The organism is Limosilactobacillus walteri (genome assembly GCF_014830205.1).
GTDB classification, from domain to species: domain Bacteria; phylum Bacillota; class Bacilli; order Lactobacillales; family Lactobacillaceae; genus Limosilactobacillus; species Limosilactobacillus walteri.
In genome coordinates this window covers 1-56725 of sequence record NZ_QORN01000006.1, presented here as the reverse complement: position 1 = coordinate 56725, position 56725 = coordinate 1, and the positions used below count along the sequence as shown (strand labels likewise).

The following is a 56725-nucleotide window of genomic DNA, read 5'->3' as shown; positions in this document are numbered from 1 at the left end:
AATAAATTTGAAAGTATGCAGATCGGTCTGGCATCTCCAGATAAGATCCGTAGTTGGTCATATGGTGAAGTAAAGAAGCCTGAAACGATTAACTATCGGACATTGAAGCCAGAAAAGCAAGGTCTGTTTGACGAACGAATCTTTGGCCCAACCAAGGATTACGAATGTGCTTGTGGAAAGTACAAACGTATCCGTTACAAAGGTCGTGTTTGTGACCGTTGTGGTGTTGAAGTTACAAGTGCAAAAGTTCGTCGTGAACGAATGGGACACATTGAGTTAGCTGCTCCTGTATCTCATATTTGGTACTTTAAGGGAATCCCAAGTCGGATGGGACTTGTATTAGATATGAGTCCACGTTCACTTGAAGAAGTTATTTACTTTGCTTCATACGTTGTTCTTGATCCGGGTGATACACCACTCGAAAAGAAGCAACTTTTAACAGAAGCAGAATATCGTGATAAAAAGGCAGAATACGGCGACCGGTTTAAAGCTGAAATGGGTGCTGCTGCCATTCAAAAACTTTTAGCAGACGTTGACTTGGATAAAGAAGCTGCTGAATTAAAAGAAGAACTAAAAGAAGCTACTGGTCAAAAGCGGACGCGCGCTATTCGCCGTCTTGATATTCTTGAAGCATTCATTAAATCAGGAAATAAGCCTGAATGGATGGTAATGGATGTAATTCCAGTTATGCCACCAGACTTACGGCCAATGGTCCAACTTGAAGGTGGACGGTTTGCAACATCTGATTTGAACGACTTATACCGGCGGGTAATCAACCGTAATAACCGGTTAAAGCGTCTTCTTAAGTTGCAAGCGCCTGGAATTATTGTTCAAAATGAAAAACGGATGTTACAAGAAGCAGTTGATGCTTTGATTGATAATGGACGGCGCGGTCGTCCGGTTGCTGGACCTGGTAATCGTCCATTGAAGTCTCTTTCACACTTGCTTAAAGGTAAGCAAGGACGTTTCCGTCAAAACTTGCTTGGTAAGCGGGTTGATTACTCTGGTCGTTCAGTTATTGATGTTGGTCCATCACTTAAATTGAACCAAATGGGACTACCAGTACCAATGGCTCTTGAGTTATTTAAGCCATTTATTATGCACGAATTGGTTAAGCGGGGCCTTTCTGCCAATGTTAAAGCAGCTAAGCGTAAGATTGACCGCAGTGATGATGATGTCTTTGATGTATTAGAAGATGTTATTAAAGAACACCCAGTTCTCTTAAACCGGGCACCTACTCTGCACCGTTTAGGAATCCAAGCCTTTGAACCAATTTTGGTTTCTGGTAAATCAATGCGTCTTCACCCACTAGTATGTTCAGCTTACAATGCCGACTTTGATGGGGACCAGATGGCTATTCACGTTCCATTATCGGACGAAGCCCAAGCAGAAGCACGGTTATTGATGCTTGCTGCTCACCACATCCTTAGTCCTCGTGATGGTGAACCAATTGTTTCGCCATCACAGGATATGGTTATCGGTAACTACTACATGACTACTGAAGATAAGGGTCGTGAAGGTGAAGGAATGATCTTTAAGGACACTGATGAAGCTGAACTCGCATACCGTAATGACTATGTTTCATTACAAACACGGGTAGGGGTTCAAGTATCGGCATTCCCTGATAAGCCATTTACTGATGAGCAACGTAACAAGATTATGGTAACAACTGTTGGGAAACTTCTTTTCAACCGGATCATGCCAGAAGATTTTGCTTACATTAATGAACCTACTGATGCTAATATTCAAAATGGGGTTGATGATCGGTTCTTCTTAGATCCTGGTGAAGATATTCATGAGTATTTAGAAAATGCTCCATTAGTTCCACCATTTAAGAAGGGCTTCTTGTCAGACCTTATTGCGGAAGTATACAAGCGGTACAAGGTTACAAAGACATCCCAATTCTTAGACCGAATCAAAGATTTAGGATACTATGAATCAACAATTTCTGGGTTAACAACTGCTATGTCTGATATTCATGACTTGCCAGAAAAACCAGAAATTCTTGAAAAAGCACAAAAACAAGTAGCTCTTATTACTAAACAGTTCCGTCGTGGTTTAATTACTGATGATGAACGATACGAACGAGTAATTGGCGCTTGGAACGATGCTAAAGATGAAGTTCAAAACAAGCTAATTGAGCACATGGACATCCATAATCCAATTAACATGATGTCTGACTCTGGTGCTCGTGGTAACATTTCAAACTTTACGCAGTTAGCTGGTATGCGGGGATTGATGGCATCACCAAATGGTAAGATTATGGAATTGCCGGTTAAGTCAAACTTCTATGAAGGACTTTCTGTGTTGGAAATGTTTATTTCATCACACGGTGCTCGTAAGGGTATGACTGATACTGCCTTGAAGACTGCCAACTCAGGTTACCTAACTCGTCGACTTGTTGATGTTGCCCAAGACGTTGTTGTTCGTGAAAAAGACTGTGGAACTGATCGTGGCCTTGAAGTTACTGCTATTACTAACGGTAACGAAATGATTGAACCGCTTTATGATCGGATTATGGGTCGTTACACGATGAAGTCTGTCTTTGATCCTAAGACTGGGGAAAAGATTGTTGACAAGAACGTGCTTATTGATGAAGCAATGGCCCAAAAGATTGTTGATGCTGGTGTTAAGAAGGTAACTATTCGTTCAGCATTTACTTGTAACACTGAACATGGTGTTTGTGAACGTTGTTACGGCCGAAATGCTGCGACTGGTGACCGGGTAGAAGCTGGTGAAGCTGTTGGTACTGTTGCTGCCCAATCAATTGGGGAACCTGGTACACAGTTAACCCTTCGGAACTTCCACACTGGTGGGGTTGCTGGTAATGATGATATTACCCAAGGTCTTCCACGTATCCAGGAAATTGTTGAAGCTCGTAATCCTAAGGGTCGTGCTACAATTACTGAAGTTACTGGTGAAGTGGTATCAGTTGAAGAAAATCCAGCTGAACGGACCAAAGATGTCACTATTAAAGGTGAGACTGACACTCGGACATATACATTACCTATTACTGCACGGATGAAAGTTGCTGAAGGTGACTTTATTCACCGTGGTGCACCACTGAATGAAGGTTCAATTGATCCTAAGGAATTAATTCAAGTTCGTGATGTACTTTCAACAGAAACTTACCTCTTAGCGCAAGTTCAAGGGGTTTACCGTATGCAGGGTATCGACTTGCTGGATAAGCACGTTGAAATTATGATTCGTCAAATGATGCGGAAAGTACGGGTAATGGATCCTGGTGATACAGATCTCTTACCGGGTCAATTGATGGATATTAGTCAATTCCGTGATGCTAATAAGGATACGTTGATTGCTGGAAATATTCCAGCTACCGCACGTCCAGTTATTCTTGGTATTACTAAGGCTGCCCTTGAAACAAATAGTTTCCTATCAGCCGCTTCATTCCAAGAAACAACACGGGTATTAACTGATGCTGCTATTCGTGGTAAGAATGATCCATTAGTTGGATTGAAAGAAAATGTTATTATTGGTAAGATTATTCCTGCAGGTACTGGTATGAGTGCTTACCGGAATATCAAGCCAAAGGAAGTTAGTGTTGCTGCCTACTCAATTAAAGACATTGAGGCAAAATTAAAAGAAGAAGACAAGCAAAACTAAGTTATTATAAAAAAGGCAATGGTTGACCGGTTTGGTACCATTGCTTTTTTTATTTAGATGAGGTGATTACTTGGCAAAAAAATATCAAATAGAGATTCCGGAGTCAGCGTTTGAAAAAACGGATTTTTCTACAAATGAAGAATTATCTCTTAGTGTGAATCACAAACAAATAAATATTCGACCAGTAAAAGTAAGTGAGCAGTTACCTAAGATTAATATTTTTTGGTATATTACACCAGCAATTATTTTATCGGTTGTATTCCTAGTATTTGTTAGTCTACAGAAGATTACTACCATTCCAATAACTGGTAGTGACTATTCCATTGCTAATGGAGCATTACTATTGGGAGTTTGCAGTGGGGTGCTGTCATTTTTAGTGACCTTTATCGTTACCAAAATTTTAGGTAAGGGACCTAGTAAAGATTTTTATTGGCGTAGTTTGCCAACAATTACTATTGCTTGTGGCCTTATTATCGCTTTTTCTTTTTCAGCAATATTTTGGCTTTTTGAACAAATGTTTAAAGGTGCTCGCTTTGATATTTATACTGCAACTTGCTTTATTTTTGTAATATTAGCGGTATTAAATTATATTATGATAAATTTAGCGTTAACTCTGTCATCAGGGGTGATAACTAATTTACTTACGATTATGATTATTAGCGGAATGCTGTTCTCAATGTTGACGAATTCTTCTCGTGATTGGTGGCGGTATAATTTTAGCTTTCTTGGAACAGCTAAAAATTCAACAAGTTTCCAGTTTAATATAACTTTGATTTTTACAGGATTATTAATGATTGCGCTAGTTGATTATTTATTTGTCAGTATTCAACGCCGATATCATGGTTACAAAATTCAGGTTTTACGTTGGTTATTAATTATGCTAGCTATCTGTATTGCGTCTATTGGTGTTTTTCCTAATAATCCCCAATTTCATGTATTGCATGATCGGATTTCAATGTGGCTTGTTTATATTATGCTTATTTTGATCGTAGTGATTAAGTGGGTTTTACCAGAAGTAACTAAACAATTTTTAACAGTTTCCTATACTATTGGAATAGTGATGAGTGTTGAATATATTGTTTTTAAGCTTACCGATTACCTATCGTTAACGGCATTTGAGTTATTTGAGTTCGGATTAGCTTTTTCTTGGTTATTGTTATTACTGCAAAACATTGAAAACCTAGCCCAGTTTGGGCAAAACCTTTTTGTAATAAAGATAAAGCCAATTAACAAAAAAGAATAATCAGCGTTAAAAACTTCTCACGGATATTTAGTTTTATGTGAGAAGTTTTTTAGCATCCTTGTAAAAAAAGGCTAAGTAAGGTACTTAATGATAAAGCAGGGATAAGAGGTAACTTTTTCTCGTGTGTATATAGGAAAAAGAAAAGCATAACTAACGAGCTTGCTTGAATAATCAAAAGAGTTTGCTGCCATCCCCAGATAATACAGACAAAAAATAAAAATTCAATATCACCACTGCCGAGTGCGCCAGTAAAATTTGAAAATAATAGTAAGGAAATAGCGATAGTACTAGCAGCTATAAGGTTATGAAAATAGTTTTGAGGAATTGATAAAAAAGTTATGGGCAGTAGTCCCAATAATGCAATCGAATATATGATATTAGCAAAGAAATCAGTCGACGTTAAAAAGATAAGACTCATAATAAAGAGAAGAATTATTGAATCATGTAAAAGGTCCAAATTTGCTAAGCTTACAAAAGCAGTTCCAGAGATAAGTTCAGCAATTGGTAAGTATATGTTAATTTTATGGTTACAGAAAAAGCAACGGCCCTGAAGGAAAATAAAACTAAGAATCGGGATGAGTTGCCACCAAGGTAAAATGTGCGAACAATTATTACAACAAGATCGGTAAGGCGTAATTAGCGACTTTTGCTCTACTAAGCGCTGACTACAAGATACAATAAATGAAGCTAGACAAGAAGCGAATATAAATAAGATAAGAAATAGCATTATAATACCTCCCAATTATATAAATACGTATTTTTGGGGAAAATGCACTTAATAAATTTAAAAAGAATTTATTAGGGAGTCGTTGACAATCAAATGAGAGCGTGATAGTCTATTTAAGGTGCTTTTTTAGCAACGGAGTGTCTGTCGTTGGGCAGATGCGTCAACGAAGGCACGTAAATTGTATAACATATGCAGGAATTTTTTTATTCATTAAAAAGAACCGCCTGGATGTGTGGACTTAACTTAAGGAAGGGGAAAGAATAATGCCAACCATTAACCAATTGGTACGTAAAGGCCGTAAGAGCCACAAGGGTAAGTCAAAGTCACCAGCCCTTGGTTATGTTTACAACACTTTCAAGAAAGAAGAAATTAAGACTCCATCACCACAAAAGCGTGGGGTTGCTACTCGTGTGGGTACTATGACTCCTAAAAAGCCTAACTCAGCTTTACGGAAGTATGCCCGTGTACGTCTTTCAAACTTAATCGAAGTTACTGCTTATATTCCTGGTATTGGTCACAACCTCCAAGAACACTCGGTTGTTTTAATTCGTGGTGGTCGTGTTAAGGATTTACCTGGGGTTCGTTACCACATCATCCGTGGTACTCTAGATACTGCTGGTGTTGAAGGCCGTATGCAATCACGTTCTAAGTACGGTGCTAAGAAACCTAAGGACAAGAAGTAATTTTAAGGAGGAGTTAAGTAATGCCACGTAAAGGACATGTACAAAAGCGTGAAATTTTACCAGATCCAATGTACAACTCAAAGTTGGTTACTAGCTTAATTGATCACTTGATGATTGATGGTAAGCGTGGAACTGCAACTAAGATTTTATACGCAGCTTTTGATGAAATTAAGAACGAAACTGGTAACGATCCAGTTGAAGTATTCCAACAAGCTATGGAAAATGTAATGCCTGTTTTGGAAGTTAAGGCTCGTCGTGTTGGTGGTTCTAACTACCAAGTTCCGATTGAAGTTCGTCCAGACCGTCGTACTACATTAGGCCTTCGTTGGATTGTTCAATACGCACGTTTGCGTGGAGAACACACAATGGTTGAACGGCTTGCACGGGAAATTATTGATGCTTCAAACAATACTGGAGCTTCAGTTAAGAAGCGTGAAGATACGCACCGTATGGCAGAAGCCAACCGTGCATTCGCACACTACCGCTGGTAATAATCACTGTCAATTGATACTGGTTATTTAACTAGTTTCAGTAAAGGGTGACGTAAATTATGTATAGACGTCACCCTCTTTTTTGAAAATAATGCTAAAATAAGTATGACCATATTTTGGAAGGAGATACTCTTTTAAGATGGCTAATAAACGTGAATACCCACTTGCTAAGACTCGTAACATCGGTATCATGGCACACATCGATGCCGGTAAAACGACTGCAACTGAGCGGATTCTTTACTACACTGGTAAGATTCACAAGATTGGTGAAACCCATGATGGTGCTTCACAAATGGACTGGATGGATGAAGAAAAGGAACGTGGTATTACTATTACGTCCGCAGCTACTACTGCTGTTTGGAAAGATAACCGGATCAACATCATTGATACCCCAGGACACGTGGACTTTACTGTCGAAGTTGAACGTGCGTTGCGGGTTCTTGATGGTGCCGTAACCGTTCTTGATGCACAAGCTGGTGTTGAACCACAAACTGAAACTGTTTGGCGTCAGGCTGACCAATTTAACGTTCCACGGATTGTTTTTGCTAACAAGATGGATAAGATTGGTGCTAACTTTGACTATTCAGTTCAAACTATTAAGGATCGTTTGAATGTTACACCATTACCTATTCAAATGCCAATTGGTGCTGAAGATGATTTCATTGGTTTGATTGACTTAGTAAAGATGGTTGCCTATGTTTATGATGAAGACAAATTAGGTACCAACTGGGACACTGTTGATATTCCTGATGATATGAAGGAAGAAGCTCAAAAGCGTCACGATGAAATGATTGAAACGTTAGCGGACATTGATGATAGTCTTATGGAAAAATACCTTGAAGGTGAAGAAATTTCAGTAGACGAAATCAAGGCTGCTATTCGGAAGGGTACTTTGGAAGAACAAATTTTCCCTGTATTAGCTGGTTCAGCTTACAAGGATAAGGGTATCCAAATGATGCTTGACGCTGTTATTGACTACCTTCCATCACCACTTGATGTTAAGCCATTTGTTGCTCATGATGCTGAAGGTAATGAAATTGAATTGACTGCTGGTGATGATAAGCCATTCGCAGCATTAGCATTTAAGATTGCTACTGACCCATTCGTTGGTCGTTTGACATTCTTACGTGTATACACTGGTTCTCTTCAATCAGGTTCATATGTTCTTAATGCAACTAAGGACAAGCGTGAACGTATTGGTCGTTTGCTTCAAATGCACTCTAACCAACAACAAGAAATTCCAGAAGTATTCTCCGGTGATATTGCCGCCGCTATTGGTTTAAAGAATACTACTACTGGTGATTCATTAACTGATCCTGATCACCCGCTTCAACTTGAATCTATGGACTTCCCTGAACCAGTTATTCAAGTTTCAGTTGAACCTAAGTCAAAGGCTGATCAAGATAAGATGGATAAAGGTCTTCAAAAGTTAGCTGAAGAAGACCCTACCTTTAAGGCTGAAACAAACCCTGAAACTGGTGAAACTTTAATTGCTGGTATGGGTGAACTTCACTTGGACATCATCGTTGAACGTCTTCGTCGGGAATTCCACGCTGAAGTAACTGTTGGTAAGCCACAAGTTTCTTACCGTGAAGCATTTACTAAGACTGCAAGCGCCCAAGGTAAGTTTGTTCGTCAATCTGGTGGTAAAGGTCAATACGGTGATGTATGGATCGAATTTACACCACTTAAAGAAGGGGAAGGATTCGAATTTGAAGATGCCATCGTTGGTGGTGTTGTTCCTCGTGAATTTATCCCTGCTGTTGAACAAGGATTGAAAGAAGCAATGCAAAATGGTGTTCTTGCAGGATATCCACTTGTTGATATGCATGCTAAGCTCTATGATGGTAGTTACCACGAAGTCGATTCCAGTGAAGCTGCCTTCAAGGTTGCTGCATCATTAGCACTTAAGAACGCTGCTAAGAAAGCAGATCCTGTTATCCTTGAACCAATCATGAAGGTTGATATCGTTGTTCCACAAGACAACATGGGTGACGTTATGGGTCAAGTAACTGCTCGTCGTGGTACCATCGATGGTATGGAAGAACGTGGAAATGCTCAACTTATTCACTCATTTGTTCCACTTTCAGAAATGTTTGGTTACGCTACTGCTTTACGTTCTGCTACTCAAGGACGTGGTACCTTCACAATGACTTTCGACCACTACTCAGCTGTTCCTAAGTCTGTTCAAGAAGATATTATTAAGAAAAACGGTGGCAATAACTAATTATTGATACCTAGATCTCAAATCCATCAAAAAGGATTGTAGCTTGATTGCTACAATCCTTTTTCTTATAAAAGAAAGTATTATTGCTTACACTGTTAGGCAATTAAATTTATGACTATTTGATTAACCAAATACTAAAAATATAGAAATTTAAAGAGAAACAGTAAATCTTTAGCTTGCTTTTAGCTATGATCTAAAAGAATGAGCGTTGGCCTTTTGGATTTGCGAAACTCTTAAAATACTAAAAAGCACCACAAAAGTTTACAAAAATATTTCAATCGAAATTATTTTAATAATTCCCTTGAACTAATCCTATTTCTTTAGTATTATGGATAGGTGCTTGAGCTTTGGAGGTATATTTGCCTTACCCCCATAGTGTTTAAGCTGCGAAGCGTTGATGCGGAAGGTTGCGACACACCCGGCCGCTTTGCCACAGGATGTGGCGGTAATTTCCGCGGAGCTAGTCAAATTTCAAATCTGACGAAGGAGGGAACATAATGGCAAAACAAAAGATTCGTATTCGGTTAAAGGCTTATGAACACCGTATTTTAGACCAATCTGCTGATAAGATTGTTGAAACCGCTAAGCGGACAGGTGCTCAAATTTCAGGTCCTATCCCGTTACCAACTGAACGGACTATTTACACTGTTATCCGTTCACCACACAAATTCAAGAAGTCACGGGAGCAATTCGAAATGCGCACCCACAAGCGTTTGATCGATATTGTTGACCCAACACCAAAGACTGTTGATTCATTAATGAAGCTCGATCTTCCTAGTGGTGTTGACATTGAAATTAAGCTTTAATTACTAGATTAAGAATATACATAAAACATAAAATTGGAGGTGTACTCATGACCAAAGGAATCTTAGGTAAAAAGGTTGGAATGACTCAAGTATTCACTGATAATGGTGAATTAGTTCCAGTTACTGTTATTGATGTAACACCAAACGTTGTAATGCAAATTAAGACCGTTGAAAATGATGGTTACAGTGCTGTACAACTTGGTTTCGATGACAAGCGGGAAGTTTTGAGCAACAAGCCTGAACAAGGTCATGCAGCAAAAGCAAACACGACCCCTAAGCGCTTCATCGGTGAAATCCGCGACGCTGAATTAGGGGACATTAAAGTCGGAGACGAAGTTAAGGCTGATGTTTTCGCAGAAGGTGAAACTGTCGACGTTACGGGTACTACCAAGGGTCATGGTTACCAAGGTAACATCCACAAGGATAACCAATCCCGTGGACCTATGGCGCACGGTTCTCGTTACCACCGTCGTCCTGGTTCATTAGGTGCAATTATTAACCGGGTCTTCAAAGGTATGAAGCTCCCAGGACGTATGGGTGGCAAGACTGTTACTATGCAACACTTACAAGTTGTTAAGGTAGATCTTGATAATAATGTATTACTCATTAAGGGTAATGTACCTGGTGCTAACAAGTCTTACGTAACTATTAAGAACTCTGTTAAGGCTAACACTAAGAAGAGTCTTAGCAAGCAACACAACAAATAATAAGAAAGGAGGAAGTTAATAATGACTAGCGTTAATTTGTACAAGCAAGATGGTAGCCAAAACGGTACTATCGAATTAAATGCTACGGTATTTGGTATCGAACCAAACGAAAATGCTGTATTTGATGCAATTTTGCGTCAACGTGCCTCATTACGCCAAGGAACCCATGCTGTAAAGAACCGTTCTGCTGTTAGCGGTGGTGGTAAGAAGCCATGGCGTCAAAAGGGTACGGGACGTGCTCGTCAAGGTTCAATTCGTTCACCACAATTCCGTGGCGGTGGTATTGTTTTCGGACCTACTCCACGTTCATACAAGTACAGCCTTCCTCGCAAGGTTCGTCAACTTGCAATCAAGTCAGCCCTTTCTCAAAAGGTTCTTGATAACAGCTTTGTAGTAGTTGATGCATTAAACTTTGATGCACCAAAGACCAAGGAATTCGCTGATGTTATGAGTAACTTAAACGTTGCAGAAAAGACATTAGTTGTTGTTACTGATGACGACAAAAATGCTGCTTTATCAGCACGTAACTTAGCAAATGCTACTGTTGTTACTCCAGCAGGTGTTAACATCTTAAATGTTGTAGATAACCAAAAGATTGTTATCACTAAGTCAGCTCTTTCTCAAGTAGAGGAGGTGCTCGCATAATGGAAGCACGTGACATTATTTTACGTCCAGTTGTTACTGAAGCTTCAATGGCTGGCATGGACGATAAGCGTTACACTTTTGATGTTGATTTACGAGCAACTAAGACACAAGTTAAAAATGCGGTTGAAGAAATTTTTGACGTTAAGGTTGTTAAAGTAAACATCATGAATGTAAAAGGTAAGTTAAAGCGCCAAGGTCGTTACGTTGGATACACTAAACGTCGTCGTAAGGCCATTGTTACTTTATCTGCTGATTCAAATGAAATTAAGCTGTTTAACGATAACAGCGAAAACTAATCACTAAAAAAAGGAGGAATAAACAGTGGGAATTCGTAAATACAAAGCAACCACTAACGGACGCCGTAATATGAACGGTTATGACTTCGCCGAAATCACGAAGACTACACCTGAAAAATCATTGTTGGCTCCGTTAAAGCATACTGCTGGTCGTAACAGTTACGGTCATATTACTGTTCGTCACCGTGGTGGTGGTACTAAGCGTCAATACCGGATTATTGACTTTAAGCGGATTAAGGATGATGTTCCAGCAACTGTTAAGGCAATCGAATACGATCCAAATCGTACTGCCAACATTGCTTTACTTGTTTATGCTGATGGTACTAAGTCATACATCATTGCACCAAAAGGCTTAAAAGTTGGTATGACTGTTCAATCTGGTCCTGATGCTGATATCAAGGTTGGTAATGCTCTTCCATTAAAGAACATTCCAGTTGGTACTGTTATTCATAACATTGAATTAAAGCCAGGTAAGGGTGGTCAACTTGCTCGTTCAGCTGGTGCCTCAGCTCAATTACTTGGTAAAGAAGAAAAATACGTTTTAGTACGTCTTTCTTCTGGTGAAGTTCGTATGGTTCTTGCTACTTGCCGTGCTACTATCGGTACTGTTGGTAATGACGAACACGCTTTAATTATCAAAGGTAAGGCTGGTCGTACACGTTACGCTGGTCAACGTCCACATGTTCGTGGTTCTGTAATGAACCCTAACGATCACCCACATGGTGGTGGTGAAGGTAAGCAACCTGTTGGTTTACCATCTCCTCTTTCTCCATGGGGTAAGAAGACTGTTGGTAAGAAGACACGTTCACACAAAGCTCGTTCAAACAAGTTTATTGTTCGTGGTCGGAAGCGCGGTCCACATACTCGTTAATATTTATATACGTTCTAATACCCGAGAGGAGGTACACTAAATGGGTCGTAGTTTGAAGAAAGGACCTTTCGCTGATGCTTCATTACTGAAGAAGGTTAAGGAGCAGGAAGGTTCTGAAAAGAAGACTGTCATCAAGACATGGTCACGTCGCTCTACCATTTTCCCAAGCTTTATTGGTTACACATTTGCAGTATACGATGGTCGGAAGCACGTTCCAGTTTACGTACAAGAAGACATGGTTGGTCACAAGTTAGGTGAATTTGTTCCTACTCGTACATTCCATGGTCACGCTGCTGATGACAAGAAGACAGGTAAGTAAGGAGGGTGAAGTAAGACATGGCTGAAAACATTACGTCAGCTAAGGCCACTGCTAAGATGGTACGAGTTTCCGCTCGTAAGGTTCGTCTTGTATTAGATGCCATTCGTGGCAAGAGTGTTGCCGAAGCATTTGCTATTTTGAAGTTCACCCCTCGTGGTGCCGCTTCAGATGTTGAAAAAGTATTAAAATCTGCTGTTGCAAACGCTGAAAACAATTTCGATTTAGACCGTGCTTCATTGGTTGTAAGTGAAGCCTTTGCTAATGAAGGACCAACTCTTAAACGGTTCCGTCCTCGTGCTAAAGGTTCTGCTTCTCCAATTAACAAGCGGACTAGTCATATTACAGTGGTTGTTACAGAACGATAGGAGGAATGAATAGTGGGTCAAAAGATCAATCCTAATGGTTTTCGTGTTGGGGTCATTCGTGATTGGACTGCAAAGTGGTACGCAGATAAGGACTTTGCTGATTACCTTAACGAAGACCTTCGGATCCGTAAGTATATTGAAAAGCGACTTGCTGATGCCTCTGTATCAACCGTTGAAATTGAACGTGCTGCTAACCGCGTAAACGTATCAATTCACACAGCCAAGCCAGGTATGGTTATTGGTAAGGGTGGTTCAGAAGTTGAAGCACTTCGTAAAGAACTTAACAAATTAACTGGTAAACGTGTCCACATCAATATTGTGGAAATTAAGAAGCCAGATTTAGATGCACACCTTGTTGGTGAAAGCATCGCACGTCAATTGGAAGCTCGTATTGCTTTCCGTCGTGCAATGCGTGGAGCTATGCAACGTGCTATGCGGGCTGGTGCTAAGGGTATTAAGACTCAAGTTGCTGGTCGTTTGAATGGTGCTGATATGTCACGGGTAGAATCATACTCTGATGGTACTGTTCCATTGCATACTCTTCGTGCTGATATTGATTATTCTTGGGACGAAGCTAACACTACATACGGTGTCCTTGGTGTAAAGACTTGGATTTACCGTGGGGAAGTTCTTCCTACCAAGAAGAACACAAACAATGATGAACAAGGAGGGAAGTAACACATGTTAGTACCAAAACGTGTAAAGCACCGTAAGGTTCAACGTGGCCACATGCGCGGTGAAGCCAAGGGTGGTAAAACAGTTACTTTTGGTGAATTTGGTTTACAAGCTCTTGATTCACATTGGATTAGCAACCGTCAAATCGAAGCTGCTCGTATCGCTATGACGCGTTACATGAAGCGTGGTGGGAAAGTTTGGATTAAGATCTTCCCACAACTCTCATACACAAGTAAAGGTGTTGGGGTCCGGATGGGTAACGGTAAAGGTGCTCCTGAAGGATGGGTTGCTCCAGTTAAACGAGGCAAGGTAATGTTTGAAGTAGGGGGCGTTTCTGAAGAAGTCGCTCGTGAAGCTTTACGTCTTGCCGGTCACAAGTTGCCAGTTCGCACTAAGATCGTACAACGTGAGGAAGTAGGTGGACAATCTAATGAAAAGTAAAGATTACGTACAAGAACTGAATGGATTAACCACTGATAAGCTACTTGACCGTGAAAAGGAATTGAAGGAACAATTGTTTAACTTACGTTTCCAATTAGCAACCGGCCAGTTGGAAAATACCGCAAGTCTTAAGCAAGTACGCAAGGATATTGCACGGGTTAAGACAGTTCTTCGTCAACAACAATTAAACAAATAAGAATACGAAAAGGAGGATTAGCGCATGAGTGAAGAACGTAATGCACGTAAGGTTTACCAAGGCCGTGTTGTTTCTGACAAAATGGATAAGACCATCACTGTTGTAATTGATACTTACAAGAGTGCACCTATCTATGGTAAGCGTGTTAAGTACTCAAAGAAGTATTATGCACATGACGAAAACAACGAGGCTAAGACCGGCGACACTGTACAAATTATGGAAACTCGGCCATTATCAGCTAAGAAGCGTTTCCGTCTTGTAAAGATTGTCGAAAAAGCTGCTACCCTATAATTAGCAGAAAACTCTATATATATTCGTATTCTAATTCTTATTTGTAGATGGAAGGAGGACATTAACCGTGATTCAACAAGAAAGTCGGTTGAAGGTCGCTGATAACTCCGGTGCACGTGAAATCTTAGTTATCAAGATTTTAGGTGGTTCTCGGGTTAAGACAGGTAATATTGGTGACATCATTGTTGCTACTGTAAAACAGGCAACACCAGGTGGCGTTGTCAAAAAGGGTGACGTTGTAAAAGCTGTAGTTGTACGGACTAAGCAAGGTATTCACCGTAAGGATGGTTCATACATTAAGTTTGATGAAAATGCCGCTGTTTTAATTAACAACGACAAGAGCCCTAAGGGTACCCGTATTTTTGGCCCAATCGCTCGTGAGCTTCGTGGAGACGACTTCATGAAGATCGTTTCATTAGCTCCAGAAGTTCTCTAAGATTTAACCGAAAATAAGGAGGTGCACAATCAACATGTTCATTAAAACAGGTGACAAAGTTCGCGTTATCGCTGGTAAAGATAAGGGCAAGGAAGGTACTGTAAAAAGTGTACTTGCTTCTCAAAACCGCGTTATCGTTGAAGGCGTAAATATGGTTAAGAAACACCAAAAGCCAAGCAACTCAAATCCTAATGGTGGCGTTATTGATACAGAAGCTGCAATTCATGCTTCAAATGTAATGCTGATTGATCCTTCAACAAATGAACCAACTCGTGTCGGTTACAAGTTCGTTGATGGTAAAAAGGTTCGTGTTGCAAAGAAGTCAGGTAAAACACTTGACTAATTTATAATGAAAGGAGGAATAACTTCTAATGGAAAACCGTTTGAAAGCTAAATACGAAAATGAAATTCGTCCTGCATTAATCGAAAAGTTTAACTACTCTTCAATTATGCAAGCACCTAAAATTGATAAGATTGTATTGAACATGGGTGTTGGTGATGCAACTACCAACTCAAAGAATCTTGATGAAGCCGTTGAAGAACTTGGCTTGATTTCTGGTCAAAAGCCTTTAATTACTAAGGCTAAGAAGTCAATTGCTGGTTTCCGTCTTCGTGAAGGTATGTCAATTGGTGCTAAGGTAACTTTACGTGGTGAACGTATGTATGATTTCTTGGACAAATTAGTAAATGTTGCTCTTCCACGGGTTCGTGATTTCCACGGTGTAAGTAACAAAGCCTTTGATGGTCGTGGTAACTACACTCTCGGTATCCGTGAACAATTAATTTTCCCAGAAATCGATTATGATAAAGTTAACCGGGTTCGTGGTTTAGATGTTGTAATTGTTACAACTGCTCAAACTGATGAAGAATCACACGAATTACTTGCAAAACTCGGTATGCCGTTTGCTAAATAAAGGAGGTTCCACAAATTGGCTAAAAAATCAATGATTGCTAAGTGCAACCGTCCAGCTAAGTTCTCAAGTCGTGAATACACGCGTTGTGCACGTTGTGGACGTCCGCACTCAGTTTACCGTAAATTCCACCTATGCCGGATTTGCTTACGAGAACTTGCCCACAAAGGACAAATTCCTGGTTTGAAGAAGGCTAGCTGGTAAACAAAAAAACCGACAAAAGGAGGAAAACATCGATGTCTATGAGTGATCCAATTGCAGATTTCTTAACTCGTATTCGTAATGCTAACATGGCTCAACACGAATCTGTTGAAGCACCTGCATCAAAGATGAAGAAGGACATTGCTGAAATCTTAAAGAACGAAGGTTTCATTCGCGATGTTGAATACGTTGATGATAACAAGCAAGGCATCATCCGTGTATTCTTGAAGTACGGTAATGATGGTCAGCGTGTTATTTCTGGCTTAAAGCGTATTTCTAAACCAGGTTTACGTACATACGTTAAGTCTGATGCTGTTCCTAAGGTTCTTAATGGATTAGGAATTGCTATCATCTCAACATCTGAAGGTGTTGTTACTGATAAAGTTGCTCGCGCCAAGAAAATTGGTGGCGAAGTTATTGCTTACGTTTGGTAATAAATTATTATTAGATAGGAGGTGCAAAGATGAGTCGTATTGGTTACAAAGAAATTGATTTACCAAGTAATGTTGAAATTTCTCAAGATGGTAATGTTGTTACTGTAAAAGGACCAAAAGGAACTTTATCTCGTGAAATCTCACCATTAATCAAGATGACTGTTGATGGCAATGTCATTAAATTTGAACGTGATGCTGATACTAACAAGTTAAAGATGTTACACGGTACTACTCGTGCTAACGTTAATAACATGGTTGAAGGTGTTGTTAATGGTTATAAAAAAGTTCTTAAACTTGTTGGTGTTGGTTACCGTGCTCAATTTAAAGGCAACAAATTGATTTTAACTGTTGGTTACTCTAACCCAGTTGAAATGGACAAGCCTGAGGATGTTGACATTAACGTTCCTGATAACACTACTATTGAATTAAGCTCAATTAACAAGGAACACCTTGGTAATTTTGCTGCTGAAGTTCGTGCCGTACGTTCACCAGAACCATACAAAGGTAAGGGTATTCGTTACGAAAACGAACACATTATCCGTAAGGAAGGTAAGACTGGTAAGTAATCTAAAAGGATTATTTAACATTCTTACATATACAATATATATTATAAAAATAAGAGGTGACTGTTGTGATTTCTAAACCAGATAAGAACAAGATCCGTCAACGTCGTCATTTACGCGTTCGCGGTAAGGTTTCTGGTACTGCGGAGCGCCCACGCTTAAGTGTTTACCGTTCAAACAAAAACATTTACGCTCAATTAATTGATGACGTAAAGGGTGTGACGCTCGCAAGTGCCTCCACAAATGATAGTGAAGTAAGTGGAAAGACTAAGACTGAACAAGCTAGTGGTGTTGGTGCTCTAATTGCTAAACGTGCTAGTGAAAAGAACATTACTGAAGTTGTATTTGATCGTGGTGGATATCTCTACCATGGACGTGTTCAAGCCTTAGCTGAAGCTGCTCGTGAAAACGGACTTAAATTCTAGAAAAAAGGAGGAATTACCTGCAATGGCATCATCAGAATTCATTGATCCAGCAAAGTTGGATTTGGACGATCAAGTTGTAGCCATCAACCGAATTACTAAGGTTGTAAAGGGTGGACGTCGGATGCGTTTCGCTGCCTTAGTTATCGTTGGAGACCGTAAAGGTCATGTTGGCTTTGGTACTGGTAAAGCTCAAGAAGTTCCAGAAGCTATCCGTAAGGCTCAAGCTGCTGCTGAAAAGAACTTGATTACTGTTCCTATTGTTGGAACTACTATTCCACACGAAGTTATTGGTGTATACGGCGGTGGAAAAATCATGTTAAAGCCAGCTGTTGAAGGTTCTGGAGTTGCAGCCGGTGGTGCGGTTCGTAACGTTATGGACCTTGCCGGTGTTGCTGATGTTACTTCAAAACGTCTTGGTTCTAATACACCAGTAAATGTTGTTCGTGCAACATTTGAAGGTTTGAAGCAATTAAAGAACGCTGACGAAGTTGCAAAGTTACGTGGTGTTTCAGTAGACCACTTAGCAGAGTAAGGAGGGCACTAAATTATGGCTCAAGTAAAAGTTACCTTAATTCACAGTGTTGCCCACCGTCAACCTACTCAACGCCGGACTGTTAAGGCTTTGGGATTAGGTAAGATTAATAGCTCAGTTATCCTACCAGATAACGCGGCAACACGCGGTCAAATTTTTAAGATCGCTCACTTGGTTTCTGTTGAAGAAGTTAAGTAATTAAAATTAAATAATAAGGAGGTGCCTACCAATGAAGTTAAATGAATTGAAGCCAGCTGCTGGTTCTCGTTCTAAACGTCTTCGTAAGGGTCGTGGACTTTCATCAGGCCATGGTTTTACATCAGGACGTGGTACTAAGGGACAAAAGGCTCATGGAAAGACCCGTTTAGGATTTGAAGGGGGTCAAATGCCTCTTTACCGGCAAATTCCAAAGCGTGGATTTACTAATATCAACCGTAAGGAATATGCAATTGTTAACTTAGCATCATTAAACAAGTTTGATGATGGGACCGAAGTTACTCCACAATTATTGATGGAAAGTGGCTTAGTCAAGAACATGAAGAGTGGCATTAAAGTTCTTGGTAGCGGTAAGCTTGAAAAGAAATTAACTGTTAAGGCTAATAAGTTTTCTGCTTCTGCGGTTTCAGCAATTGAAGCTGCCGGTGGTAAAACTGAGGTGATGTAGTTTGTTCACAGCCGTCAAAAATGCATTCAAGGTAAAAGATATCCGTAAAAAGATTTTCTTTACATTGTTTGTATTGATTGTCTATCGGATTGGGGCAGCGATTACCGTTCCTGGAGTTAATGCTGCTGCTTTGCAGGAGATCTCCTCAACTGGTTTAGCATCAATCCTCAATACTTTTAGTGGTGGTGGGCTAGAGAACTATTCATTATTTGCAATGGGTGTTTCTCCATATATTACTGCCCAAATTGTTGTTCAGCTATTACAAATGGACATTGTTCCTCGTTTTGTTGAATGGAGTAAACAAGGGGAAGTCGGACGGCGAAAACTTAATCAAGCAACCCGATGGTTAACGATTGTACTTGGTTTTATCCAGTCGATCGGTATTACCGCCGGGTTTAATGCATTAAGTACAATTCGTTTGGTTAATCACCCAGGCGTTCAAACATACTTAACAATCGGACTAATTTTAACTGCAGGTACAATGTTTGCTACCTGGATGGGAGATATGATTACTGAACGTGGTTTAGGTAATGGTGTTTCTATGTTAATTTTTGCCGGTATTGTTGCGCAAATGCCAGGTGGTATTCGTCAATTATGGGATGACCAAATTGCTGGTGAATCTGGAAGTGCTTTATGGACAGGAATTGGATTTGTTGTACTTGTTATTGTTGCAATCTTGATTATTGTGGCATTTGTTACATGGGTACAGCAAGCTGAACGGCGTTTACCAATTCAATATACAAGAAGAACAACCACATCACCTTCAAGCAGTTATCTTCCCTTGAAGATTAACGTATCCGGTGTTATTCCCGTTATTTTTGCCGGTTCGTTTATATCAACTCCTCAAACTATTTTGATGGCTTTCCAACAAAATCATGGTGGAGACAGTTGGTATCAAATTATGACGACCATCTTTAACATGCAATCTGGTCCTGGGATCGCACTGTATGTATTTTTGATTGTTGTATTTACCTTTTTCTATGCCTTTGTTCAGGTTAATCCAGAAAAACTTGCTGAGAATTTACAAAAGCAAGGAAGTTATATTTCTGGTGTACGTCCAGGGAAGGGCACACAAGACTATATTTCTTCATTGTTAATGCGGTTAAGTACAGTTGGTTCTTTATTCTTAGGATTGATTTCTTTAATTCCGTTAATTGCAAGTAATGTATGGAATTTAAGCCAGTCTATTGGTTTAGGTGGTACAAGTTTGCTAATTATCGTGCAAATTGCTTTAGATGTTGTCCGCCAATTAAATGGACTAACAATGAAGCGAGAATATATCGGATTTATTCGCGAACCTAAAGGAGGAAATGACTAATGAGTATGAACCTCGTATTAATGGGGCTTCCGGGTGCTGGTAAAGGTACACAAGCTCAAAAAATCGTTGAAGACTTTTCTATTCCTCATATTTCAACTGGGGATATTTTTCGGGCTGCTATGAAAAATAAAACCCCTATGGGAGTAGAAGCTAAGAAATATATTGATAAAGGTGAACTAGTTCCTGATGAAGTTACTAATGGTATCGTTAAGGAACGGTTAGCTCAAGATGATACTAAAGAAGGCTTTATGCTAGATGGTTTTCCACGTAATCTTAATCAAGCTGCGGCTTTAGATAAGATGTTAGCAGAGAGTAATCGTCATCTTGATGCCGTGATCAACATTCATGTTGAGCCGGATGTATTGGTAGAACGGTTAAGCGGACGTTTTATTTGCCGCAATTGTGGTGCTACTTATCATAAAATTTACAATCCACCTAAGGTTGAAGGTACATGTGACATTTGTGGTCATCATGAATTTTATCAGCGTGATGATGATAAACCAGAAACGGTTAAGAATCGTCTAGATGTTAATATTAAGTTGAACACACCACTGGTAGACTATTACCAAAAACAGGGAGTTTTGCACGAAATTAATGGTGAACAAGATATCGACAAAGTCTATGAAGATATCAAGAAAGTATTGACTAACCTAAACTAGATAATAGTTATATCTTGCGTAGATTGAAAACTTATGCTAAACTATGCAAGGTTTATCTATCTGAGTAGTGGAAAGTTGTCTACTTTCCACCATTTTTACGTAATATCTAGAATAGGTAAGGAGGTATTATTTCGTGGCAAAAGCCGATGTGATTGAAGTTGAAGGTAAAGTAACAGAAACTTTGCCTAATGCAATGTTTAAAGTTGAATTGGAAAATGGTGCAGAAATTTTAGCACACGTTTCTGGTAAGATCCGCATGCACTACATTAAGATTTTACCAGGTGACCGTGTAAAAGTTGAAATGTCTCCATATGACCTTACTAAAGGTCGCATCACTTTCCGATTCAAGTAGTTATTGATCAATTACTCTCATAGGAGGATTTATATAATGAAAGTAAGACCATCTGTTAAAAAGATGTGTGAGCACTGCAAGATCGTTAAACGTAATGGTCGTGTTATGGTTATTTGCTCTGCTAACCCTAAGCATAAGCAACGTCAAGGTAAGTAATTTATTATTTAAAGAAATGGAGGTGTAGCCCATGGCTCGTATTGCAGGTGTCGATTTACCTCGTGACAAGCGAATCGTAATCGGCTTGACATATATTTTCGGAATTGGTGATTCTACTGCTAAGAAGATTCTTGAAAACGCTGGTGTATCAGAAGATATTCGTGTTCGTGATTTAACTCCGGACCAAGAAGAAAAGATTCGTGCACAAGTTGACCAAATCCAAGTGGAAGGTGACTTGCGTCGTGAAGTTTCTATGAACATTAAGCGTCTTCAAGAAATCGGATCTTACCGTGGTATGCGTCATCGTCGTGGTTTACCAGTTCGTGGTCAGCATACAAAGAATAATGCTCGTACACGGAAAGGTAAAGCTGTGGCAATCGCTAACAAGAAGAAGTAATTTACTATAATAAAAAAGGAGGTTAGTACTAGATATGGCAACCAAAAAGGGTACGCGTAAGCGTCGTGCAAAAAAGAATGTTGAAACTGGTGTTGCACACATTCACTCAACATTTAACAACACTTTGATTATGATTACCGATGTTCAAGGTAATGCTGTAGCATGGTCATCAGCTGGTGTTTTAGGCTTTAAGGGAAGTCGGAAGTCTACTCCATTTGCTGCTCAAATGGCATCAGAAGCTGCTGCTAAGCAAGCTATGGAACACGGTATGAAGACTGTTGAAGTTGAAGTTAAGGGTCCAGGTTCAGGTCGTGAAGCTGCTATCCGTGCACTTCAAGCAACTGGTTTGGAAGTTACTGCTATTCGTGATGTAACACCTGTTCCTCACAATGGTTCTCGTCCTCCAAAGCGTCGTCGTGTTTAATTGACATTGCTGGAGACAATTATTTCCATCAATTGCCTTTTCGTCTCAAATACGAACCACGTTTTGAAAGGGGTACAAAGATAGAATGATCGAATTTGAAAAGCCAAATATTCACAAAGTTGAAGAAACAGATAACTACGGTAAGTTTGTCGTAGAACCACTTGAGCGCGGTTATGGAACCACTCTCGGTAACTCGTTAAGACGTGTTTTGATTGCATCATTACCAGGTGCCGCAATTACGAGTATGCAAATTGATGGTGTTTTACATGAATTTAGCACTGTTGAAGGTGTAACTGAGGATGTTACGCAGATTATCTTGAATCTAAAAAAAGTTTCCTTAAAAATTGATTCTGAGGATCAAAAGGACCTTGAATTAGATGTTAAAGGACCTGCTGAAGTAACTGCAAGTGATATCCAGGGTGATAATGAAGTTACAATTTTAAATCCTGATCTGCATATTGCAACTGTTGCTGATGGCGCAGAATTACACATCAAGTTAACTGCTGATAAGGGTCGCGGTTACCTTTCTGCTAACGATAATAAGGCCCGGATGGATGATCTTGCAATTGGTGTTTTACCAATTGATTCCATCTATACCCCAATCGAACGTGTAAACTACACTGTTGAAAATGCACGGGTTGGTCAACGTAACGATTATGACAAGTTAACGTTGGACGTTTGGACTGATGGTTCATTGACACCAACTGAGGCAGTTAGTTTAGGTGCAAAGATTTTAACTGAGCACTTGGCTATGTTTGTTGATTTAACTGAAACAGCACAAAATGCTCAAGTAATGGTTGAAAAGGAAGAAACACATAAAGAAAAGATGCTTGAAATGACAATTGAAGAGCTAGACCTTTCTGTACGTTCCTACAACTGTTTAAAGAGAGCTGGTATTAATACTGTTAAAGAATTAACAGATAGAACAGTGTCTGATATGATGAAAGTTCGGAACTTAGGACAAAAGTCGTTAGAAGAAATTAAACTTAAGTTAAACGATCTTGGTGTTTCATTCCGCCAAGATGACTAATTAACATACCAAACGCAAAGGAGGGAACCACTTTATGAGTTACCGTAAATTAGGACGTACAAGTTCACAACGTAAGGCTTTATTACGTGATTTAACTACAGATTTAATCGTTAATGGTCGTATTACAACTACTGAAGCACGTGCAAAGGAAGTTCGTAAGACTGCTGATAAGATGATTACACTTGCTAAGCATGGTGATTTAGCATCTCGCCGTAAGGCAGCTGCATTCATTCGTAATGTTGTTGCTGATGTTAAGGAAGATGGCGATAATATTCGTGTACAATCTGCTCTTCAAAACCTTTTTGAAGAACTTGCTCCAAAGTATGCAGATCGTAACGGTGGTTACACACGCATCTTGAAGACCATGCCTCGTCGTGGTGATGGTGCACCAATGGTTATTCTTGAATTAGTGGACTAATAATCTGTTCATATAATTTTAAATACGTAATAAAGAATCACTATCATTGATAGTATAGAGCGTTACGATGGTGGGGCTATCCCCTAGTCTAGCTTGAATGCGGGAAACCCTCGCGCACTTCGATGGTAAGTGATTTTTTATTTTTAAATTTTTTATAGATAATTTTACTGACTTTGCTAAAATATACTTATTAACTACATAAAAAAGAGAGGAAATGCCGTGGCTGGGATTAAAGTGCGAAATATTACATTCAAATATCCAGATAGTGAGGCACCTGTTTTAAAAAATATTAGTTTTGATATAAGACCAGCTTCGTGGACCGCAATAATAGGTCATAATGGAAGTGGTAAAAGTACCCTTGCTCGTTTGATTGATGGTTTGCTTATTCCTACCACAGGTTCGATTGAAATCGATGGCGTTCGTGTTGATGAGACAACCTTAGGAATAATTCATCAGCAAATAGGTTTTGTATTTCAAAATCCTGAGAATCAATTTGTTGGCGCAACAGTAGCGGATGATGTAGCATTTGGGTTAGAAAACCGACAAATTGCTCCGAAAGAAATGGAAAAAAGAATCGATAGTGCTTTAGAAATGGTAGGAATGACTAAATATAAAGATGTCGAACCAATCAATCTTTCCGGTGGTCAGAAGCAGCGTGTTGCTCTTGCAGGAATTCTAGCGCTGATGCCTGAAGTAATCATTCTTGATGAAGCAACTAGTATGTTAGATCCATTGGCGCGTAAAGAGATTCTTACTTTATTAAAAAAATTGAAAGATGAACAAAACATTTCGATCATCTCTATTACCCATGATCTTAATGAAATTGAATTGGCAGATAATACTATTGTGATAAATAATGCACAGATAGTAAAAGATGGGCCAACCGCTGATGTTTTGAAAAATAAAAAACTATTAACTGAAATTGGCGTCGGCATTCCAGTTAGTCAGCAATTACAATCATTATTGGCGGCACGTGGGATAAATCTACCAAATAAGTATTTAAATTTAGAGGAGTTAAAATATTGGCTAAGTCAGCAGTTACAGTAACAAACCTCCACTATACATATCCAAATACAACTAAAGAAGCTTTAGCTGGAGTTTCGCTAACGATTCAAGAGCAGGACTTTGTTGCAATTGTTGGTCAAACTGGTAGTGGTAAGTCAACGTTAGTGTCATTAATTGATGGATTACTTCAGCCAGTTAGCGGCCAACTTAAGATTGCGGGCCTAGCTATTGACGCAACTACTAAGGCTGATCAACTGAGTAAGATTCACCACCATGTTGGTTTTGTTTTTCAATTTCCGGAGCAACAGCTATTTGCAGAAACAGTTGCTGAGGACATTTCTTTTGGACCACATAATTTAGGATGGTCGGAAAGAAAAATACAAGAAGCAATCGATGAAGCACTAATGAGGGTTGGATTGCCGTTAGAATTGAAAACGCGATCGCCATTTGCGCTTTCCGGCGGTCAAATGCGAAGAGTGGCGATTGCGGGTGTATTGGCAATGCAGCCGGGCATCTTAATCCTTGATGAACCTACTGCTGGCTTAGATACCCAAGCAACCAATGAATTACTTGCGTTAATAAAAAAACTAAATGACAATGGTACGACAATCATAATGGTAACTCATCAAATGGAACAAGTTGCTCGTTATGCTAATCGTGTAATTGCGATGAACGAAGGAGCAATTGTTGCTGATACAACTCCCCAACAATTGTTTAGTTATCCAGATAAATTGACAAAGCTATCTTTAACTTTACCGGCTTCTGTTGAGATTGCTCAGTTTCTTAATAATAATGGAGCAAAATTAGAAAATACGGAGCCGTTGACCCTTGAAGAATTAGCTAATGAAATAGTTAAAGCGATGGAGAAAAATAATGACTAATAAAATTGTCTTTGGAAGCTATGTCCCTGTAAAATCGATCCTTCACCGTCTCGACCCCCGTATTAAACTGATAATGTGTATTGCTTTTGTTATTTTAATCTTTTTTGTCAACAGTGTGTTAACAGCAGTATGGCTTTTTGTGGCGCTATCTATCGCTATTAAATTAAGCAATGTTGGCTTTAAACAATATTGGCAGGGAATAAAGCCGCTTTTCTTGATAATCTTAATTACAGTTGCTTTTCAGATTTTATTTAGTAGTGGTGGTAAAACATATTGGCATTGGGGAATTATGGCGATTACTTATGATGGGTTAATTAATTCTTTAATTATTTTTTACCGTTTTATTGTTATTATTACAGCATCTACGGTTCTCACTGCCACAACTCCTACATTTCAGATTGCTGATGCTTTAGCATGGCTTATGAAGCCACTACGAGTAATTAGAGTTCCGGTAAACCAAATTACGTTAATGCTTTCAATAGCATTACGTTTTGTACCAACCATTATGGATGAAACAAGTAAAATTATGAAAGCACAGCGGGCACGGGGAATGAATTTTAATGACGGTAGTATTTTAACTCGGATCAAACATCTTGTTCCCATTCTTATTCCGCTCTTTGTTAATTCTTTTAAGCGGGCAGAGGAACTCGCAACAGCAATGGAAGCACGTGGTTATGACCCTAATGCCGCTCGGACCCACTATCGACAATTGCTATGGCATGTGCGTGATGCGTGGGCTGGCATAGATATGATGATAGTAACAGTAGGCTTATTTTGCATACGGATATTTTTTTAGTAAGGAAGTAAATAATGTATCGTTATAAAATAACTTTTGCTTACGACGGAACTAACTTTTCTGGGTTTCAAATTCAGCCTAATAAACGGACTGTTGAGCAAACGCTAAAAAATGCAGTAAACAAAATTGCTAAGCATCCTGAGCCGGCAATCTCAGTAATTGGGTCTGGTCGGACTGATGCAGGGGTACATGCAATTAATCAAGTAGCTCATTTTGATATTCCATATCATTTGAGTAACGACTCCATGCGTAAAGCGCTAAATAGTATTTTGCCGTTAGATATTTTGATCAAAAAGGCAGAATTAGTAGATAATGATTTTCATGCTCGTTATAGTGCCCACCGGAAAACCTACCGTTACCGAGTAGATCAAGGGGAGTTTGTTAATCCCTTTAAGCGAAATTATACAGCCCACTTTAAGTATCCCGTTGACTTGAATAAAATGCGTCAAGCAGCACGCGGCTTAATTGGAACACATGACTTTACGAGTTTTGTTGCTTCAGGAAGCCAGGCTAAAAGTAATGTGCGAACAATTGAAAATATTTCAATCAGTCGTGATGAACTGCGCAATGAAGTCGTCTTTGATTTTACAGGAAATGGCTTTTTATATAATCAAGTTCGGATTATGGTTGCCTTTTTACTTGAGGTTGGTGCTGGTCAACGTCCGATAGATGATGTTGAACGTGTATTAGCTGCCAAAGATCGGACCCAAGCAAGAATGACAGCTCCTGCTAGTGGTTTATACTTAGTTAACGTTGATTATGGAACAAATGATGAAAAGGATTGACGTAGCGGTCAGAAGAAAGTATACTAGTCAATGGTATTTCTTTTCCATCTAATAACTCGGTACACTATTATATGCAAAAGAAAAACAAAATTGGAGGACTTAATCGTGAGAACGACATACATCGCAAAACCTGGTGAAGTTGATCGCAAGTGGTACGTTGTTGATGCTAAGGATGTCCCAATGGGTCGTTTAGCATCTGCAGTAGCATCAATTTTGCGTGGTAAGAACAAGCCAACATTTACTCCACACGTTGATACTGGTGATTACGTTATCGTTATCAACGCTGCGCAAGTTAAGTTAACTGGTAAAAAGGCATCTCAAAAGATGTACTACCGTCACTCAAACTACCCTGGTGGTTTGAAGCAACGGACTGCTGGTGACTTCCGTGCAAAGGAACCAGAAAAGTTATTGGAAACTGCTATTAAAGGTATGCTTCCACACAACTCTCTTGGTCACAAGCAAGGTTTGAAGTTACATGTTTATGCTGGTGAAGACCACAAGCATGCTGCACAAAACCCAGAAGTTTTAGACATTACTAACTTAATCTAAGGAGGGAATGGAATTGGCTCAACAAGTACAATACAGTGGTACTGGTCGGCGTAAAGATGCAACCGCACGTGTTCGCTTAGTACCAGGTTCAGGCAAGATTACGATGAACGGCAAGGCAATTGAAGACTACATTCCATTTGCCAACTTACGTGCTATCGTTAACCAACCATTTGGTGTTACTAAAACAGAAGGTCAATACGATGTTTTAGCTAACGTTAATGGTGGTGGATTCTCTGGTCAAGCAGGTGCAGTTCGTCACGGTATCGCCCGTGCACTTCTCGCCGTTGATCCAGACTTCCGTGACGCTTTAAAGAAGGCTGGTCTCTTAACTCGTGACCCTCGTATGAAGGAACGTCGTAAGCCAGGTCTTAAGAAAGCTCGTAAGGCTGCTCAATTCAGTAAGCGTTAATATTTTCGATTATCGCTTCCAAAAAGTATCAGTATTATGCTGGTGCTTTTTTATTTTTAAACATAGTTAATCTAGGATATAATACTGAGTAGATACTTTAAGGAGGTCTAATCTATGAGTAAAAAAGTAGCATTGATCACAGGTGGAAGCCAAGGAATCGGTAAAGCAATTGCTGAGCGATTAGTTAAGGATGGCTTTGCCGTTTCTCTGGTGGCAACTAATAAGGAAAAATTGCAAAAGGTTGCTGATGAAATTAATAATAATAGTGGAGAAGCCTTGCCGATCGTTGCCGACGTTGCTGATCGTGATGAGGTTTTTGCCGCTGTTGAAAAGACTGTTAATCACTTTGGTGAGTTTAACGTTATTGTTAATAATGCTGGATTAGGTCCTACAACACCAATTGATACGATTACACCTGAGCAATTTGAAAAAGTATATGGTGTAAATGTTGCTGGGGTTCTATGGGGCATTCAAGCAGCTCACAAGGCATTTAAGGACTTAGGTCATGGTGGAAAGATTATCAATGCTACTTCGCAAGCAGGGGTTGTTGGTAATCCTAACCTTGCCCTTTATTCTGGGACAAAATTCGCCATTCGTGGAATTACCCAAGTAGTAGCACAAGACTTGGCAACAGAGGGGATTACGGTAAATGCCTTTGCACCAGGGATTGTAAAAACACCAATGATGTATGATATTGCTCATCAGGTTGGCAAGAATGCTGGCAAGAGTGATGAATGGGGAATGCAAACATTTGCGAAGAACATTGCAATGAAGCGGCTTTCGGAACCTGAAGATGTTGCAAATGTTGTTAGTTTCTTAGCTGGTCCCGATTCAAATTATGTAACTGGTCAAACGATTATTGTTGATGGTGGAATGCAATTCCATTAAAATCTTAAGAAATTATAGTTTTAGAAAGGATCATGGCAGTTGGTTGTCACGATCCTTTTTAACTTCTTCTAAAAATCTTGCGATAAATTAACCCAAATTGAATGGATTTTGCTACAATTAATAACTAGTAGAAATGAGGAGGCAAAGCTTGTGGCAAAACGGAAACGGAGAAGCAGCAAACGTCATTCAGGATTAAACTGGTTTGTGGGAATTTTAGCGGTTATTGTTATCTTTTTAGGAGTTTATGTTGGTCATCATTTTTACCGCATTTGGAACCAGCAGCGAATTGAACAGGAAGCACGGGAAAAAGACCGTCGTGCTAAGCAATTATTTATTCAACAGGTTGCTCCAGAAGCGCAGGCAATGCAAAATACGTACCATGTATATGCTTCAATTACAATTGCGCAGGCGATTTTAGAATCTCAATGGGGAACAAGCAAGTTAGCATCCCAGTACCATAATTTATTTGGTATTAAGGGGACAGGTCCCAATTCGCAAGTCATGACCACTAAAGAGTATGTCAATGGCAAATGGATTGTCACCAAGGGCCGTTTTCGGGTTTACGATAGTTGGAGCGATTCAATTAAAGACCATACTCGCTTGATGTTAAACGGGACGGATACTAATCAGCAAAATTATGATAAGGTTGTCCATGCGACGAGCTACCAAGAAGCGGCACAAGGCTTACAAGATTCAGGCTATGCAACAGATCCAGATTATGCTCAAAAACTGATCTCGGTAATAAAAGCTTACAAGTTATATAATTACGATAAGTAATAAGGAGTACCTAAGGATGAAAGAATTAGAAGAAAAAATCAAAGAGTATGGGACTGTTTTACCAGGAAATGTTTTGAAAGTTGATGCTTTTTTAAATCATCAAGTTGATCCGCAATTGATGTTTCATATTGGTCAGCAGTTTGCTGAGCTATTTGCAGATGAAGGAATAACTAAAATTTGGACAGTGGAGTCATCGGGGATTGCGCCTGCCGTTATGACAGGATTAGCAATGAAACTACCGGTTATTTTCGCGCGGAAACACAAGAGCCTTACATTGAATCAAGATATGTATACGGCGGATGTATATTCTTATACGAAGAAAACAACTAACCGTATTTCAATTTCTAAAAAATATGTAGATCCTGATGATAAAATCTTAATGATTGATGACTTTTTAGCAAATGGTCAAGCTGTTGAAGGACTCCTTGAGATTGCAGACCAAGCTGGTGTTGATGTAGCTGGGGCAGGGATTGTTATCGAAAAGAGTTTTCAACCAGGTGCTGGTGAATTGAAAGAACGGGGGATTCGTGTTGAATCATTGGCACGAATTCAGTCATTGAGCGATAATAAAGTTGAGTTCGTAAAAGACTAATAAGGGGAGTGATCTAATGGGCAGAAATGCTATTTACCCAGGTAGTACTTTAGGAATTATTGGGATTAATCGAAACGGAGCCGCATTAATTGCTACTGCCAAAAAAGCGGGCTTTAATGTTGGTGTTTATGTTGATCGTTCACAACCATCGGTAACAAAGATGGCTGACTTTACAATGGTAGGGGCCTTAAATGATCGGGTGAAGTTAACACAGTTTGGTGAAGCTTGTGACGCAATCATTTATCAAACACCAAATGTTGACTCACGTGTCCTACACTATTTAAGCAAGTATGCTGTAATTCCACAGGGGATTAATGCTTTAGAAATCGTTCAAGACCGCTTAATGGAACGGGCATTTTTAGACCAAGTGAACATTAATATTGCACCATATGTAACTGTCGTAAGCTTGGATGATGTCTATCAATCAATTGATTCAATTGGTTATCCTGCTTTATTAAAGCCAATTCAGCGGGGAATTGGTGAAAATTCAATGTTGATTGAGCGACAATCTGATATTACTCGGGCAGCTGACTTTATTGATACTGGTACATATCTTCTTGAATCATGGATTGATCATACAAATGAATATACAATGACGGCGGCTACTAACGGTAAAGATACGGAAATCTTTCCGTTAGCTCAGTTACAGTACAATAAAGACCGGCAATTAATTTCAGTTGCTACGCCGGCGAGCGTTCATGATGATATGTTAAAAGAAATGCAACGGATCGTAAAAAGCGTGGCTGCCTCGCTTGAGTATAAGGGTGTATTTTCAATTAACTTCTATGTAACATCGACAGGAACTTTATACGTAAAAAATATTGAACCAGGATTGACTTCAATCGCCAATGTTTATGATGCAACTGCCAATGTTAATCAATATGAAGAACAATTAAGAAGTGCTGTTGGCATGCCCCTTCACGTTATTACACCACTTCAGACCGGGTTATTAATGGTTATTCGGAATTATCAATCCCGCGCAATTCAACGTCAATGGCTGCTTAAAGATAATTGGCAATTTAGGTTCTTTAATGATGTGGGGGATGATGATCAAGCAATTTTGGGATTTGTCTGGGTCACGGGCAGTGATAATTTAGCAGCATTGAAGAATCAAGTAGACGATACCGAGGTATGGAAAGATCAAGCATAAGTTTGTTAAGTAATTATTATCTATTTAGAGGGACTGGGGACAGGTGCTGCAGTCTCTTTAATTTTTCCTAACATATGTTCGATTTTATCCCCGAATAATGTTCTAATTTGGTATAATATTAGCCGATGAAAATTTAGAGAGGATGGAATAGCGTGAACAACGGTCAAGCATTATTAGAAGGAATGAACGATAAGCAATCCGAGGCAGTTTTGACTACTGAGGGACCGCTTTTAGTAATGGCGGGAGCTGGTTCAGGAAAGACACGGGTACTAACACACCGCGTGGCATACTTAATCGAAGAAAACGGGGTATTGCCGTGGAATATTTTAGCGATTACTTTTACTAACAAGGCCGCTCGTGAGATGAAAGAACGGGTTGGTAAGCTGTTGGGAGAGAGTGCTAATGAGATTTGGGTATCTACATTCCACGCCTTGTGTGTCCGAATTTTACGGCGCGATATTGAAAAAATTGGTTATAATCGTGCATTTACAATTGCTGATACTAGTGAGCAACGAACATTAATGAAACGAATCTGTGCCGAATTAAATATTGATACTAAAAAGTTTGATCCGCGAAGCATTTTAAGTGCAATCTCTAATGCTAAAAACGCTTTGATGACGCCAGATGACTATAGTAAAGAAGCAAATAGCATGTTTGAGAATATGGTGGCACGCGCATATAAGCTTTATCAGCAAGAATTAGAAACTAACCAAGCGCTAGATTTCGATGATTTAATTATGAAAACGATTGAATTATTAGAAAGTGACCAAGAAACGCTTGAGTTTTATCAAGATAAGTTCCATTACATCCACGTTGATGAATATCAGGATACTAATGATGCTCAGTATCGCCTAGTTAACTTACTAGCACAAAAATATCAGAATTTATGTGTAGTCGGGGATGCTGATCAGAGTATCTATGGATGGCGTGGAGCCAACATGAATAACATCCTAAACTTTGAACATGATTATCCGCAAGCTAAGACAGTAATGCTTGAACAAAATTACCGGTCCACGCAAACCATCTTAAATGCTGCTAATGAGGTTATCGCGAATAACCTATACCGAAAGAAGAAAAATCTTTGGACGGAAAATGGGCAAGGTGATAAGATTTCATATTATCGTGCGCAAAACGAGCATGATGAAGCCCAATTTATCGTTTCCAAGATTAAGGAAGAACAAGAAAAAAACGGCTATCATTTTAATGATTTTGCCGTTCTTTACCGGACTAATGCCCAATCACGGATGATTGAAGAAACCTTCTTAAAGAGCAGTGTCCCTTATACGATGGTCGGGGGTCACAAGTTCTATGATCGGCGTGAAATTCGTGATATCCTTGCATACTTAACATTAATTGTTAATCCGGCTGATTCAATGAGTTTTGAACGGGTTGTTAATACGCCTAAGCGTGGAATTGGTTTGACTAGTGTTGAACACTTACGGAACTTTGCAAACGATAATGGCTGGACGCTCCTTAAAGCTGCTCAAAATGTTGATACAGCTAACGAGATTACCGCACGGACACGCAGCAAGATTGATGAATTTGGTCAATTGATGGCTAACTTGACCAAACAGGCGGAATACCTTAATCTAACTGATTTAACAGAACAAATTCTTGAATTAAGCGGTTATAACAAAATGCTTAACGATGATCGCAGCCTTGAAGCTCAAGCCCGGCGAGAAAACTTAGATGAATTTAAATCAGTTACCCAAGAGTACGATGAACAGCATAAGGATGACGATGATTCGAATGTACAAAAGGTTATCAACTTCTTAGCAGATCTTGCGCTGGTTTCTGACCAGGATGATGTTGATGAACAAGCGCCAGCGGTTACTTTAATGACCCTCCATGCCGCCAAGGGACTTGAATTTCCGGTTGTCTTTCTTGTAGGGATGGAAGAGGGGATTTTTCCGTTATCCCGTGCCCTAATGGAAGATGATGAGCTTGAAGAAGAACGACGCTTAGCCTACGTTGGGATTACGCGGGCAAAAAAGAAGCTTTATCTAACGAATGCTTTTTCTCGGTTACTATATGGTCGTGTGCAACGAAACCAGCCTTCTCGCTTTGTCGAAGAAATCGATTCTGATTTATTACAATTTGAGAATAATCCGTCTGGAGGTGTTCTCAGTGATCGAGACTTACCTTTTGGCAAGGCGGCAGCTACCGCATCAACTTACCGCGATCAACGGGCAAAACGAACTTATCGAAGTGCGGGAAAGCGTGTAAAGCCAATTACTAATACTGGTACTGGAGCGGATAAAGTTGGTTGGAAAACAGGTGACAAGGTTGAACATAAAAAATGGGGCCAAGGCACTGTTGTGAAGGTAAATGGTACAGGAAATGATATGGAGTTAGATATTGCATTTCCAAGTCAAGGCGTAAAGCGACTACTCGCTAGCTTTGCTCCAATTACTAAAGTACAAAAATAATGAAATGAGGCGTAGTAAAGATGAGTGAGAAACAAGCGCCAGTAAAAGAACTATCTCTTTCTCAAGCTAAAAGTGAAATCGGACCGTTACGCGAGAAATTAATAAAATGGGGGAAAGAGTACTATGAACAAGATAATCCATCAGTTGAAGACTATGTATATGATCGCGCCTACCAACGGCTAGTTGAATTGGAAGAGCAGTTTCCACAGTTAAAAACAGCTGATTCGCCAACACAAAAAGTCGGTGGAACAGCAGAAAGTCAGTTAACAAAAGTTCGGCATGAAATTCCGATGTTGTCAATGGGGGATGTTTTTTCAATTGAAGAACTAATGGATTTTAACCAACGACAACAAGAGAATCGTGATGTAAAAGTTGAACCGGAATATAATTTAGAACTCAAGATTGATGGTTTATCGTTATCACTGGTTTATGAAGACGGCCAACTAGTTCAAGGGTCAACTCGTGGAAATGGGACCATTGGCGAAGATGTAACAGCAAATGTCCGAACAATCAAGTCCGTTCCAGAAAAATTGCCTGAACCCTTATCAATTGAGGTTCGTGGCGAGTGTTACATGCCCAAAGAAGCATTTGCTAAGCTTAATGCAAAACGAGAAACGGAAGGATTACCAATCTTTGCCAACCCGCGAAATGCAGCTGCAGGAAGTTTACGGCAATTAGATCCTAAGGTAACAGCCCAACGTGAGCTTGACACATTTATGTACTATGTTCCCGAATATCAAAAGCTGGGTGTGAAGACGCAAGCTGATGCTCTTGAGAAAATGCGGGAACTAGGATTTAATGTCAATCCTAATAATCGGGTAGTTCATAATAGAACTGAGATCGAACAATATATTGCAGAATATACTGCTCAGCGGGACCAGCTTACTTATGGGATTGATGGGATCGTCGAAAAGGTAAATGATTTAGATACAGAAGTTGCGCTGGGTAATACAGTAAAAGTACCACGATGGGAAATAGCGTATAAGTTTCCTCCAGAAGAGCAAGCAACGATTGTCCGTGATATTGAATGGACAGTTGGACGGACCGGCAATGTTACCCCAACTGCGGTAATGGATCCTGTTTTATTAGCTGGGACAACTGTAAGCAGGGCTTCGCTGCACAATCCTGATTACTTACGTGAAAAGGACATCCGAATTGGTGATACTGTTTACTTGCATAAAGCAGGGGATATTATTCCAGAAATTTCTAAGGTTGACTTAAAGAAGCGTCCTAAGGATTCTGTTGAGTATGTCATCCCCACGAATTGTCCTGTTTGTGGGTCAAAGTTAGTTCATCTTGATGGTGAAGTTGCGCTTCGTTGCATTAATCCAATGTGTCCTGCTCAAATCAAGGAGGGCTTGGCTCACTTTGCTTCGCGTAATGCGATGAATATCGATGGCCTTGGTCCCAAAATCATCCAACAACTATGGGATAAAAAATTAATTCACGATGTTGCTGGTCTATATCGCCTTAATCATGACCAATTAATAACTTTAGATAAATTTGGTGAAAAATCGACCGAAAACCTATTGACATCGATTGATAATAGTCGTAATAATTCTGTCGAGCGCTTATTATTTGGTCTTGGAATTCGCCATGTTGGTGCTAAGGCAGCCCGAATAATTATGGAACATTTTGGTGATCTTGACTCATTGATTAAGGCTACTGCGGATGATATTTCAGCGATCGATGGAATTGGGCCAACGATTGGTGAGAGTATTGTCACCTACTTTTCTAATAGTCAGGTAGCCGAATTAATTGACGAGCTGCGAGACGCGGGGTTAAACTTTGCTTATCTTGGTTCGCGGGTAAATACTAATCCCGAGAGTGAATGGAATGGTCGACGAGTTGTTTTAACAGGTAAATTAACAGAAATGACTCGTGGCGAGGCCAAAACCTGGCTTGAAGACCATGGCGCTAAGGTAACAGGAAGCGTCTCAAAGAAAACAGATATTGTCATTGCTGGAACCGATGCTGGAAGTAAGCTCGCTAAAGCTCAAGACTTAGGGATTGAGGTATGGGATGAACAGCAGTTTAGTACAGCGATGAAGGAGGAACAGTAAATCGTGAAGCGAAAGGTAAAGAAAATAGCCATTAGTGTTGCCGTTCTGATGTGTACTGTGTTACTCGCATCATGTGGCTTTGGTGGTAAGTCATCTTCTAAAAACTATTCGACAACTGGTTCAGGAAATGGCTCTTACCAAGGGGTTATAAAGAACGGTCGCTATCGGACTAGTAAAGCACGCGGTGTAAATGTTGCACAAAACGATAACCAATATAATCTTAAAAGTTTTGAAACAGGGTTAACCCAAGTTTCAAAACGAGTATTTTCAACTAAAAGCTATATTTTCCAAGAAGGACAGTACTTAAGTAGTGGTACAGTCGAAAACTGGCTTGGGCGGAAAACTAAGAATAATCCTGAAGGGCTTAATCCTGCACAAGGAAAGAAGAGTAATCCTAATCCTATCTATGTTCAACAACTGGAAGAACAAGATTATATGCAGGAAAGTGGTAACTCAATGAAGTTACGGGGGATTACAATCGGTATTGGCTTAAACTCAGAATATAATTACCAAAAGAAGACTGGCGGACCAACCTTGACAAAGAAGATTAGCGATAGCGAACTTCGTGAACAGGGCGAGATTGCGGCTCAAAAAGTTTTACAACGGGTTAGAAAGAAGCCGGGAGTTGGCAATGTGCCAATTGTAATTGCATTGTATAAGCAAGCTCCCGATGATAGCCTTGTGGGTGGAACATTCTTTGCATACAGCAAGAATAGTAGTAATAAGATCAGTGGCTGGAAGAAGCTTGACTACAAGAATGTTGTTCTTCCAAAGGCCAGTGCATCAACCGCTAATAGTTCTGATCAGACTGATGATGACAGTTTCTCTAACTTCAAGAGTCAGATCCAGAGTTTCTTCCCGAACTTAAGCGGGGTTACAGCTCAGGCTCAATACGAAAATGGAACGTTATCTGGTATGCATATTACGGTGACAACCCAGTTCTATAGTCAAACTGAAATTACTAGTTTTACTCAATACATTACTCGAGCGGCTAAGAAGTACTTGCCAAACGGAATCCCAATTGATATTAAGATTCAATCTGATTCGGAAATTCAGGCAGTTGTATATCGGAATGCTGGTTCGGATAATTTCCAATCACACATTTTTAACTCATACTAATATTTAGAAAAGGGAGCGAAAGGTCAATTCGTCATTAATGAAGTGATTAGCTCCTTTTTTATTTTCCTCCAATGATGAAATGGGGGCCTATTCTGTGCTAAAATTGTTAAATGTATATGTAGATTTAAATTACTGGAAAAGAGGTAGAGAGAATGGCCAGTAAAATCACTGAGCAACAAGTAGAACACGTTGCTGAACTTGCTAAGCTTGAATTCCCTAAAGACGAGCTGGGCAAGTTTACCACTCAATTAGGAAACATTATTGATATGTTTGAGGACCTCGAAGCGGTTGATACTGACGGCGTTGAACCAATGACCTCGGCAACCGATCGGGTAAATGTAATGCGCGAAGACAAGGCAGTTAAGAGTTCTAAAGAAGAACAAGAAGCCTTGCTTAAAAATGCTCCCGAGACTGATGGTGGTTACATCAAAGTTCCGGCAATTATTGACGAAAGTGAGGATGGCGAATAATGGATTTTTACCAAACAAGCTTGAGTCAATTGCACGATGACTTGGTAAATAAAAAAATTAGTGCAACTGAATTAACTAAGGAAACCTTTGACCATATTAAGAAAAATGAAGATCAAGTTAAGGCGTTTATTACCTTAAATGAGGAAGAAGCAATGAAGCGGGCAGCTGCGATTGATGCTCAAGGAATTGCAGCTGACCAATTAACGTCAGGGGTACCGCTTGCGGTTAAAGATAATATTCTGACAAAAGGTTTGACGACTACTGCGGCTTCAAAGATGCTTGAAAACTTTAATCCAGTTTATGATGCAACTGTTGTGGAAAAGCTTAATGCCGCAGGATACATCAACGTTGGTAAGACTAACCTAGATGAATTTGCGATGGGTTCATCAACAGAAAACTCCGCATTTTTCACCTCTCATAATCCATGGGATCTTACGCGGGTGCCTGGTGGTTCTTCTGGTGGATCAGCGGCTGCTGTTGCTGCTGGAGATGTTCTTGGTGCCCTTGGTACTGATACTGGTGGTTCAATTCGGATACCAGCCTCATTTAACGGGGTTGTCGGTATGAAGCCAACGTATGGCCGGGTATCACGTTGGGGAATTATTGCTTTTGGTTCTAGCTTTGACCAAGTTGGTTGGTTGACCCAAAATGTAAAGGATAATGCTCTATTAACAGCTTTGATTAGCGGTAATGATGAACATGATATGACCTCTTCACTCAAAGAGGTACCAAATTGGGCTGCTAATTTGAATGAAAATACTAACGTTAAGGGCTTGCGGATTGCGGTACCAAAAGAATACTTTGATGGATTAGATGACGATGTTCAAGCAGTAATCAAGGCAGCCTTAGATCACTTAGAATCATTAGGCGCAATTGTTGATGAAGTTAGCTTGCCGCACACTAAGTATGGGGTTCCTGCTTATTATATTTTGGCCTCATCAGAAGCCTCATCAAACTTACAACGTTATGACGGTATTCGGTACGGGTTCCGTGCAGATGACGTAAAGAACTTGGAAGACGTTTACGTTCGTTCCCGTTCTGAAGGATTTGGTGAAGAAGTAAAGCGGCGGATTATGTTGGGAACATTCTCTCTTTCTGCTGGTTTCTACGATGCTTACTTTAACAAGGCGGCGAAGGTTCGTCGTCTGATTGCGCAAGATTTTGAAGAAGTATTTAAGGATCATGATGTTATTGTTGGTGCTACTGGCGCAACAACGGCCTTTAAGATTGGTGCAGAAATTGATGATCCTAAGAAGATGTACATGAATGATGTATTGACTGTTCCTGTTAACATGGCTGGCTTGCCTGCAATGTCTGTCCCAGCTGGTTTTTCTGCCAAGAACGGCATGCCAGTGGGGCTTCAAATTATTGGTAAGGCCTTTGACGAACAAACAATCTACAACACTGGTTATGTTTTTGAACAGACTACTGATTTCCATAAAAAGACACCACAGTTAGGAGGTCAAAACTAAGATGAACTTTCAAACAACCATTGGACTAGAAGTCCACGTTGAGTTAAAGACTAATTCAAAAATCTACAGTCCATCCCCCGTTGAATACGGTGACCAGCCTAACGCCAACACCAATGTTATTGATTGGGGATATCCCGGTGTATTGCCAAGCTTAAACAAGGGGGTAGTTCGCGATGGAATTATGGCTGGGCTAGCTCTTCATGCGCAAATTGCCCACCATATGCATTTTGATCGGAAAAACTACTTCTATCCAGATAACCCGAAAGCTTACCAAATTACCCAATCTGATACACCAATTGCTCATGATGGATGGATTGAAATTGAAGTAGATGGCAAGAAGAAAAAAATTGGTATCAAGGAAATGCATATTGAAGAAGATGCTGGTAAAAATACGCATACCAGCAAGTATTCATATGTTGACTTGAACCGGCAAGGAACGCCCCTCATTGAAATTGTTTCTAAACCAGATATTGCTTCGCCGGAAGAAGCAGTTGCTTATTTGGAAGCATTACGTCAACGGATTCAGTTTACCGGAATTTCTGACGTGAAGATGGAAGAAGGGTCAATGCGGGTTGATACTAACATCTCGATTCGGCCAATTGGTTCGGATAAGTTTGGGACTAAGACTGAAATGAAGAACATTAACAGTTTTAACTATGTTCGGAAGGCCTTAGCATTTGAAGAGCAACGTCACCAAAAAGTTCTAATGGCCGGTGGACAGATTGCCCAAGAAACACGGCGTTATGATGAACCAACGGGAACAACGGTTTCGATGCGGTCAAAGGAAGGGGCTGACGATTATCGTTACTTCCCAGAACCAGATTTACCACCAGTTAGCGTTAGTGATGAATGGATTAACCAAATTGAAAGCGAAATGCCAGAAATGCCTGGTGAGCGTCGTGAACACTATGTTAAGGATCTTGGCCTTAGCGATTATGATGCGATGGTGCTTACCCAAACGAAGGAAATGTCCGATTTCTTTGAAGAAGCGGTTAAGGATGGGGGAGATCCAAAGCGGATTGCTAACTACTTGATGAACGATGTAAACTCCTACCTTAACGACCAACATATTGACTTACCAGACACGAAGTTAACGCCAGCTAACCTGGCGGGAATGGTTAAGTTGATTGAAGATGGGACGATTTCTTCAAAGATGGCTAAGAAGGTCTTCAAGGGGATCTTAAATGGTGAAGAACCAAATGCTTATGCCAAAGAACATGGTCTTGTTCAGTTATCTGACCCAGCTCAATTACAGCCAATTGTTGATGAAGTGCTTGATAATAATGAACAATCAATTGAAGACTTTAAGAACGGTAAAGATCGGGCTGTTGGTTACTTAATGGGTCAAATCATGAAACAAACCCGTGGTAAGGCTAACCCACAAGTTGTTACTCAATTATTGATGAAGTCCTTAAAGACTAAGTAGTTAGGAGGAATGACCGTGCGAAAACGAGCTCGGATAATTTATAATCCTACATCTGGCCGGGAGACATTGCGGAGTGACCTTGTTGATATCTTAGCTATTTATGAAAAAGCGGGTTATGAGACAAGCGCCTTTGCCACGACTCCGGCCCCTAACTCAGCTAAAAATGAAGCAACACGGGCAGCTAAAGATGGTTTTGATTTAATTATCGCTGCCGGTGGGGATGGTACCCTTAATGAAGTAGTCAACGGGATTGCCGGCTTAGAGCACCGACCAGCGTTAGCGATTATTCCAGCTGGAACGACGAATGATTACGCGCGTGCCTTACGGATTCCGCGTGATGATCCGATTGCCGCTGCTAAGTTGATTTTGAAGAAAAATAAAAAATTCAAGATTGACATCGGTCGGGCTGGTGAAAACTACTTCATGAACATTGCTGCCGGTGGGACGATGACAGAAGTGACCTATGAAGTTCCGTCACAAATGAAGTCACTTTTTGGCTATGCTGCTTACTTTGCTAAGGGTGCTGAACTGATTCCACGGATTAAGCCGATTGAAATGTCGATTAAGTATGATGGACATGAATACCGGGGCAACGCAACTATGTTTATGATTGCTCTTACTAATTCAGTCGGCGGCTTTGAACAGATTGTGCCCGATGCTTCGCTTGATGATGGAAAATTTACCATGATTATTGTGAAGAAGAGTAATGTTATTGATATGCTAAGTTTGATGGCTAAGGCCTTGCAAGGTAAGCACCTTGATGATCCGCGGATTATTTATGCCAAAGCCACTGATATTGAAGTGATCCCATTGAATAAGGATGACCGGTTAATGGTTAATCTTGATGGTGAATATGGTGGTGACGCGCCAATGAAATTCCATAATTTAAAGCAGCACTTAGAAGTAATTGCTAACTTGGACGAGATTCCTGAAGATGCGATTACAACTTCGGCTGACTTTAAGCGGGTTGAAAAAGACTTTATGGATGGAATTGACGATTATAAGGACCACGAGAATAAATAGAATAAACGGTCAGCTTCTGAATAAGGAAGTTGGCCGTTTATTTTGCTATAATAGAAAAAGTTTGTAACGTTGAAATTAATGGAGGAATAGATTTGAAACTAAACATTCCAGTACATAAGAATGAAGAGTATCCAGCGACGGTAGTGGATTTATCTTACGAAGGCAATGGGGTAGTGAAGATTGATGATTTCCCAGTCTTCGTACCAAATGCGTTGCCTGGTGAAGAGATTACGGTAAAAATCACCAAGGTTACTAGTCATTTTGCTTGGGGACGGGTAATGGACTGGCAGACGAAGAGTCCAGATCGGGTTGATGTTAAAGATAAAAAGTATATTCAAACCGGGATTGCGCCGCTTGGTCATTTGAAATACGATGCTCAACTGAAATTTAAGCAACATCAAATTCAAGAATTATTGGCTAAAGCCCACTTAGATGAGATTGAAGTTTTACCAACGATGGGGATGGAACAACCTTACCATTACCGCAATAAGGCCCAAGTACCAGTCAAAATGGTCCGCGGTCAATTAGAAACTGGTTTTTATAAGCGGGGAAGTCATAATTTAGTACCGATTGAAGATTTCTATATTCAGGATCCCGCAATTGATAAGGCAATTGTGGTTGTCCGTGACTTATTACGGCAATACCACATTACGCCATATGATGAACAATCTGGCAAAGGCGTGATTCGTACAGTAATGGTTCGGCGAGGATACTATAGCCAAGAAATAATGGTGGTCTTAGTCACGAATACGAAACGACTGCCAATGGAAAAGCAAATCATCGACGGGATCGTTACCGGAGTTCCAGAAGTAAAGAGTATTGTGCAAAACATCAATGACAAACGAACGAACCGCTTGCTTGGCGATAAAAATAAAACACTCTGGGGCGCTGATGAAATTCATGACCAACTCCTCGGGATTGATTTTGCAATTTCACCATTATCCTTCTACCAAGTTAATCCGCAACAGACTGAACGTCTTTACCAAACCGCCATTGATAATGCTGGCTTGGACGGTAATCAAACCGTTATCGATGCTTATTGTGGAATCGGAACAATCTCACTGGCGGTTGCTAAACATGCTAAGCAAGTTTATGGGGTTGAAATTGTTCCGGCTGCGATTGAGGATGCTAAACACAATGCTAAACGGAACGGCATCAAGAATGCCAAGTTTGTCGTTGGTAAGGCAGAAGAACAGTTTGCTAAGTGGCAAGCAGCAGGGCTCAAACCAGATGTTGTCATCGTTGATCCACCGCGGAAGGGCTTAGCTGAATCATTGATTGAAGCTACTGGTAAGATGGGACCAAAAAAAGTGATTTACGTTTCATGTAACCCAGCCACTTTGGTTCGTGATATCAAGCGGTTTGCTGACCAAGGCTACCATGTAACGAAGCCAATTCAGCCAGTGGACCAGTTCCCACAGACGACGCATGTTGAGTCAGTCGTTGTAATGGAACGAGCATAGCGAAGTTCCATTACTTACGAATGACTCATGCGATAGCGCTCGAAGAATGAGGAACAAAGTGACGAAATGATTCGGAAGCGCGAACTGCTGAGAGCGTTACGGTGCTAGAACGTACAGAAAAATAGCCGATAAACCGTTTCATGACGGTATTTACAGATGATTAGAAGTGTACTAATTCTGATTTTAACGATTGGAATTAGTACACTTTTTCTATTTGGAGCCGGTGGGTCGAGTGTTCTATGTCCTATTTCGATAGTCGAGTATGCAAATATCCAGTTTGGCAGGCCGATATGCATACGAGTAGTAAGTAAAAATCACTAATCTGATCGGAATATTAAAAATATTCAGTACATGGGTACAACCGATATAAAAAATAGGTACCCACTAATTGAATACCATATTATTAATACTTAAAATTGTTGCTGGATCAAAGAAGTTAAATCCTCTAATGAGATTTTATAGGGATCTTTTATCCAATTGATGAATACATTCCAAATAGCACCTATATCAAAATAAGATAAATATCTCAATTTAACTAAGGCGAGTTCCTCATTATCTTGGGCGCCATTGTGAAAGTCTATAAAATATTTTGGAAAAATCTCATTGTATTTCTCGAGAATTAATGATGCTAGATTAGCATTTACCAATATTGTCAACTCTGGGATGAAGGGCTCCCAGAATTTGAATAGTTGTTTAACCATCTTTTGTTGAGAAGTAGGACGATTATTACTGACATAGTTAATCCAATTTTTCATCCATTCATCTAAATAGTTATCTAATATTGATTGTTTATCTGGAAATATTCGATAGAAAGTTCGTCGGGAGATTCCAGCATTATTAACAATATCAACAATGGTTATTTGCTGATAGTTTTTTTCTGTTAATAAATAGAAAAAGCTATTCACAATTCTTTCTTTATTCTGTTGGTACATTCGATTGTGCATTCTTTGATACTCCTGTCTTTGCCACAAATTTAGCTTTTTGGGACAGTTTTTAAGATTGGTCCAGAACTATTGCTAATTATTATGGTAGGTTGTATCTTGATATTACAGTCCTTGTCACACGTGTGTCAATAATTTAAACTGTTTTGACGTGTCAATGAAAGGAATAATAATGTTACAAACAAGAAAAGTTATTGGCTTTATTGGTTTAATCTTAGCAATATTTATGGGAGCTTTGGATGCGACGATTGTAAATATTGCTCTGCCAGATATTATGAACGATCTGAATACTGGGTTGACAGCAACAAGTTGGGTAGCAACAATCTATGTTTTAGCAATGGCCTCATTTATTATTACAGCTGCGAAATTAGCTGATATTTTAGGTCGTAAAAAAATTATGCTACTAGGAGTTGTCCTCTTTGGTGGTTTTTCTGCTGTCTGTATGATCACACGGTCTTTATCGTTACTAATTATAGCGCGATTCTTTCAAGGTATTGGTGGTGCAATTCTCACGCCTATTGTTCTTCCGATGGGTATTGAGTTATTTGGCAAGACAAACACAAGTAAAATTACTGCCTTTATGGGAGCTTTTAGTGCGTTAGCCGCTTCAGGTGGTCCAGCTATTGGTGGATTTATTATTAATTGTTCTAATTATCATTGGATTTTTGGTATTAATGTTCCAATTGCAATTGTTGCTTTTATCTTGATTTTGATTGGAACTGAAGAATCTTATGATACATCTATCGAAAAGTCGCTTGACTGGTTAGGAGTTATTTTACTTACAGTCTTACTATCATCACTTTGTTATGGTTTACTTGAAGGACGTGAGGAGGGTTGGACCTCGACCATTATTATTTCGTGTTTTGCTACCAGCATCATTAGTATGCCTTTATTAATATTGGTCGAAAGAAAAGTTAAATCACCAATTATTGATTTAGGACTCTTCAGAGAAAAGACTTTTACTTCTTCTTGTATTATTTATTTGATTTTTGGCTTTGCTATTATTGGTCCGTCATTAATTTTGAATTATTTTTTACAAAACGTAAAGGGATTCTCTGCACTCCATTCTTCCTATTTGATAATTCCAGCGTCTTTATCAATTGCTATCGGAATGCCTTTAGCTACTAAAATGTATCGAGTGGTTAGCTCAAAATTGTTGATTGGGATAGGATTAGTGATTACAGCCGGTGGATTAGCAATGTTAGGACTTGTTAAAACCAATACCAGTTCTGCATTGATTATCTGTTGTAACATTATCGTTGGCCTAGGACTTGGCTTCACTGCAATTGCAATGACTTCTTCCGTAAAGTTTTTGCCAGTCAATAAAACTGGAATTGGTTCCGGAATTGTTAACGCTGCTCGTTATGTTGGCCAAGCGCTAGGAATGGCACTGTTAGTTACTATCTTGAACAATAATGTCATTACTGCAAAGAATAACATTCGTGATACCGCCTATACACAGATTAACGAACGGGTACTGTCATCACATGTCAGAATGGTCGCACGTCAACAAATCAGAAAGACATTTAGAAATTCTGGAAACACAAAAGTTAGTAGTAATCAAAAGAAGATGAAACAACGGATTATCCAAGCTGCTAAAAGCCAAGCTAATTTGCCAGTTCCCAAAAAGAAGAGTAGTTATTATCAACTATATTTGGCTAGTCGCCAATTACTGATTGGAACAAATCAGTTAAGTAAAGTACAACAAGTAGCAAAATATACAATTCCACTCGCTCAGGGACAAAATAAATTAGGCAATGGAATTAAACTACTAGCCCAAAAAGACGAGTTAGAAGCAGCGTTGCACAAGATAAAAGAGAAGAAAAATGAAGAACTAGCTAAAGCATTTGGAAAAGTGTTCAACCTTACAGCACTCATTACTCTATTGACCAGCCCACTAGCAATGTTAACTGATAGAAAAAACAGCACCCAGCTAAAATAGCTGAATGCCGCCAATCCTAAATGTTATATCTTAACATTAAGTATTTCACCATCTTTGAACGGGAATTTTAGGTAGCGTTAAAAGATGGTGATTTTTGACTAGGCGATAAAATAGTTGTTCATCAAAATCAACTAAGCCGTATTTATGAAGGTTGTTGATCTTATTTTTTTGAAACATTATTTGATGATCTCAATTTATACTATAGTCAAACTGAGCTGTTTTTGTCCTAATATTTAAAAATAAAATGCATGGTTATCTCTAAATGGCAACCATGCGTTGACACTAATGACCACGATGTTTTTTGCAACGCTTTGCTACTCTCTTTTGATAACGAAGGTTGTGTGTCAGTAGTTTTTCAGCAGAGCGCTTGGCTTTTCGTACTTTTTTCTTTTCTTCAAATTGTTTTTGTAAAGTACTTTGAGCTTTAGTACTAATGCCTTGATGCTTTATTACCTTATTAGCTAATCGTTGGGCACGTTTGGGATTAACATGTTTAATAATTTTTTGTGTTTTATCTGTTACATGGTGAAAATGAAACTGCTGATAATCATTATTAACTAGCTTCAGAATTAATGATATCTTTGGTTCAGAGCTACCAAGTATAACAGATGCAACTGAGTAATCTTTTCCATTGTGGCACTCCAAGACTGCTTTATAAAAGCTACCATCAAAAACAATTGTTAGACAAGATCGAATAACCATCATGTCCCCTCCTTAAGTTAAATTACGAAAGAGGGACATCCCGGAGGGGAAGGATACTGATCAGCTTGAACTGATGCCCGGACTACCAACCGAACTGTGTTTTTACTTTCCTAGATATAGTATCATAATTATTGAATAATACTAAATTTAAAATCATCGCAAATTTTTAAGGAGGTGCTTATTTTGAAAATCCCTAATACTCTTTCTGAATTCACACAAAAGTATTACTATAAAACAGAATTGATTAAGTTATGCCGACGATATAAACTGCCTACTTCGGGAACCAAAGCAGAACTCAATTCGTACATTACAAAATACTTAAAAGGGGTACCTTCTTCAAAAATTAAACCGATTCGAAACAACAGGAAGCGTCATCCATTACAGTATAGCGAGATTAACTTGGATACAAAGTTAATTAACTCCGGTTTCTGCTTTAACAATGCTGCCCGTCAATGGTTTGCAGATTATTTTGATGTTAAAAAATTTTCATTTAGTAAGAAGATGGCTATTATCAAACGCAAAGCAGAGACAGAACATGATACAGAAATGACTGTTGGCGACTTAATTCTAGAGATGCAAAACTGGGATCAAAGTAAAACTGAGATATCTGTAGAAGAAAGGACATATCAGTGGAATAATTTTGTACGAGATTTTTTTAAGGATCAAGCTACTACTCAATATAAACAACGATTGAAAGTGGCTTCAATTCTGTGGAAAGAAGTGCGCACGTCTAAAAAAGCCAAAATCTATCATCATGATTTGCTAAAGAAGTATGACAGGAAAATTAAAGAGTATAAGTAATATACCCACACCTTAACATTACAAGAATTTTGGAACTATTAATTATTAGTAAGGAGATTATATGGCTAAGTCAGCTCTTATAATAATAGATTTACAAAATGGTGTTTGTAAATCAGATCAGGTTATTTTTAACTATGAAAATTTAATATTAAAAATAAATAGACGTATTGATTACTATCGGAGCCAGAATCTTCCAATTATCTTTATCCAGCATGAAGATAATCTTCTTCAAAAAAATTCTACCGCTTGGCAGCTCGTGTCGGGCTTGCATTACAAGAAAGCCGATATTTTGATTAGTAAAAAGCATCCTAATTCGTTTTACCAAACCGATCTAGAGAAGATTTTAGAAAATTTAGGTATTAATAATTTAGAAATTTGCGGAGCTCAGACTGAATACTGTGTTGATGCAACAATTAAAATGGCACATGGGTTAGGATATCAAGTAGTAATGCAACACCATACTAGCAGTACGTTTGATAATAAATATATGACAGCTGAAGATACTATCAATTTTTTTGAAAATATTTGGAACAATAGGTTTCTTACATTTATTTGATTTGAAGTGAACATTCATATTTTGAAAGTCATCATTTTTGAATCCAATGTTGTATTCTAAGATGATGATTTTCTTTACATTTCCTGATAACAGTGTTATTTTATTTTTTGAGAATAACACTGTTATCGGGAGTGACGTAAATGAATGACAAAATTGAAGACCAAATAATAAAAGCAACAATTAATTTTATTCGTACAAATGGTTATCAAACCGTTTCACTGCGCAAAATTTCTCAAGCAGCCGGAGTTACAACAGGGGCGTTTTATAAGCGCTTCAAGAATAAGGATGTTTTATTTTATCGAACAGCGATGATTTTATCACAGCACTTTGTTACTAAGTTTGCAATTAATAATGAAGAATCTGTTTTTGATCAAATACTTCAAATTGCGCAACAGTTTTGTGAGGAGTTTCAAAAGCAACCACAAGTAATGGATTTTCTTTTCTTTAATCCAACAATTATTCAGGTTTATCAAACAGAGAACAATGATTTTAATTTTTTGAAAGAGATTAAACACTTAGCCCAACAAGTGAATCCAGGAATTTTGAATGATCAGCAATTTTTTGAACAGTTATGGTCTTTCATCCAGGGCTATTCGCTATTAATCAAAAATGGCGTCACTACTTATGAGCCCCAAGTCGTTAAAGTAACCCTCAGTCAAATGGTAGGAGGAAAATAATGGATACATTAATTATTTATTGTCATCCTTATTCGCAGAGTTTTAACCATGCGATTCTTCAAGCAGTTCAGAATAATTTACAATCAAAGAATATTGAATTTACAACTATCGATTTATATGCTGAGCGCTTTAGCCCCGTTTATACGAAAAAAGACCTGTCGCTTTTTCATACAGGAAAAACAACAGATCCATTAGTCGTAAAATATCTTAATTTATTAAAGCAGGCAAAAACAGTAATCTTTATTACCCCTATCTGGTGGAATAGTATTCCAGGAATGTTAAAGGGCTTTATTGATAAGGTAATGATGGAAGGTAAAGGACTTTCCCATACTGTTGGTAAAGTTGGGGTTAAAGGAGAATTAACTAATATTCAGCAATGTTATGTTTTAACGACTTCAAGCTCTCCGACGTTTTATATTAAATATTTAAATGGTAATGCGATTAAGAAAATTTTTATTAAACAAACTTTAAAGCAACTTGGCTTTCAAAATTGTCAATGGCAAAATTTGGGAATGATTTCCGATTCATCGGTGAAACGACGTAAAAGGTACCTTGCCAAAATACAACAAGAACATTTTGTTTAGTATGAAGTCTTAGTTTTCTTTCTTGGAAAAAGAAAACTAGTTAATAGAGAAAGTGCAACAAAAATAATTGAATATTTATATAATTTAGTAAAAGCTTTTCCATATTCATTTGTGGCAAAGCTTTTTATTTTAGTAATTGTAAGATTAATTTGCTTATTTAGATCGTTTAATCTTTTATCTACTTTTGCTTGCACTTGAGAATAGATTTTTACCTTAGCTCTTTTTGGTAGCGAAGTAGGCTGGGATAATAGAGCAGTTTCATAATTTTTGTGAATAAGTAGCTCTCTCTCATTAGAAGTAAAATGTTTCCCTGAGCTATCATTAGCTGAATGAGATAGGGAATAAATTGACTTATCAATTACAGCTTGCTTTTTTAATTGAGGAATGTTTAAAGTAGCTACTTCATTTTTAATATACTTAACTGAATTATGTTTTGCAGTGACTAGATTTCCATAAAGTCCTGTTACATAAATTGCGATTGCTAAGGAGATACCGATCTGTCGAAGAACGCCAGCAACACTTTGAGATGCATTTAATAGTGAGCCTTTGAAGTCTGAAGCGGCTAAAACTGTAATTGGACCTGCAATTATCCCATATCCTATTCCTAGGATAAGACATGTGATAATGACTAAAGCTAAATTTTTCATATTAATAGTTGCGAAAAGAATAAAGCTAATCGTCATTAATAAAAATCCAGTAGCAATTACCGCTCGTGACCCTAATTTATCAATTAGTATGGCTGCTAAGGGCGAAAAAATAAAAATCATTCCAGTAATAGGAGTAATTAGTAGCGCTGCCTCTAACTCAGTTTTGTTTTGAATTTTAACAAAGTAAGTTGGGAGAACAACGGTGACAGCAACTAAGAAGAGATTGCTAAGAACAATTGTAATAGCTGATCCTGTAAATTCGCGATTTTTAAAAAGTTCCAATGGAATCATTGGATATTTAGTTTTATTTTCATGGATTATAAACAAAACTAAAGTGATAGCAAAAAAGGTAAGGAGACTGATAATTCTTACACTTACCCATCCCCATATACGTCCTTGTACTAAAGAAAGAGTCAATGAAAATAAAGAGATCATGCTTAGAAGAGACCCCCAAAAATCAATCGGTTCTTTTTTAGGAGTTTCATGTAGCTCTAATGTAGATAGACAAATAAAAAGCGAAATAATACTCAATGGAATATTGATAATAAAAATCCACCGCCAAGATAAGAATTGTGTTAATATTCCACCGATTACAGGCCCTAAGGCAGCAGCTAATCCTTGAGTAATTCCTAAAATAGCAATTACTTTCTTTCTAGTAGCAAGATTTGTAGAGGCAATACCAATCGACATAGACAATGGAAAAACGATTGCTGCGCCAATACTTTGTAATGCACGTCCAAGAATTAGAATTGGCAATGTGTTGGAAAGTGCAGAGAAAGTTGATCCTACAATAAAAATTATTAGACCGCTAATATAGGTTTTATTAATTCCTAAACGTTCAGCAATCTTACCAAGTGGAATAATAAGAGTTGCAAAGAGAATGGTATATATGTTAAGTGCCCAAGATAGATTATTTAATTTAACATTTAGACTAGTTTGAATAGTAGGAAGAGCAACATTCATTACAGTTGTATCGAGCATACATAGGAAAATGCCAATTGACATAGCGATAATAACAAAAACTTTTTTAATGTTCACAATATTTTCACTCCTTTATTATGAATATAGTTAATATAAACATTGTTAATATAAATGTCAATGATATTAAGAATGAAAATATTAGGTATAAATGATATGATTAAATAAAAAAGGAGGATAAAAGAGTGAAAGGACGAGATGTAATCCTTGGAATACTAAGGAATAAACCAAGAACTGGATATGAAATTAATGATATTTTACAAAATCAAATTTCTTATTTTTATGATGGAACTTATGGGATGATATATCCCACACTGAAAAAATTAGAAAAAGAGGGGAAAGTAAAAAAAGAAACTGTTATTCAGGAAGATAAGCCAAATAAAAATATTTTTTCGATTACTGATAAGGGGAGGGAAGAATTAAGAAAATATTTAGAATCAGATAAAGTTGAAGAAGTATTTAAATCTGATTTTTTAATGAAGCTATTCTTTGGCGACGATTATTTAAGTAAACAAAAAGTTATTGAGTTGATTAAAAGTGAGATTAAGGTTAAAGAAGACCAAATTAAGCGTTTAGAAAGTAGTTTGGAGCATTGGGAATTACAGGGAATTAGTAATCTTCAAAAAATAACAGTGGGTTACGGATTAGCTGAATATAGGGCAGTAGTTGAATATTTGAAAGAACAACTAAAGAAACTAGAAGATTAAGTTAGTAGAGCACCGCATTATCAAATTACATATTACTTTCCCATCTTTGAACGTGAACTCCATGTAACGTTGAAAGATGGTGATTTACTAACGGAAAAGGGTAGGTGATTAGGGATGCGGAAAGTAATACTATTTATCGCACTGAGTCTTGACGGATATATTGCTGATAACAACGGTGGAGTTGATTGGATTCATGGTCATGGTGACGATAGCAATAACCCAGATATATATTCAGAATTTATCAAGGATATTGATACAGTGTTGATGGGGTGGAACACATATCATCAGGTAAGAACAGAATTGTCCCCCAATAAATGGGTATATGAAGATTTACAATCATACGTTTTTACCCATCGTCAAGAAACTTCAACCGATAATATTCATTTCACGGCAGAACAACCTGCTGAATTAGTTAAGCAACTGAAGCAGCAATCAGGTAAAAATATTTGGATTTGTGGTGGAGCTAGTTTAGTTCAACAACTTGCACAACAAAATTTGATTGATGAATATTACCTGACCATCGTTCCTACATTGCTTGGCCAGGGCATTCGCTTATTTAACACTTTGCCCAATCCGATTAATCTGCAGTTGCTTGAGACAAAAAGTTATAATGGATTTACTGAGCTAAGATATCAGCAAAAGGCAGAAATAACTATCAGAAAATTTAAGGCGAGTGATCTTGATCAAGTCATGGAAATTTGGCTGAATTGTAATATTGAAGCACATCCATTTGTTAAGCAACAATATTGGCGTGAGCATTTTCAAGAAGTTCGAAAGGCGTTATTGCAATCTAATGTATTGGTTGCAGAAAGTGGTGATCAGTTAGTTGGATTTGCTGGCTTGCAAGAAAACTACTTAGCAGGAATCTTTATCAAAAAAGAATTTCGAAATCAAGGAATTGGTAGTCAATTATTAACGGTAATTCAGCAGAATCGCGCTTCATTGACACTCCATGTGTATGTAAGAAATGAGTCAGCTTACCATTTTTATCAACAACATGGACTGAAAGTTATTAAGAAACAAATAGATGAAACGGGAAATGAAGAATATATGATGCAATGGAATAAAAATAGCACCCAGCCAAAATAGCTAAGTGCCGTACAATCTATATTTATATTTTGACTTCACCATCTTTTAACGGGAATTCCGTGTAGCGTTGAAAGATGGTGATTTTGTGATTAAATCAATGGGTTATAACGAATCGAATCTGGATTTTGTGTATCGGCTAGGTACTCTTTGAATAGTGGTAACTTGAATCTTACCCTTCCATTTCCTGCAGGGATAATTAAGTCTTGTTGAATCATTCGTCGGCGGTACTGGTTAACGTAATTTTGCTGCTGCTTGGCTGATTTTTGATAGTTCATCAAATTAGCAAGCTGAGTCGTTGTCATATTATTGGCCGTTCCAACTAAATATTCCCGGTCGTGGTTGGAAAGATTATCAAAAATGATGTCATAGCTTTGCGTAAATAAGTCTTGGACATATAGTGTCTTAATAGCATCAAATGTTTGTTGATTAGCAGGCTGTTGACTAATCATAGTGGCATTCCAAAGTTTATAGCCAAGTAATTGAAAGCCGAAAGAATAGCCACCGGTTAGTTGAGCAATTTGATGGGTGACGACTGGGTCAAACTTGAGATGCTTTTGATATTCCATTTCAATTTCGTTGATATTTAACATGGTTGTTTGAATATGTCGAGCACGTTTTAAAAAGGTTAGTGTTTGGTCATGCTCAATATCATAAATCATTTTAGGCAAACCATCAGCAACTAAATAAAAATTAAGATTATGTCGCTTTAAATTCTGGAGAAGTTGAATAAATTCACGGGTATTTTCCTTATGATTAAATTCATCAATAAAAATAACAACACGTTTATGAAGTTTGGTCAACATTGTCATGAAATTCTCAATATCTTGAGTAGTGTAATCCTCATTAGTTTTGTTAAAACTAAGCCCAAAGCCCATTACTGAAATTGAAGCAATCTTATCAGTAAGAGCATGCATTTTGAAGATATTTTTAAGGTTATGTCCAAAATTTTGAACCATTCGTTGATTATTATCAATCTCCACTACATATGTGTTAGGCAATTTCACTACTTGTTGCTCAATTTGGGTTAGAAGAGCGGTTTTACCTGATCCCCGTAAACCTGTAATGAAAATTACTCGATTAGGATCATCATATGCAATCGCTTGGGCAACTGATGTGGGACTTTCAAAATCACTTTGATAGTTGGGAAGGATAATTTGAGGTGGGGTCCCAAAGCTTGGGTCAAATGGATTTTTTAGCTTATTAATCATTTTAGTTCACCTTATTTTTACATTTTGATTTTATTTTACATTTTTTTACATTTTAAAGCTATCATTTACCCTTAAATTATTTATGCTAAGGATTTTGGTTTTATATATAAGAATAAAAGCCCCATTAGTGCCCAGATAAGCAATTAATTGTCCACGGTCGATTTGTAAGTTTATGTTATCCAATGCTAATTTTGTTCCATATTGTTTTGTAAGATTAGTTGCTTTAATTAACATAATTAAAATCCCTCCTGATACATTCGATAGTGTGAATATACCAGCAAGAACAGTATTTGTGATTGATGGAAAGATAAGTGGTTAATATGATGCGATGAAATACAATTATGATTAAATAAAAATAGCACCCAACAAAATAGCTGAGCGTTGTATAACCTATATACTTAACTTTAATTATTTCCCCATAAAAAAATAAGCAGGAGATGAACGCATGAATAATAAAATAAAAGCGGACCAACTTGAAATAAAACCTGTGGATAAGGTGACTGCGGCCCACTGGAAACTGCTTTTATTGGCAGACTCTAATAAAAATTTGGTTCAAAGTTATTTACAACTAGGACTGACCTTTGCAATCTACAAAGAAGCTAAGTTAGCAGCAATTATGGTATTACAGGAAGTTTCGCAATTTAAACTGGAAATTAAAAACATTTCCGTTGACCCTGAGTTTGAAAACCAAGGCATTGCGACTAAGCTACTGCACTATGCTATTCAATTCGCTAAAAAGCATCATTATCAACAGCTGCAAATTGGCACGGGGAGTACGAGCTTTAAGCAATTATACCTTTACCAGAAAGTGGGCTTTAGAATTACTGATATCAAAAGCAATTTTTTCATTGAAAACTATGAGCGGCCGATCCACGAAAATGGTTTGCTATTAAGGGATATGTTGATGTTAACTATCAACATCTAGGGGAAGGCCATTGATTTAATTGGTCAGCTAGCACCTTGCTAAATATGTTACGGGCTGATTTTTCAATTAAAAGACTACCGATATTGTAATAGGGTCATCCCCAAGACTGCTTGAACAAGCTAGTAAAATAAGCAGTATTTGGTAAAACGATTAAAACACCTATTTGAGTGATCGATTTTTTAATCGTTAATAATAAATGTTTCACTTGTGTTAAACGTATCTGGTTTAATTGTTGCTGTGGGGTTAATCCGGTTAATTTTTTATAAGTATGGCGGAGGTATGAAGGATCACCGTGAACAAGACTTGCTAATTGGGCAAGAGTTAGTTTTTGCTGATAGTGGGTCTTTAAACCTGTTCAATCTCATTAACCCAAATTTGGTTATTTACAATTTGATTAAACGGTCGGTATCGTTTGCATGGACGAAAATCAGCTGCTGACGCTTGCTCTGGAGCGGTAAATATTACAATATTATTATATATCGGAGGACGTGGTGGGCAGGAAGGCTTGCAAAAAATCTTGGTAGTTGTAACACCATACCAAAATTGCCTATCAAAATGGTAATCATTGTTCATAATTACCTGCCACTGTTGTGTAATTAGGTTGTTTAATTCCATCCAGCAACACCTTCCAGCTTTAATAATGCCCTTTTGCGTTCAATTCCACCGGCATATCCAGTGATTGCTCCATTACTAGCAACTACGCGGTGACAAGGGATAATTAGTAGAATCTGATTATGCCCAACAGCATTACCAACCGCCCGCGAAAGGTTCTTCTTTGGTTCAGCATTATGTTGAATTATATCTGATAACTCCTTGTACGTGGTTGTTTGTCCATAAGGAACCTTTTCCAGTGCTTGGTAAACTTGGCTTTGAAATGGGGTGGACTTGGGCTTGATATGTAATCCATCGTAACTGGGATTTTGTCCAGCAAAGTATTGATTAAGCCAATTGATTGTTTTTTGCGCCTGGTCGGGAACTCCTTTTTCAATTTCAGCTAAATTATAATGCCCGCCAAAATATTTTTGGTCGTTAAACCAAAGTCCATAAAGCGCTTGATTATCAGCTAAAATTGTCATCATGCCCAGCGGCGAATAATAAAAAGTTTTTTTCATTGTATTCTTCCTCATTTTAAAAATCTTATGGAATATGAATAGTTGTAAAGCTTTGTACCACAATTGTTTATTGTTAAGAGATATCATACCAATAAAGATAAGCAAAAAATATCAATATCTGGCTTTTTCATTTTTATGAGGGCTAATGACCTGCAAAAATAGTGAAAAAAAGGAAAATTAATTTTCAAATTTATAAGGTTACAATTAATAACAAGGAGGAAACCAATATGGTTTATGATTTTAAGCAGAAACAACGAGCGCTTTATCGGCCGAGTAAGAAGCCGTCTTTGGTCAGTGTTCCAAGAATGACTTATCTCACAGTTTACGGTAGTGGTGATCCTAATCAAACAGATGGTGAATACCAACATGCGCTCGAACTACTTTACAGTCTGGCTTACACCATTAAGATGAGTAAAATGGGTGACTACCAGCCAACGGGTTATTTTGACTTCGTGGTTCCACCGCTTGAAGGCTTTTGGTGGCAGCCAGGGGTCAAGGGTGTTGATTATCAGCATAAGGAGACTTTTCACTTTATCTCCGCGATTCGAATGCCAGATTTTGTCACTCCAGAGGTCTTTCAATGGGCTATTGCGGAAGCAGCTGCTAAAAAGAAGTTGAATTTTTCACCTGTAAAATTAACATTAATTGAAGAAGGGCAGTGTGCGCAAATTATGCACGTTGGCCCATACGATGATGAGCCCGCGACTGTTACAAAACTATACCATTTTATCGAACAAGTGGGATATCAAACTGATTATTCGGCCTGTCGTCACCATCATGAAATTTATCTATCTGATCCTCGGCGCACGAAGCCAGAGAATTTAAAGACACTTATCCGGATTCCAATTAAATCAATTAGTAAATGCGATTAATATGGACGACCAGCAAAGTAAAGGGAGTGAGACAGAACTAGCTTGCTAGTTCGTTTTTCGACGCGAAGCTAGCCTTTAGGGAACCCCCGCAAGCACAAAGAGGACTCTAGTGTTCGGATTTTCCGAACGCTAGAGTCCCTTTGTGTACTGCGCTGTAGCA

The 56725-nt window shown here is 38.6% G+C and carries 68 protein-coding genes and 2 pseudogenes (1 of these 70 cut by a window edge); 61 read left to right on the top strand and 9 right to left on the bottom strand.

Going from position 1 to position 56725, the window contains the following annotated elements:
* Positions 1-3624, top strand: partial view of a DNA-directed RNA polymerase subunit beta' gene (gene rpoC / locus DTK66_RS02150; RefSeq protein ID WP_153930145.1) — the 3' portion only. Its footprint begins 12 nt before the window's first position; 3624 of the gene's 3636 nt are visible here — the last part of the coding sequence; the start codon falls outside the window, past its left edge; the stop codon is at positions 3622-3624.
* 70 nt (positions 3625-3694) lie between these two features.
* Positions 3695-4867, top strand: a complete 1173-nt coding sequence (locus DTK66_RS02145; protein WP_153930146.1) for a DUF998 domain-containing protein — start codon at positions 3695-3697, stop codon at positions 4865-4867.
* 49 nt (positions 4868-4916) lie between these two features.
* Here DTK66_RS02145 and DTK66_RS02140 read toward each other — a convergent pair whose 3' ends face one another.
* Entirely contained in the window at positions 4917-5594 is a 678-nt protein-coding gene (locus DTK66_RS02140; RefSeq protein WP_153930147.1) for a prepilin peptidase, read from the bottom strand.
* A gap of 263 nt (positions 5595-5857) precedes the next feature.
* Between DTK66_RS02140 and rpsL the strand changes: the two genes are divergently transcribed.
* The 50 genes from rpsL (at position 5858) to rlmD (ending at position 42824) form a co-directional block, all read left to right on the top strand.
* Positions 5858-6277: a 30S ribosomal protein S12 gene (rpsL, locus tag DTK66_RS02135; protein WP_003664576.1), complete on the top strand. Its 420-nt coding sequence runs from the start codon at positions 5858-5860 to the stop codon at positions 6275-6277.
* A 20-nt stretch (positions 6278-6297) separates the two neighbouring features.
* On the top strand, positions 6298-6768 hold the full coding sequence (gene rpsG / locus DTK66_RS02130) for a 30S ribosomal protein S7 (RefSeq protein ID WP_003668788.1): 471 nt from the start codon (positions 6298-6300) through the stop codon (positions 6766-6768).
* A 139-nt stretch (positions 6769-6907) separates the two neighbouring features.
* Positions 6908-8995, top strand: a complete 2088-nt coding sequence (gene fusA, locus DTK66_RS02125; RefSeq protein WP_153930148.1) for an elongation factor G — start codon at positions 6908-6910, stop codon at positions 8993-8995.
* 497 nt (positions 8996-9492) lie between these two features.
* A complete protein-coding gene (gene rpsJ, locus DTK66_RS02120) occupies positions 9493-9801 on the top strand; it encodes a 30S ribosomal protein S10 (RefSeq protein WP_003664569.1) in 309 nt (102 codons plus the stop codon).
* Positions 9802-9848: 47 nt separating this feature from the next.
* Positions 9849-10508 (top strand): 50S ribosomal protein L3, encoded by a 660-nt coding sequence (gene rplC / locus DTK66_RS02115; protein ID WP_003664567.1) that lies wholly within the window; start codon positions 9849-9851, stop codon positions 10506-10508.
* Between the two features lie 21 nt (positions 10509-10529).
* On the top strand, positions 10530-11153 hold the full coding sequence (gene rplD / locus DTK66_RS02110) for a 50S ribosomal protein L4 (protein ID WP_153930149.1): 624 nt from the start codon (positions 10530-10532) through the stop codon (positions 11151-11153).
* On the top strand, positions 11153-11449 hold the full coding sequence (rplW, locus tag DTK66_RS02105; RefSeq protein ID WP_153930150.1) for a 50S ribosomal protein L23: 297 nt from the start codon (positions 11153-11155) through the stop codon (positions 11447-11449). Before rplD ends, rplW begins: the two co-directional genes overlap by 1 nt.
* Positions 11450-11474: 25 nt before the next feature.
* Entirely contained in the window at positions 11475-12320 is an 846-nt protein-coding gene (rplB, locus tag DTK66_RS02100; protein WP_003664563.1) for a 50S ribosomal protein L2, read from the top strand.
* Positions 12321-12360: 40 nt separating this feature from the next.
* On the top strand, positions 12361-12639 hold the full coding sequence (rpsS, locus tag DTK66_RS02095) for a 30S ribosomal protein S19 (RefSeq protein ID WP_003716091.1): 279 nt from the start codon (positions 12361-12363) through the stop codon (positions 12637-12639).
* A gap of 17 nt (positions 12640-12656) precedes the next feature.
* Complete coding sequence (gene rplV, locus DTK66_RS02090; RefSeq protein ID WP_003664558.1) at positions 12657-13004, top strand: 50S ribosomal protein L22; 348 nt, start codon at positions 12657-12659, stop codon at positions 13002-13004.
* 12 nt (positions 13005-13016) lie between these two features.
* Positions 13017-13682, top strand: coding sequence for a 30S ribosomal protein S3 (rpsC, locus tag DTK66_RS02085; protein WP_191667631.1), 666 nt, complete (start codon positions 13017-13019; stop codon positions 13680-13682).
* A gap of 3 nt (positions 13683-13685) precedes the next feature.
* Entirely contained in the window at positions 13686-14120 is a 435-nt protein-coding gene (rplP, locus tag DTK66_RS02080; protein ID WP_003664555.1) for a 50S ribosomal protein L16, read from the top strand.
* Entirely contained in the window at positions 14110-14316 is a 207-nt protein-coding gene (gene rpmC / locus DTK66_RS02075; RefSeq protein WP_057805829.1) for a 50S ribosomal protein L29, read from the top strand. The genes rplP and rpmC overlap by 11 nt, the downstream gene beginning before the upstream one ends.
* Before the next feature lie 24 nt (positions 14317-14340).
* On the top strand, positions 14341-14607 hold the full coding sequence (rpsQ, locus tag DTK66_RS02070) for a 30S ribosomal protein S17 (RefSeq protein WP_003716661.1): 267 nt from the start codon (positions 14341-14343) through the stop codon (positions 14605-14607).
* A gap of 67 nt (positions 14608-14674) precedes the next feature.
* Positions 14675-15043 (top strand): 50S ribosomal protein L14, encoded by a 369-nt coding sequence (gene rplN, locus DTK66_RS02065; RefSeq protein WP_076459600.1) that lies wholly within the window; start codon positions 14675-14677, stop codon positions 15041-15043.
* Between the two features lie 34 nt (positions 15044-15077).
* Positions 15078-15386, top strand: coding sequence for a 50S ribosomal protein L24 (gene rplX / locus DTK66_RS02060; protein WP_153930151.1), 309 nt, complete (start codon positions 15078-15080; stop codon positions 15384-15386).
* 28 nt (positions 15387-15414) lie between these two features.
* A complete protein-coding gene (rplE, locus tag DTK66_RS02055; RefSeq protein ID WP_153930152.1) occupies positions 15415-15957 on the top strand; it encodes a 50S ribosomal protein L5 in 543 nt (180 codons plus the stop codon).
* Positions 15958-15972: 15 nt separating this feature from the next.
* Positions 15973-16158 (top strand): type Z 30S ribosomal protein S14, encoded by a 186-nt coding sequence (locus DTK66_RS02050; RefSeq protein ID WP_003664547.1) that lies wholly within the window; start codon positions 15973-15975, stop codon positions 16156-16158.
* Between the two features lie 32 nt (positions 16159-16190).
* Positions 16191-16589, top strand: a complete 399-nt coding sequence (gene rpsH, locus DTK66_RS02045; protein ID WP_003664546.1) for a 30S ribosomal protein S8 — start codon at positions 16191-16193, stop codon at positions 16587-16589.
* Between the two features lie 29 nt (positions 16590-16618).
* Positions 16619-17155: a 50S ribosomal protein L6 gene (gene rplF / locus DTK66_RS02040; RefSeq protein ID WP_191667630.1), complete on the top strand. Its 537-nt coding sequence runs from the start codon at positions 16619-16621 to the stop codon at positions 17153-17155.
* Between the two features lie 65 nt (positions 17156-17220).
* The gene (rplR, locus tag DTK66_RS02035; protein ID WP_191667629.1) at positions 17221-17577 is read left to right on the top strand and encodes a 50S ribosomal protein L18; all 357 of its coding nucleotides are present in this window, start codon (positions 17221-17223) and stop codon (positions 17575-17577) included.
* A 22-nt stretch (positions 17578-17599) separates the two neighbouring features.
* Entirely contained in the window at positions 17600-18109 is a 510-nt protein-coding gene (rpsE, locus tag DTK66_RS02030) for a 30S ribosomal protein S5 (RefSeq protein WP_153930154.1), read from the top strand.
* A gap of 15 nt (positions 18110-18124) precedes the next feature.
* Complete coding sequence (gene rpmD / locus DTK66_RS02025) at positions 18125-18307, top strand: 50S ribosomal protein L30 (RefSeq protein WP_003664541.1); 183 nt, start codon at positions 18125-18127, stop codon at positions 18305-18307.
* 31 nt (positions 18308-18338) lie between these two features.
* The gene (gene rplO / locus DTK66_RS02020) at positions 18339-18773 is read left to right on the top strand and encodes a 50S ribosomal protein L15 (protein ID WP_153709928.1); all 435 of its coding nucleotides are present in this window, start codon (positions 18339-18341) and stop codon (positions 18771-18773) included.
* Between the two features lies 1 nt (position 18774).
* A complete protein-coding gene (gene secY, locus DTK66_RS02015; RefSeq protein ID WP_153930155.1) occupies positions 18775-20091 on the top strand; it encodes a preprotein translocase subunit SecY in 1317 nt (438 codons plus the stop codon).
* The gene (locus tag DTK66_RS02010) at positions 20091-20750 is read left to right on the top strand and encodes an adenylate kinase (RefSeq protein ID WP_191667628.1); all 660 of its coding nucleotides are present in this window, start codon (positions 20091-20093) and stop codon (positions 20748-20750) included. Before secY ends, DTK66_RS02010 begins: the two co-directional genes overlap by 1 nt.
* A gap of 133 nt (positions 20751-20883) precedes the next feature.
* Positions 20884-21102 (top strand): translation initiation factor IF-1, encoded by a 219-nt coding sequence (gene infA / locus DTK66_RS02005; RefSeq protein ID WP_003664537.1) that lies wholly within the window; start codon positions 20884-20886, stop codon positions 21100-21102.
* Positions 21103-21138: 36 nt separating this feature from the next.
* Complete coding sequence (rpmJ, locus tag DTK66_RS02000) at positions 21139-21258, top strand: 50S ribosomal protein L36 (protein ID WP_003664535.1); 120 nt, start codon at positions 21139-21141, stop codon at positions 21256-21258.
* A 31-nt stretch (positions 21259-21289) separates the two neighbouring features.
* Positions 21290-21655 carry a 30S ribosomal protein S13 gene (gene rpsM / locus DTK66_RS01995; protein ID WP_003668778.1) on the top strand — a complete coding sequence of 122 codons (366 nt, stop codon included), beginning with the start codon at positions 21290-21292 and terminating at the stop codon, positions 21653-21655.
* 34 nt (positions 21656-21689) lie between these two features.
* Complete coding sequence (rpsK, locus tag DTK66_RS01990) at positions 21690-22079, top strand: 30S ribosomal protein S11 (protein WP_003664532.1); 390 nt, start codon at positions 21690-21692, stop codon at positions 22077-22079.
* A gap of 85 nt (positions 22080-22164) precedes the next feature.
* A complete protein-coding gene (locus tag DTK66_RS01985) occupies positions 22165-23109 on the top strand; it encodes a DNA-directed RNA polymerase subunit alpha (protein ID WP_153930157.1) in 945 nt (314 codons plus the stop codon).
* 34 nt (positions 23110-23143) lie between these two features.
* On the top strand, positions 23144-23527 hold the full coding sequence (gene rplQ / locus DTK66_RS01980) for a 50S ribosomal protein L17 (protein WP_182596549.1): 384 nt from the start codon (positions 23144-23146) through the stop codon (positions 23525-23527).
* A 219-nt stretch (positions 23528-23746) separates the two neighbouring features.
* Complete coding sequence (locus DTK66_RS01975; protein ID WP_191667627.1) at positions 23747-24574, top strand: energy-coupling factor transporter ATPase; 828 nt, start codon at positions 23747-23749, stop codon at positions 24572-24574.
* Complete coding sequence (locus DTK66_RS01970) at positions 24550-25413, top strand: energy-coupling factor transporter ATPase (protein WP_191667626.1); 864 nt, start codon at positions 24550-24552, stop codon at positions 25411-25413. The genes DTK66_RS01975 and DTK66_RS01970 overlap by 25 nt, the downstream gene beginning before the upstream one ends.
* Positions 25406-26209 (top strand): energy-coupling factor transporter transmembrane component T family protein, encoded by an 804-nt coding sequence (locus DTK66_RS01965; protein WP_191667625.1) that lies wholly within the window; start codon positions 25406-25408, stop codon positions 26207-26209. The genes DTK66_RS01970 and DTK66_RS01965 overlap by 8 nt, the downstream gene beginning before the upstream one ends.
* Before the next feature lie 14 nt (positions 26210-26223).
* A complete protein-coding gene (gene truA / locus DTK66_RS01960; protein ID WP_153930160.1) occupies positions 26224-26994 on the top strand; it encodes a tRNA pseudouridine(38-40) synthase TruA in 771 nt (256 codons plus the stop codon).
* 105 nt (positions 26995-27099) lie between these two features.
* Entirely contained in the window at positions 27100-27543 is a 444-nt protein-coding gene (rplM, locus tag DTK66_RS01955) for a 50S ribosomal protein L13 (protein WP_163704323.1), read from the top strand.
* Positions 27544-27550: 7 nt separating this feature from the next.
* Positions 27551-27952 (top strand): 30S ribosomal protein S9, encoded by a 402-nt coding sequence (gene rpsI, locus DTK66_RS01950; protein WP_153709939.1) that lies wholly within the window; start codon positions 27551-27553, stop codon positions 27950-27952.
* Between the two features lie 114 nt (positions 27953-28066).
* Complete coding sequence (locus tag DTK66_RS01945; RefSeq protein ID WP_191667624.1) at positions 28067-28840, top strand: (S)-acetoin forming diacetyl reductase; 774 nt, start codon at positions 28067-28069, stop codon at positions 28838-28840.
* Between the two features lie 150 nt (positions 28841-28990).
* The gene (locus DTK66_RS01940) at positions 28991-29617 is read left to right on the top strand and encodes a glycoside hydrolase family 73 protein (RefSeq protein WP_304677830.1); all 627 of its coding nucleotides are present in this window, start codon (positions 28991-28993) and stop codon (positions 29615-29617) included.
* Positions 29618-29633: 16 nt separating this feature from the next.
* Entirely contained in the window at positions 29634-30209 is a 576-nt protein-coding gene (locus DTK66_RS01935) for a xanthine phosphoribosyltransferase (protein ID WP_153930163.1), read from the top strand.
* A 16-nt stretch (positions 30210-30225) separates the two neighbouring features.
* Positions 30226-31359, top strand: a complete 1134-nt coding sequence (locus DTK66_RS01930) for an ATP-grasp domain-containing protein (RefSeq protein ID WP_191667623.1) — start codon at positions 30226-30228, stop codon at positions 31357-31359.
* Positions 31360-31511: 152 nt separating this feature from the next.
* Positions 31512-33788, top strand: coding sequence for a DNA helicase PcrA (pcrA, locus tag DTK66_RS01925; RefSeq protein ID WP_191667622.1), 2277 nt, complete (start codon positions 31512-31514; stop codon positions 33786-33788).
* Between the two features lie 20 nt (positions 33789-33808).
* Positions 33809-35851, top strand: coding sequence for an NAD-dependent DNA ligase LigA (ligA, locus tag DTK66_RS01920; protein ID WP_191667621.1), 2043 nt, complete (start codon positions 33809-33811; stop codon positions 35849-35851).
* A 3-nt stretch (positions 35852-35854) separates the two neighbouring features.
* Positions 35855-36970: a CamS family sex pheromone protein gene (locus DTK66_RS01915; protein ID WP_191667620.1), complete on the top strand. Its 1116-nt coding sequence runs from the start codon at positions 35855-35857 to the stop codon at positions 36968-36970.
* A 152-nt stretch (positions 36971-37122) separates the two neighbouring features.
* Positions 37123-37440 (top strand): Asp-tRNA(Asn)/Glu-tRNA(Gln) amidotransferase subunit GatC, encoded by a 318-nt coding sequence (gatC, locus tag DTK66_RS01910; protein WP_153930166.1) that lies wholly within the window; start codon positions 37123-37125, stop codon positions 37438-37440.
* Positions 37440-38912, top strand: a complete 1473-nt coding sequence (gatA, locus tag DTK66_RS01905; protein WP_191667619.1) for an Asp-tRNA(Asn)/Glu-tRNA(Gln) amidotransferase subunit GatA — start codon at positions 37440-37442, stop codon at positions 38910-38912. Before gatC ends, gatA begins: the two co-directional genes overlap by 1 nt.
* 1 nt (position 38913) lies before the next feature.
* Positions 38914-40338 carry an Asp-tRNA(Asn)/Glu-tRNA(Gln) amidotransferase subunit GatB gene (gatB, locus tag DTK66_RS01900; RefSeq protein WP_153930168.1) on the top strand — a complete coding sequence of 475 codons (1425 nt, stop codon included), beginning with the start codon at positions 38914-38916 and terminating at the stop codon, positions 40336-40338.
* Between the two features lie 9 nt (positions 40339-40347).
* Positions 40348-41361, top strand: a complete 1014-nt coding sequence (locus DTK66_RS01895; protein ID WP_191667618.1) for a diacylglycerol kinase — start codon at positions 40348-40350, stop codon at positions 41359-41361.
* Positions 41362-41453: 92 nt separating this feature from the next.
* On the top strand, positions 41454-42824 hold the full coding sequence (gene rlmD, locus DTK66_RS01890; RefSeq protein ID WP_191667617.1) for a 23S rRNA (uracil(1939)-C(5))-methyltransferase RlmD: 1371 nt from the start codon (positions 41454-41456) through the stop codon (positions 42822-42824).
* Between the two features lie 410 nt (positions 42825-43234).
* Here rlmD and DTK66_RS01885 read toward each other — a convergent pair whose 3' ends face one another.
* On the bottom strand, positions 43235-43768 hold the full coding sequence (locus tag DTK66_RS01885; RefSeq protein ID WP_191667616.1) for a TetR/AcrR family transcriptional regulator: 534 nt from the start codon (positions 43766-43768) through the stop codon (positions 43235-43237).
* Between the two features lie 169 nt (positions 43769-43937).
* Between DTK66_RS01885 and DTK66_RS01880 the strand changes: the two genes are divergently transcribed.
* Positions 43938-45707, top strand: a complete 1770-nt coding sequence (locus DTK66_RS01880; RefSeq protein ID WP_191667615.1) for a DHA2 family efflux MFS transporter permease subunit — start codon at positions 43938-43940, stop codon at positions 45705-45707.
* 282 nt (positions 45708-45989) lie between these two features.
* Here DTK66_RS01880 and DTK66_RS01875 read toward each other — a convergent pair whose 3' ends face one another.
* Positions 45990-46412, bottom strand: a complete 423-nt coding sequence (locus DTK66_RS01875; RefSeq protein WP_225208953.1) for a YjdF family protein — start codon at positions 46410-46412, stop codon at positions 45990-45992.
* 180 nt (positions 46413-46592) lie between these two features.
* Here DTK66_RS01875 and DTK66_RS01870 point away from each other — a divergent pair, with 180 nt between their 5' ends.
* The 4 genes from DTK66_RS01870 to DTK66_RS01855 all read left to right on the top strand — a co-directional run bounded on the left by DTK66_RS01870 (position 46593) and on the right by DTK66_RS01855 (position 49027).
* The gene (locus DTK66_RS01870; protein ID WP_191667614.1) at positions 46593-47210 is read left to right on the top strand and encodes an SAP domain-containing protein; all 618 of its coding nucleotides are present in this window, start codon (positions 46593-46595) and stop codon (positions 47208-47210) included.
* A 61-nt stretch (positions 47211-47271) separates the two neighbouring features.
* On the top strand, positions 47272-47766 hold the full coding sequence (locus DTK66_RS01865; protein WP_191667613.1) for a cysteine hydrolase family protein: 495 nt from the start codon (positions 47272-47274) through the stop codon (positions 47764-47766).
* A gap of 140 nt (positions 47767-47906) precedes the next feature.
* The gene (locus DTK66_RS01860) at positions 47907-48443 is read left to right on the top strand and encodes a TetR/AcrR family transcriptional regulator (protein WP_191667612.1); all 537 of its coding nucleotides are present in this window, start codon (positions 47907-47909) and stop codon (positions 48441-48443) included.
* Positions 48443-49027, top strand: a complete 585-nt coding sequence (locus DTK66_RS01855; RefSeq protein WP_191667611.1) for an NAD(P)H-dependent oxidoreductase — start codon at positions 48443-48445, stop codon at positions 49025-49027. The genes DTK66_RS01860 and DTK66_RS01855 overlap by 1 nt, the downstream gene beginning before the upstream one ends.
* Here the strand turns inward: DTK66_RS01855 and DTK66_RS01850 are convergent.
* A complete protein-coding gene (locus DTK66_RS01850) occupies positions 49024-50706 on the bottom strand; it encodes an MFS transporter (protein WP_191667658.1) in 1683 nt (560 codons plus the stop codon). The genes DTK66_RS01855 and DTK66_RS01850 overlap by 4 nt on opposite strands.
* 131 nt (positions 50707-50837) lie before the next feature.
* On the opposite strand from DTK66_RS01850, the gene DTK66_RS01845 reads away from it, so the two are divergent.
* Both DTK66_RS01845 and DTK66_RS11195 read left to right on the top strand, forming a co-directional pair.
* Positions 50838-51359 (top strand): PadR family transcriptional regulator, encoded by a 522-nt coding sequence (locus tag DTK66_RS01845; protein ID WP_191667610.1) that lies wholly within the window; start codon positions 50838-50840, stop codon positions 51357-51359.
* 114 nt (positions 51360-51473) lie between these two features.
* Positions 51474-52448, top strand: coding sequence for a GNAT family N-acetyltransferase (locus DTK66_RS11195; protein ID WP_225208952.1), 975 nt, complete (start codon positions 51474-51476; stop codon positions 52446-52448).
* An 89-nt stretch (positions 52449-52537) separates the two neighbouring features.
* Here the strand turns inward: DTK66_RS11195 and DTK66_RS01830 are convergent, their stop codons facing one another.
* Both DTK66_RS01830 and DTK66_RS01825 read right to left on the bottom strand, forming a co-directional pair.
* On the bottom strand, positions 52538-53656 hold the full coding sequence (locus DTK66_RS01830) for an ATP-binding protein (RefSeq protein ID WP_191667609.1): 1119 nt from the start codon (positions 53654-53656) through the stop codon (positions 52538-52540).
* A gap of 117 nt (positions 53657-53773) precedes the next feature.
* A pseudogene (locus DTK66_RS01825) lies at positions 53774-53890 on the bottom strand (ABC transporter ATP-binding protein); the annotation flags it as partial.
* Between the two features lie 211 nt (positions 53891-54101).
* Between DTK66_RS01825 and DTK66_RS01820 the strand changes: the two are divergent.
* On the top strand, positions 54102-54581 hold the full coding sequence (locus tag DTK66_RS01820; protein WP_191667608.1) for a GNAT family N-acetyltransferase: 480 nt from the start codon (positions 54102-54104) through the stop codon (positions 54579-54581).
* Positions 54582-54675: 94 nt separating this feature from the next.
* Here DTK66_RS01820 and DTK66_RS11150 read toward each other — a convergent pair.
* The 3 genes and pseudogenes from DTK66_RS11150 to DTK66_RS01805 all read right to left on the bottom strand — a co-directional run.
* A pseudogene (locus tag DTK66_RS11150) lies at positions 54676-54879 on the bottom strand (helix-turn-helix domain-containing protein); the annotation flags it as partial.
* Between the two features lie 47 nt (positions 54880-54926).
* The gene (locus tag DTK66_RS01810; protein WP_191667607.1) at positions 54927-55196 is read right to left on the bottom strand and encodes an Ada metal-binding domain-containing protein; all 270 of its coding nucleotides are present in this window, start codon (positions 55194-55196) and stop codon (positions 54927-54929) included.
* Positions 55187-55693 carry a methylated-DNA--[protein]-cysteine S-methyltransferase gene (locus DTK66_RS01805; protein WP_191667606.1) on the bottom strand — a complete coding sequence of 169 codons (507 nt, stop codon included), beginning with the start codon at positions 55691-55693 and terminating at the stop codon, positions 55187-55189. The genes DTK66_RS01810 and DTK66_RS01805 overlap by 10 nt, the downstream gene beginning before the upstream one ends.
* Positions 55694-55920: 227 nt before the next feature.
* On the opposite strand from DTK66_RS01805, the gene DTK66_RS01800 reads away from it, so the two are divergent.
* Positions 55921-56565 (top strand): GyrI-like domain-containing protein, encoded by a 645-nt coding sequence (locus DTK66_RS01800; protein WP_191667605.1) that lies wholly within the window; start codon positions 55921-55923, stop codon positions 56563-56565.
* The last annotated feature ends 160 nt before the right edge of the window (positions 56566-56725 follow it).

What these genes read in the sequence shown, in the direction of transcription:
- DTK66_RS02140 (WP_153930147.1), bottom strand. Translation starts at nt 5,594, where the DNA reads ATGCTATTTCTTATCTTATTTATATTCGCTTCTTGTCTAGCTTCATTT.
- rpsL (WP_003664576.1), top strand. Translation starts at nt 5,858, where the DNA reads ATGCCAACCATTAACCAATTGGTACGTAAAGGCCGTAAGAGCCACAAG.
- rpsG (WP_003668788.1), top strand. Translation starts at nt 6,298, where the DNA reads ATGCCACGTAAAGGACATGTACAAAAGCGTGAAATTTTACCAGATCCA.
- fusA (WP_153930148.1), top strand. Translation starts at nt 6,908, where the DNA reads ATGGCTAATAAACGTGAATACCCACTTGCTAAGACTCGTAACATCGGT.
- rpsJ (WP_003664569.1), top strand. Translation starts at nt 9,493, where the DNA reads ATGGCAAAACAAAAGATTCGTATTCGGTTAAAGGCTTATGAACACCGT.
- rplC (WP_003664567.1), top strand. Translation starts at nt 9,849, where the DNA reads ATGACCAAAGGAATCTTAGGTAAAAAGGTTGGAATGACTCAAGTATTC.
- rplD (WP_153930149.1), top strand. Translation starts at nt 10,530, where the DNA reads ATGACTAGCGTTAATTTGTACAAGCAAGATGGTAGCCAAAACGGTACT.
- rplW (WP_153930150.1), top strand. Translation starts at nt 11,153, where the DNA reads ATGGAAGCACGTGACATTATTTTACGTCCAGTTGTTACTGAAGCTTCA.
- rpsS (WP_003716091.1), top strand. Translation starts at nt 12,361, where the DNA reads ATGGGTCGTAGTTTGAAGAAAGGACCTTTCGCTGATGCTTCATTACTG.
- rplV (WP_003664558.1), top strand. Translation starts at nt 12,657, where the DNA reads ATGGCTGAAAACATTACGTCAGCTAAGGCCACTGCTAAGATGGTACGA.
- rplP (WP_003664555.1), top strand. Translation starts at nt 13,686, where the DNA reads ATGTTAGTACCAAAACGTGTAAAGCACCGTAAGGTTCAACGTGGCCAC.
- rpmC (WP_057805829.1), top strand. Translation starts at nt 14,110, where the DNA reads ATGAAAAGTAAAGATTACGTACAAGAACTGAATGGATTAACCACTGAT.
- rpsQ (WP_003716661.1), top strand. Translation starts at nt 14,341, where the DNA reads ATGAGTGAAGAACGTAATGCACGTAAGGTTTACCAAGGCCGTGTTGTT.
- rplX (WP_153930151.1), top strand. Translation starts at nt 15,078, where the DNA reads ATGTTCATTAAAACAGGTGACAAAGTTCGCGTTATCGCTGGTAAAGAT.
- rplE (WP_153930152.1), top strand. Translation starts at nt 15,415, where the DNA reads ATGGAAAACCGTTTGAAAGCTAAATACGAAAATGAAATTCGTCCTGCA.
- rpsH (WP_003664546.1), top strand. Translation starts at nt 16,191, where the DNA reads ATGTCTATGAGTGATCCAATTGCAGATTTCTTAACTCGTATTCGTAAT.
- rplF (WP_191667630.1), top strand. Translation starts at nt 16,619, where the DNA reads ATGAGTCGTATTGGTTACAAAGAAATTGATTTACCAAGTAATGTTGAA.
- rpsE (WP_153930154.1), top strand. Translation starts at nt 17,600, where the DNA reads ATGGCATCATCAGAATTCATTGATCCAGCAAAGTTGGATTTGGACGAT.
- rpmD (WP_003664541.1), top strand. Translation starts at nt 18,125, where the DNA reads ATGGCTCAAGTAAAAGTTACCTTAATTCACAGTGTTGCCCACCGTCAA.
- rplO (WP_153709928.1), top strand. Translation starts at nt 18,339, where the DNA reads ATGAAGTTAAATGAATTGAAGCCAGCTGCTGGTTCTCGTTCTAAACGT.
- DTK66_RS02010 (WP_191667628.1), top strand. Translation starts at nt 20,091, where the DNA reads ATGAGTATGAACCTCGTATTAATGGGGCTTCCGGGTGCTGGTAAAGGT.
- rpmJ (WP_003664535.1), top strand. Translation starts at nt 21,139, where the DNA reads ATGAAAGTAAGACCATCTGTTAAAAAGATGTGTGAGCACTGCAAGATC.
- rpsM (WP_003668778.1), top strand. Translation starts at nt 21,290, where the DNA reads ATGGCTCGTATTGCAGGTGTCGATTTACCTCGTGACAAGCGAATCGTA.
- rpsK (WP_003664532.1), top strand. Translation starts at nt 21,690, where the DNA reads ATGGCAACCAAAAAGGGTACGCGTAAGCGTCGTGCAAAAAAGAATGTT.
- DTK66_RS01985 (WP_153930157.1), top strand. Translation starts at nt 22,165, where the DNA reads ATGATCGAATTTGAAAAGCCAAATATTCACAAAGTTGAAGAAACAGAT.
- rplQ (WP_182596549.1), top strand. Translation starts at nt 23,144, where the DNA reads ATGAGTTACCGTAAATTAGGACGTACAAGTTCACAACGTAAGGCTTTA.
- DTK66_RS01965 (WP_191667625.1), top strand. Translation starts at nt 25,406, where the DNA reads ATGACTAATAAAATTGTCTTTGGAAGCTATGTCCCTGTAAAATCGATC.
- truA (WP_153930160.1), top strand. Translation starts at nt 26,224, where the DNA reads ATGTATCGTTATAAAATAACTTTTGCTTACGACGGAACTAACTTTTCT.
- rpsI (WP_153709939.1), top strand. Translation starts at nt 27,551, where the DNA reads ATGGAATTGGCTCAACAAGTACAATACAGTGGTACTGGTCGGCGTAAA.
- DTK66_RS01945 (WP_191667624.1), top strand. Translation starts at nt 28,067, where the DNA reads ATGAGTAAAAAAGTAGCATTGATCACAGGTGGAAGCCAAGGAATCGGT.
- DTK66_RS01935 (WP_153930163.1), top strand. Translation starts at nt 29,634, where the DNA reads ATGAAAGAATTAGAAGAAAAAATCAAAGAGTATGGGACTGTTTTACCA.
- DTK66_RS01930 (WP_191667623.1), top strand. Translation starts at nt 30,226, where the DNA reads ATGGGCAGAAATGCTATTTACCCAGGTAGTACTTTAGGAATTATTGGG.
- ligA (WP_191667621.1), top strand. Translation starts at nt 33,809, where the DNA reads ATGAGTGAGAAACAAGCGCCAGTAAAAGAACTATCTCTTTCTCAAGCT.
- gatC (WP_153930166.1), top strand. Translation starts at nt 37,123, where the DNA reads ATGGCCAGTAAAATCACTGAGCAACAAGTAGAACACGTTGCTGAACTT.
- gatA (WP_191667619.1), top strand. Translation starts at nt 37,440, where the DNA reads ATGGATTTTTACCAAACAAGCTTGAGTCAATTGCACGATGACTTGGTA.
- gatB (WP_153930168.1), top strand. Translation starts at nt 38,914, where the DNA reads ATGAACTTTCAAACAACCATTGGACTAGAAGTCCACGTTGAGTTAAAG.
- DTK66_RS01895 (WP_191667618.1), top strand. Translation starts at nt 40,348, where the DNA reads ATGACCGTGCGAAAACGAGCTCGGATAATTTATAATCCTACATCTGGC.
- DTK66_RS01885 (WP_191667616.1), bottom strand. Translation starts at nt 43,768, where the DNA reads ATGCACAATCGAATGTACCAACAGAATAAAGAAAGAATTGTGAATAGC.
- DTK66_RS01880 (WP_191667615.1), top strand. Translation starts at nt 43,938, where the DNA reads ATGTTACAAACAAGAAAAGTTATTGGCTTTATTGGTTTAATCTTAGCA.
- DTK66_RS01875 (WP_225208953.1), bottom strand. Translation starts at nt 46,412, where the DNA reads ATGATGGTTATTCGATCTTGTCTAACAATTGTTTTTGATGGTAGCTTT.
- DTK66_RS01865 (WP_191667613.1), top strand. Translation starts at nt 47,272, where the DNA reads ATGGCTAAGTCAGCTCTTATAATAATAGATTTACAAAATGGTGTTTGT.
- DTK66_RS01860 (WP_191667612.1), top strand. Translation starts at nt 47,907, where the DNA reads ATGAATGACAAAATTGAAGACCAAATAATAAAAGCAACAATTAATTTT.
- DTK66_RS01855 (WP_191667611.1), top strand. Translation starts at nt 48,443, where the DNA reads ATGGATACATTAATTATTTATTGTCATCCTTATTCGCAGAGTTTTAAC.
- DTK66_RS11195 (WP_225208952.1), top strand. Translation starts at nt 51,474, where the DNA reads ATGCGGAAAGTAATACTATTTATCGCACTGAGTCTTGACGGATATATT.
- DTK66_RS01830 (WP_191667609.1), bottom strand. Translation starts at nt 53,656, where the DNA reads ATGATTAATAAGCTAAAAAATCCATTTGACCCAAGCTTTGGGACCCCA.
- DTK66_RS01820 (WP_191667608.1), top strand. Translation starts at nt 54,102, where the DNA reads ATGAATAATAAAATAAAAGCGGACCAACTTGAAATAAAACCTGTGGAT.
- DTK66_RS01810 (WP_191667607.1), bottom strand. Translation starts at nt 55,196, where the DNA reads ATGGAATTAAACAACCTAATTACACAACAGTGGCAGGTAATTATGAAC.
- DTK66_RS01805 (WP_191667606.1), bottom strand. Translation starts at nt 55,693, where the DNA reads ATGAAAAAAACTTTTTATTATTCGCCGCTGGGCATGATGACAATTTTA.
- DTK66_RS01800 (WP_191667605.1), top strand. Translation starts at nt 55,921, where the DNA reads ATGGTTTATGATTTTAAGCAGAAACAACGAGCGCTTTATCGGCCGAGT.